54 protein-coding genes (2 of these 54 cut by a window edge) are annotated in these 57671 nt (G+C 54.9%); 37 read left to right on the forward strand and 17 right to left on the reverse strand.

Annotation, left to right across the window (positions count from 1 at the left end; all coding sequences use genetic code 11):
• The 6 genes from LOS15_RS04455 to LOS15_RS04480 all read left to right on the forward strand — a co-directional run.
• Positions 1-408, forward strand: the end of a protein-coding gene (locus LOS15_RS04455; protein WP_263068406.1) for a MotA/TolQ/ExbB proton channel family protein. Its footprint begins 963 nt before the window's first position; 408 of the gene's 1371 nt are visible here — the last part of the coding sequence; its start codon lies beyond the left edge, outside the window; it ends in the stop codon at positions 406-408.
• A gap of 1 nt (position 409) precedes the next feature.
• Positions 410-952 carry a MotA/TolQ/ExbB proton channel family protein gene (locus tag LOS15_RS04460; protein WP_263068408.1) on the forward strand — a complete coding sequence of 181 codons (543 nt, stop codon included), beginning with the start codon at positions 410-412 and terminating at the stop codon, positions 950-952.
• Positions 945-1352: an ExbD/TolR family protein gene (locus LOS15_RS04465; RefSeq protein WP_263068409.1), complete on the forward strand. Its 408-nt coding sequence runs from the start codon at positions 945-947 to the stop codon at positions 1350-1352. The genes LOS15_RS04460 and LOS15_RS04465 overlap by 8 nt, the downstream gene beginning before the upstream one ends.
• Entirely contained in the window at positions 1349-2101 is a 753-nt protein-coding gene (locus tag LOS15_RS04470; RefSeq protein ID WP_263068411.1) for an energy transducer TonB, read from the forward strand. Before LOS15_RS04465 ends, LOS15_RS04470 begins: the two co-directional genes overlap by 4 nt.
• Positions 2102-2145: 44 nt before the next feature.
• Positions 2146-3243, forward strand: coding sequence for a hypothetical protein (locus tag LOS15_RS04475; RefSeq protein ID WP_263068412.1), 1098 nt, complete (start codon positions 2146-2148; stop codon positions 3241-3243).
• A gap of 110 nt (positions 3244-3353) precedes the next feature.
• Positions 3354-4274, forward strand: a complete 921-nt coding sequence (locus tag LOS15_RS04480; protein ID WP_263068413.1) for a hypothetical protein — start codon at positions 3354-3356, stop codon at positions 4272-4274.
• Between the two features lie 62 nt (positions 4275-4336).
• Here LOS15_RS04480 and xthA read toward each other — a convergent pair whose 3' ends face one another.
• A complete protein-coding gene (gene xthA, locus LOS15_RS04485) occupies positions 4337-5173 on the reverse strand; it encodes an exodeoxyribonuclease III (protein ID WP_263068414.1) in 837 nt (278 codons plus the stop codon).
• A complete protein-coding gene (locus LOS15_RS04490; protein ID WP_263068415.1) occupies positions 5173-5421 on the reverse strand; it encodes a hypothetical protein in 249 nt (82 codons plus the stop codon). The genes xthA and LOS15_RS04490 overlap by 1 nt, the downstream gene beginning before the upstream one ends.
• A gap of 145 nt (positions 5422-5566) precedes the next feature.
• On the opposite strand from LOS15_RS04490, the gene rhlB reads away from it, so the two are divergent.
• Together rhlB and dinG are read left to right on the forward strand one after the other, a co-directional pair.
• Positions 5567-6841: an ATP-dependent RNA helicase RhlB gene (gene rhlB, locus LOS15_RS04495; RefSeq protein WP_263068417.1), complete on the forward strand. Its 1275-nt coding sequence runs from the start codon at positions 5567-5569 to the stop codon at positions 6839-6841.
• A gap of 5 nt (positions 6842-6846) precedes the next feature.
• Positions 6847-8976 carry an ATP-dependent DNA helicase DinG gene (gene dinG / locus LOS15_RS04500; protein ID WP_263068419.1) on the forward strand — a complete coding sequence of 710 codons (2130 nt, stop codon included), beginning with the start codon at positions 6847-6849 and terminating at the stop codon, positions 8974-8976.
• An 80-nt stretch (positions 8977-9056) separates the two neighbouring features.
• Here the strand turns inward: dinG and LOS15_RS04505 are convergent, their stop codons facing one another.
• On the reverse strand, positions 9057-10133 hold the full coding sequence (locus tag LOS15_RS04505) for a 3-deoxy-7-phosphoheptulonate synthase (protein WP_263068420.1): 1077 nt from the start codon (positions 10131-10133) through the stop codon (positions 9057-9059).
• A gap of 405 nt (positions 10134-10538) precedes the next feature.
• On the opposite strand from LOS15_RS04505, the gene rpoE reads away from it, so the two are divergent.
• The 12 genes from rpoE to acpS all read left to right on the forward strand — a co-directional run bounded on the left by rpoE (position 10539) and on the right by acpS (position 21633).
• Entirely contained in the window at positions 10539-11144 is a 606-nt protein-coding gene (rpoE, locus tag LOS15_RS04510) for an RNA polymerase sigma factor RpoE (protein ID WP_263068421.1), read from the forward strand.
• A 270-nt stretch (positions 11145-11414) separates the two neighbouring features.
• Positions 11415-12146 (forward strand): sigma-E factor negative regulatory protein, encoded by a 732-nt coding sequence (locus LOS15_RS04515; RefSeq protein ID WP_263068423.1) that lies wholly within the window; start codon positions 11415-11417, stop codon positions 12144-12146.
• Positions 12147-12218: 72 nt separating this feature from the next.
• Entirely contained in the window at positions 12219-13199 is a 981-nt protein-coding gene (locus LOS15_RS04520; protein ID WP_263068425.1) for a MucB/RseB C-terminal domain-containing protein, read from the forward strand.
• Between the two features lie 20 nt (positions 13200-13219).
• On the forward strand, positions 13220-13672 hold the full coding sequence (locus LOS15_RS04525; RefSeq protein ID WP_263068426.1) for a SoxR reducing system RseC family protein: 453 nt from the start codon (positions 13220-13222) through the stop codon (positions 13670-13672).
• Positions 13673-13738: 66 nt separating this feature from the next.
• On the forward strand, positions 13739-15148 hold the full coding sequence (locus tag LOS15_RS04530) for a DegQ family serine endoprotease (protein WP_263068427.1): 1410 nt from the start codon (positions 13739-13741) through the stop codon (positions 15146-15148).
• 192 nt (positions 15149-15340) lie between these two features.
• Positions 15341-17158, forward strand: coding sequence for a translation elongation factor 4 (lepA, locus tag LOS15_RS04535; protein ID WP_263068428.1), 1818 nt, complete (start codon positions 15341-15343; stop codon positions 17156-17158).
• Positions 17159-17173: 15 nt separating this feature from the next.
• Positions 17174-17977, forward strand: coding sequence for a signal peptidase I (gene lepB / locus LOS15_RS04540; protein WP_263068429.1), 804 nt, complete (start codon positions 17174-17176; stop codon positions 17975-17977).
• A gap of 96 nt (positions 17978-18073) precedes the next feature.
• On the forward strand, positions 18074-18766 hold the full coding sequence (rnc, locus tag LOS15_RS04545) for a ribonuclease III (RefSeq protein ID WP_263068431.1): 693 nt from the start codon (positions 18074-18076) through the stop codon (positions 18764-18766).
• Positions 18763-19662, forward strand: coding sequence for a GTPase Era (era, locus tag LOS15_RS04550; RefSeq protein WP_009099393.1), 900 nt, complete (start codon positions 18763-18765; stop codon positions 19660-19662). Before rnc ends, era begins: the two co-directional genes overlap by 4 nt.
• Before the next feature lie 8 nt (positions 19663-19670).
• Positions 19671-20363 carry a DNA repair protein RecO gene (recO, locus tag LOS15_RS04555; RefSeq protein ID WP_263068432.1) on the forward strand — a complete coding sequence of 231 codons (693 nt, stop codon included), beginning with the start codon at positions 19671-19673 and terminating at the stop codon, positions 20361-20363.
• Between the two features lie 62 nt (positions 20364-20425).
• Positions 20426-21232 (forward strand): pyridoxine 5'-phosphate synthase, encoded by an 807-nt coding sequence (pdxJ, locus tag LOS15_RS04560; protein WP_263068433.1) that lies wholly within the window; start codon positions 20426-20428, stop codon positions 21230-21232.
• Positions 21233-21255: 23 nt separating this feature from the next.
• Positions 21256-21633 carry a holo-ACP synthase gene (acpS, locus tag LOS15_RS04565; protein WP_263068434.1) on the forward strand — a complete coding sequence of 126 codons (378 nt, stop codon included), beginning with the start codon at positions 21256-21258 and terminating at the stop codon, positions 21631-21633.
• Here acpS and LOS15_RS04570 read toward each other — a convergent pair whose 3' ends face one another.
• A complete protein-coding gene (locus LOS15_RS04570; protein ID WP_263068435.1) occupies positions 21634-24333 on the reverse strand; it encodes an ATP-binding protein in 2700 nt (899 codons plus the stop codon).
• Between the two features lie 91 nt (positions 24334-24424).
• On the opposite strand from LOS15_RS04570, the gene cysM reads away from it, so the two are divergent.
• The 8 genes from cysM to LOS15_RS04610 all read left to right on the forward strand — a co-directional run bounded on the left by cysM (position 24425) and on the right by LOS15_RS04610 (position 34615).
• On the forward strand, positions 24425-25321 hold the full coding sequence (cysM, locus tag LOS15_RS04575) for a cysteine synthase CysM (protein WP_263069622.1): 897 nt from the start codon (positions 24425-24427) through the stop codon (positions 25319-25321).
• Complete coding sequence (rlmD, locus tag LOS15_RS04580) at positions 25322-26758, forward strand: 23S rRNA (uracil(1939)-C(5))-methyltransferase RlmD (RefSeq protein WP_263068437.1); 1437 nt, start codon at positions 25322-25324, stop codon at positions 26756-26758.
• Positions 26759-26826: 68 nt separating this feature from the next.
• Entirely contained in the window at positions 26827-29103 is a 2277-nt protein-coding gene (relA, locus tag LOS15_RS04585) for a GTP diphosphokinase (RefSeq protein ID WP_263068438.1), read from the forward strand.
• On the forward strand, positions 29103-29930 hold the full coding sequence (gene mazG, locus LOS15_RS04590; protein WP_263068439.1) for a nucleoside triphosphate pyrophosphohydrolase: 828 nt from the start codon (positions 29103-29105) through the stop codon (positions 29928-29930). The genes relA and mazG overlap by 1 nt, the downstream gene beginning before the upstream one ends.
• A 42-nt stretch (positions 29931-29972) precedes the next feature.
• Positions 29973-32621 carry a phosphoenolpyruvate carboxylase gene (gene ppc / locus LOS15_RS04595; protein WP_263068441.1) on the forward strand — a complete coding sequence of 883 codons (2649 nt, stop codon included), beginning with the start codon at positions 29973-29975 and terminating at the stop codon, positions 32619-32621.
• Between the two features lie 76 nt (positions 32622-32697).
• Positions 32698-33243, forward strand: coding sequence for a DUF924 family protein (locus LOS15_RS04600; protein ID WP_263068443.1), 546 nt, complete (start codon positions 32698-32700; stop codon positions 33241-33243).
• A 26-nt stretch (positions 33244-33269) separates the two neighbouring features.
• Positions 33270-34304 carry a 23S rRNA pseudouridine(2604) synthase RluF gene (gene rluF / locus LOS15_RS04605; protein ID WP_263068444.1) on the forward strand — a complete coding sequence of 345 codons (1035 nt, stop codon included), beginning with the start codon at positions 33270-33272 and terminating at the stop codon, positions 34302-34304.
• A 23-nt stretch (positions 34305-34327) separates the two neighbouring features.
• Positions 34328-34615: a DUF1294 domain-containing protein gene (locus tag LOS15_RS04610; RefSeq protein WP_263068446.1), complete on the forward strand. Its 288-nt coding sequence runs from the start codon at positions 34328-34330 to the stop codon at positions 34613-34615.
• Here LOS15_RS04610 and LOS15_RS04615 read toward each other — a convergent pair.
• The 12 genes from LOS15_RS04615 to LOS15_RS04670 all read right to left on the reverse strand — a co-directional run bounded on the left by LOS15_RS04615 (position 34599) and on the right by LOS15_RS04670 (position 47407).
• The gene (locus LOS15_RS04615; RefSeq protein ID WP_263068448.1) at positions 34599-35273 is read right to left on the reverse strand and encodes an anthranilate synthase component II; all 675 of its coding nucleotides are present in this window, start codon (positions 35271-35273) and stop codon (positions 34599-34601) included. The genes LOS15_RS04610 and LOS15_RS04615 overlap by 17 nt on opposite strands.
• Positions 35270-36691, reverse strand: a complete 1422-nt coding sequence (locus LOS15_RS04620; protein ID WP_263068450.1) for an anthranilate synthase component I family protein — start codon at positions 36689-36691, stop codon at positions 35270-35272. Before LOS15_RS04620 ends, LOS15_RS04615 begins: the two co-directional genes overlap by 4 nt.
• On the reverse strand, positions 36688-36966 hold the full coding sequence (locus LOS15_RS04625) for a trp operon repressor (RefSeq protein WP_263068451.1): 279 nt from the start codon (positions 36964-36966) through the stop codon (positions 36688-36690). The genes LOS15_RS04620 and LOS15_RS04625 overlap by 4 nt, the downstream gene beginning before the upstream one ends.
• A gap of 128 nt (positions 36967-37094) precedes the next feature.
• On the reverse strand, positions 37095-37664 hold the full coding sequence (locus LOS15_RS04630; protein ID WP_263069624.1) for a hypothetical protein: 570 nt from the start codon (positions 37662-37664) through the stop codon (positions 37095-37097).
• A gap of 43 nt (positions 37665-37707) precedes the next feature.
• Positions 37708-38532 carry a class I SAM-dependent methyltransferase gene (locus LOS15_RS04635; protein ID WP_263068452.1) on the reverse strand — a complete coding sequence of 275 codons (825 nt, stop codon included), beginning with the start codon at positions 38530-38532 and terminating at the stop codon, positions 37708-37710.
• A gap of 86 nt (positions 38533-38618) precedes the next feature.
• A complete protein-coding gene (locus tag LOS15_RS04640) occupies positions 38619-40322 on the reverse strand; it encodes an AMP-binding protein (protein ID WP_263068454.1) in 1704 nt (567 codons plus the stop codon).
• Between the two features lie 70 nt (positions 40323-40392).
• Complete coding sequence (locus LOS15_RS04645; RefSeq protein ID WP_263068455.1) at positions 40393-41301, reverse strand: hydroxymethylglutaryl-CoA lyase; 909 nt, start codon at positions 41299-41301, stop codon at positions 40393-40395.
• Between the two features lie 10 nt (positions 41302-41311).
• The gene (locus tag LOS15_RS04650) at positions 41312-43363 is read right to left on the reverse strand and encodes an acetyl/propionyl/methylcrotonyl-CoA carboxylase subunit alpha (protein ID WP_263068457.1); all 2052 of its coding nucleotides are present in this window, start codon (positions 43361-43363) and stop codon (positions 41312-41314) included.
• Positions 43360-44193 carry an enoyl-CoA hydratase/isomerase family protein gene (locus tag LOS15_RS04655; RefSeq protein ID WP_263068459.1) on the reverse strand — a complete coding sequence of 278 codons (834 nt, stop codon included), beginning with the start codon at positions 44191-44193 and terminating at the stop codon, positions 43360-43362. The genes LOS15_RS04650 and LOS15_RS04655 overlap by 4 nt, the downstream gene beginning before the upstream one ends.
• Before the next feature lie 12 nt (positions 44194-44205).
• Positions 44206-45813, reverse strand: a complete 1608-nt coding sequence (locus LOS15_RS04660; RefSeq protein ID WP_263068461.1) for a carboxyl transferase domain-containing protein — start codon at positions 45811-45813, stop codon at positions 44206-44208.
• Positions 45814-45823: 10 nt separating this feature from the next.
• Positions 45824-46993 carry an isovaleryl-CoA dehydrogenase gene (locus tag LOS15_RS04665; RefSeq protein ID WP_263068463.1) on the reverse strand — a complete coding sequence of 390 codons (1170 nt, stop codon included), beginning with the start codon at positions 46991-46993 and terminating at the stop codon, positions 45824-45826.
• A 6-nt stretch (positions 46994-46999) separates the two neighbouring features.
• Positions 47000-47407, reverse strand: coding sequence for a MerR family transcriptional regulator (locus LOS15_RS04670; RefSeq protein WP_009099444.1), 408 nt, complete (start codon positions 47405-47407; stop codon positions 47000-47002).
• A gap of 333 nt (positions 47408-47740) precedes the next feature.
• On the opposite strand from LOS15_RS04670, the gene LOS15_RS04675 reads away from it, so the two are divergent.
• The 9 genes from LOS15_RS04675 to LOS15_RS04715 all read left to right on the forward strand — a co-directional run bounded on the left by LOS15_RS04675 (position 47741) and on the right by LOS15_RS04715 (position 56921).
• Complete coding sequence (locus LOS15_RS04675; RefSeq protein WP_263068464.1) at positions 47741-48529, forward strand: ABC transporter ATP-binding protein; 789 nt, start codon at positions 47741-47743, stop codon at positions 48527-48529.
• A complete protein-coding gene (locus LOS15_RS04680) occupies positions 48526-49275 on the forward strand; it encodes an ABC transporter ATP-binding protein (protein ID WP_263068466.1) in 750 nt (249 codons plus the stop codon). Before LOS15_RS04675 ends, LOS15_RS04680 begins: the two co-directional genes overlap by 4 nt.
• A 159-nt stretch (positions 49276-49434) precedes the next feature.
• A complete protein-coding gene (locus LOS15_RS04685; protein ID WP_263068469.1) occupies positions 49435-50658 on the forward strand; it encodes an ABC transporter substrate-binding protein in 1224 nt (407 codons plus the stop codon).
• 146 nt (positions 50659-50804) lie between these two features.
• Complete coding sequence (locus tag LOS15_RS04690) at positions 50805-51692, forward strand: branched-chain amino acid ABC transporter permease (protein ID WP_263068471.1); 888 nt, start codon at positions 50805-50807, stop codon at positions 51690-51692.
• 2 nt (positions 51693-51694) lie between these two features.
• Entirely contained in the window at positions 51695-52687 is a 993-nt protein-coding gene (locus LOS15_RS04695) for a branched-chain amino acid ABC transporter permease (RefSeq protein ID WP_263068472.1), read from the forward strand.
• 253 nt (positions 52688-52940) lie between these two features.
• Positions 52941-54095: an acyl-CoA dehydrogenase family protein gene (locus LOS15_RS04700; RefSeq protein WP_263068474.1), complete on the forward strand. Its 1155-nt coding sequence runs from the start codon at positions 52941-52943 to the stop codon at positions 54093-54095.
• 36 nt (positions 54096-54131) lie between these two features.
• Complete coding sequence (locus LOS15_RS04705) at positions 54132-55247, forward strand: enoyl-CoA hydratase/isomerase family protein (RefSeq protein ID WP_263068476.1); 1116 nt, start codon at positions 54132-54134, stop codon at positions 55245-55247.
• 38 nt (positions 55248-55285) lie between these two features.
• Positions 55286-56185: a 3-hydroxyisobutyrate dehydrogenase gene (gene mmsB, locus LOS15_RS04710; protein WP_263068478.1), complete on the forward strand. Its 900-nt coding sequence runs from the start codon at positions 55286-55288 to the stop codon at positions 56183-56185.
• Positions 56186-56294: 109 nt separating this feature from the next.
• The gene (locus LOS15_RS04715; protein ID WP_263068480.1) at positions 56295-56921 is read left to right on the forward strand and encodes a glutathione S-transferase family protein; all 627 of its coding nucleotides are present in this window, start codon (positions 56295-56297) and stop codon (positions 56919-56921) included.
• Between the two features lie 29 nt (positions 56922-56950).
• Here the strand turns inward: LOS15_RS04715 and LOS15_RS04720 are convergent, their stop codons facing one another.
• Positions 56951-57671: the 3' portion of a ketopantoate reductase family protein gene (locus tag LOS15_RS04720; RefSeq protein WP_263068482.1), read on the reverse strand. 200 nt of this gene lie beyond the right edge of the window; only the last 721 of its 921 coding nucleotides appear in the window; the start codon falls outside the window, past its right edge — the gene reads right to left on this strand; its stop codon occupies positions 56951-56953.

Genomic DNA, 57671 nt, shown 5'->3' on the forward strand with positions numbered 1-57671 from the left:
TTTCAGGCGTTGGATAAACATCAAACGCCGGAAGCACTGGAAGCGCGGTTGGACGAGGCGGTATTGGCTGAGCTACCGCGTATCGAGCGAGGGCAGCCGATTGTTAAGTTGCTGGCTGCTATTGCACCGCTGCTGGGCCTTCTAGGTACCGTGACTGGTATGATTGTTACCTTCCAGGCGATTACCGTATTTGGTACCGGCGACCCCCAGCTAATGGCGGGTGGTATTAGTCAGGCGCTGGTCACAACCGTTCTGGGGCTAGTGACTGCGGTGCCGCTACTCTTTGCTCAGACAGCTTTAGCGAGCCGCAGCCGCTTGATTACCCAAGCGATTGAAGGCGAAGCAAGCGCCGCCTTGGCGGATCATCTTGAAGCGCAGTCGACCTCTAACGCGCAAGCGGTGACCTAATATGCCCACGTTACCTCTTTGGCTGGAGCCCGTTGAGCGGCTGCTTGATGCCGGTGGTGCCGTTTTAGTGGTGCTGGCATTCGTGGCTGTGCTGGTATTTGGGATGGCTATCGAGCGCTGGTGGTATTACCGCGTTAGCTGGCGGTGTGCTCGTCGCCAACTGATTCGACGCTGGGCGGCACGCAGTGATCACCGTAGTTGGAGCGCACGCACGTTGCGAAATGTCTGGACAGAAGCACTGGTGGCTAAACTTCGCCGCCCGCTGCCATGGCTCAAACTACTCGTGGCGTTATGCCCGCTGCTGGGTTTGCTGGGGACTGTCACGGGTATGATTGCCGTCTTCGATAGCCTCTCTCTTAGCGATACCCATCAGGCGCGGGCAATGGCTGACGGCGTCGCCCGTGCCACGCTGCCCACGCTAACCGGTATGGCGATTGCGGTGGTGGGGTTGCTGTTTATTAGTCGTTTAGAGCACGTGATTCGTCGTGAAGATCAGCGGTTGCACGACCGCTTGGCCCGTGCCTTGGAGGAGAGTGATGCGTAGACGCCGTTCCATAGACGCCACGGCTGATAGCAATGAAGTTAATTTGACACCGATGCTCGACGTTGTCTTTATCATGCTGATCTTCTTTATTGTGACCACCAGCTTTATCAAAGAGAGCGGTGTTGAGATTGACCGTCCTGAAACGGCAGCGGCAAGCCCGCGGCCAGACGTACAGGTGCTGATTGCCGTGACCCCAGAAGGGGCTGTTTGGGTCGATGGTAAGCCCGTTGATGTCCACCGGATTGGCCAGCAGGTGGCCGGTATGTTGAGCGATGATGGCTCTGTGGTTATCCAGGCTGACCGAGAGTCCACGACAGGTTTGTTGATTGAAGTGATGGATCGTCTCAAGCAGGCAGGCGTTGATCAGATCGCCGTGGCAGCGAGCCGGAGTGCGCCATGATTCGTCATGCCCTCTCTATACTGGGCGGCATTGCCTTAACCGTTGGTTTGTTTTGGATGTTAGCGCTACTGGTCACGCCCCCTGAACGCTCGCCTGAGGCCCCGGTTATGGCCATGTCGATGACTATGATAGACGCACCTGAAGTGGCGCCAGAGCAGGAAGCGCCACCACCTGCGCCTTCTGAGGCGGCAACTGCACCGCCGCCAATGCCTATGCCCGCACCGTCCCCGGTGGCTGAGAGTGCGATTGTGCTGCCTGAGGTAGAGCTTCCTGACGAGCCGGTGGAGCCTGTCGAGTTAGAGAGTGAGTTACCAGAGCTGACTGAAATTACTCCCGAGCCAACTCCACAGCCAGCGCCGACGCCCTCTCCAAGCCCTACGCCGGCGCCACAGCCTGCAGAGTCGGCAGCGCCTTCTTCTACGCCTTCAACCTCGCAGCGTGAGGCGGCGCCAGAGGCGGAGCCTGTGCCATCGAATGAGCCCGTTAGTGTCGGGCAGGTCGCTCCCACTAGTCGCGTGAATCCTTCTTATCCACCGCGTGCCCAGCGGCGAGGTATGGAGGGCTTTGTGGAGGTGGAATTTGTTATTCGCCGAGATGGCAGTGTTGATAACAGCACCATTCAAGTGACCCGAGCCCAACCCCGGCGGGTGTTTGAAGACGCTGCGCGGGAAGCGATTGCACGCTGGCAGTTTGAGCCTGGCCAACAGCTTCGTCGTGCTACGCAGCGCATAGAGTTTCAGCTGAGATAGCCAGTCCATATAACCAGCAGAGTCGGCCAGTCGAGGATAAAGGTATGCAGCGTTGGGTGGTAGTCGCCGTATTAAGCGCGCTAAGCGTTGTAGCGCACGCGAACGAACCGCTGCCGGGTGATATTGTTCGCGATCTTAATGGGCTACAAAGCCAGCTAGCTGACCAGCCCCGTGACGAGGTGAATAGCGATGTGCTCAATCGTATTATTGGTCATGCGCGCTCCCAATCGTCGCGTCTCGCGGGCGGTAATCGTGCTGATCAGTGGGCGAGTGCGCTCTATCATCAGCTTGCCGCCAGTGCGTTGGTGCGACAGGGGGATTATGTTGCGGCTGCTGATGAGCTAGCTAGCGCACGGCAGCGCCCCAGCGTGCCAAGCAGTCAAATACTGCGCTGGCTGCATGATGAAGCGTCGCTTCGTCGTGCAGCCAGCCAGCGTACTGAGGCCATCGCGCTGTATGAGCAGTGGCTAACGCAATCTCAGGGCAATCCTCGCTACGATGAATCGGCATGGCGATTGATACGCTTATTAGCGGAAGAAGAGCGTTGGGATGACGCTATTGAATGGCTCTCGCCGCTGCTGCAAAAAGGCGGATTGACAGATGCCCAGCAAGCATTAACCACCGCGGTATTGCGCAGTGTGGGGCAAAACGATGAAGCACTCGGTTGGCTAGTGGATGGCTTAACTGCACAGAGTGAGCCTGATGCCTGGCGTCAAGCGGCTGGACTTGCCCAGCAGATGGGGCAGGCGAGTGTAGCTGCCGGCGTGTGGGAGATGGCCTGGCAGTTGGGTAAGTTCTCCACAACTGAGGATCTTCTAACGTTAATTCGACTGCATCTGGCGGGTGGCACGCCCGCAAGGGCTGGTGAACACCTAGAAGCGTCTACTCAAGAGGGCATGTTGGAACATGATGAGGAAACGTTACGGCTGTTAGCGGGGGCGTGGCAGCAGGCGAGGCATGTTGAGAAGGCGTTAAATGCTTGGAGAGCGCTTGCTGAAAGCACGCAAAAGCCGGAAGACTGGCGGCAATACGGCCAGCTGGCCTATCGCTGGGGGCAAGATGACCAAGCTGAAGAAGCTTTTATTAATGCGGTGGATCTTGGTGATGATCAGTCAAAAGAGTGGCTAACTTATTTTAAGTGACGCCTGCTTAGCTGAAAAGTGTTGTGTTATAAGGGGGTAGGCGAATGTCACTGTCGCCACAGTGCCTGCATAGGGACAGGCTTATACTCTCACCAACGTAAAGAAGTGCTATGAATAACACTATTCGCCGGGGCCATTTCCGCGCATTTGCTTTTATATCAGCGGGCTTAACAGCAGGGTTGCTCGCCTCAGGGTATGCGTACGCCCAAGAGCGCAATCTCACGCTTTCTCCCGGTTTCATGCCGGATCCTATGCAGCGCACATTTGTATCTGGCGGTGGGCAGGAGGCTAGCCAAATGTTCGGTCTCGATATGCAAGGAACCGCATGCTCTGGCAGTATTTCGCAGACACCTGATCATGTCATGACGCTCACGGATGGTTTTGATTTTTTAAGAGTGTGGAATCAGTCAGATGCGGACACCACGCTCATTATAGATGGCCCAGGTCGTTTCTTGCTGTGTGATGATGACGGTGGCAGCGGCTTAAACGAGTCGATAGAGCATAGTAACTGGAGGGCAGGGGAGTACCGTATCTACGTTGGTAGTTATAGCGGCGGTGTACACAGCTACGATCTGTTTGTCAGCGAGCTTTCGGGCGGAACCGCAGGCAACTCCGACACCACTGAAAGTCGCCATCTATCAATTGCCCCTGGCTTTACGCCGGACCCATGGCGAGTAAGCTTTGTATCAGGGGGAGCGCAAAATGCATCGTCTATGTTTGAAACCGACATGCGTGGTAATCATTGCCGAGGCAATATCGCCAGTACGCCTGATCATGAAATGCGGCTAGATGCGCCGTTCTCCTATTTGCAACTTTGGACGCAAGCGGATGGGGACACCACATTAATTGTTGATGGTCCTGGAAAGTTCTTGTTATGCGACGATGATGGCGGTAATGGGCTTAATGAGCATATTGAGCATGCGAACTGGCCTGCCGGTGATTACCGCATTTACGTAGGAAGCTACAGTGATAGTTATTTGAACTATCAGCTGAGCATTTCAGAACTACGCTCTAATGGCCCAGGCCGCTAGTGCTAACTTTAGCGCTTACTTGCCGCCGGGTTGATGAACACCCGGCGGTGCCTGCTTGTCGTTTAGTGTTCACTAAGCTTAAGCTGAAGTGAAAAATCGCTCCAGACGGGGGCGTGGTCGGAAGGCCGCTCCATACCGCGCAGTGCATAATCAATGCCCGCATTGGTGACGCACTCGGCAAGCGGTGTAGATACCAGAATATAGTCAATACGCAGGCCGCGCTTGGGCTCGCGATCAAACCCTTTGGAGCGATAGTCAAACCAGCTGAACCACTCACTGTTATCCGGGTGGCACAGACGATAGCTGTCGCTAAGCCCCCACGCTTTAATGCCCTCCAGCCATTCGCGTTCGACGGGCTGAAAGCTGGTTTTACCTTCGCGCAACCAGCGTTTGCGGTTCGGCTCACCAATCCCGATATCCTGATCTTCTGGCGATATGTTGAAATCACCCATCACCACCAGCTGCTCGTCTGGGCGGTGGTGCTGGTGAAGCAAGCTAGCCAGCTGTTGATAGAAGCGTTCCTTATGGGGAAACTTAGTCGGGTGCTCAACGTTTTCACCCTGGGGGAAGTAGCCGTTCCAAACGGTGACAGCTTCGCCATTATCCGCGACGAGTTGCACGCCGATCATTCGGCGTTGGGCGTCTTCCTCATCATCAGGAAAGCCATAAAGCACCGCTTGTGGCTTCTGCCGGCACAGTAAGGCAACCCCATAATGCCCCTTTTGACCGTAATAAAAAACGTGATAGCCCATGGCTTCCACGTCAGCGAGAGGAAACTCGCTATCTTGTACTTTGGTTTCTTGCAGGCCAATGACATCAGGCTGCTGCGTATCAATCAGCGCTTGAAGTTGATGCAGTCGTGCCCGGATGCCATTGATATTGAACGAGACCAAACGCATTAAGAACGCTCTCCAGACGGATTGTCTCCTTCTTTTTCAGGATGAATAGCGATATTCTGGCCCTCCTGCTGACGTGCCAGTTTACGCACCGCTTGAAGCTTACGCTGCTGCTGTTTTTTTGCCACAAAGCGGCGCGATGAGGTCACTTGGTCTGGGTTGTCGTGGCGCCATTTCTTATAATCTTTACGACGCCCTGTGCGGATAGTGACTTTATCCGCGAGTGAACGAGTCTTTTTCTTACGCGTCATGTCGCGCTCCTTGGGTTAATTTATGCGCCATTCTAACAGGCTAGCGCACTCCTTCGACAGCAGAGCGCGCTCTTATCGCCAACCCCTGGTACAATGCGCACGTCAAGATGCCTAACCTCCACAGCAATGGACAGATACATAGCCTATGAGCGAGACGGAACAGACCACAGCATCGGCCCAGAACCGCAAGCCTAAACGTCGCCGTCGGAAACCGCGTCGCCGTCAGTCGAACTGGGATCTTCGTCAGTTTCAGGTGCCTGCCGTGGCCGGCAAATGGCGCTTTCATGACTTTGATCTGCCGCTGCCATTAATGCGCGCTATACATGCCCAAGGGTTTGAATACTGCACGCCGATCCAAGCGGAAGCCCTTCGTCAAACGCTGCTAGGCGGCGATATTGTCGGTAAGGCGCAAACCGGGACGGGTAAAACGGCTGCGTTTTTAATTTCGGTACTGGCCTATTTCTTGGAAGAGCCAACCCCGGATGGTCAGAAGTCGGGCGCTCCCCGCGCACTGATTATTGCGCCTACCCGCGAGCTGGCGCTGCAAATTGAAAAAGATGCCAAAGCCCTCGCACGGTTCACCCAGCTCAATGTCGCAAGCGTTGTGGGTGGGATGGACTATCAAAAGCAGCGCGACAGCCTGGGCAAGAAAATCGATATCTTGGTCGCCACGCCTGGCCGCCTGCTAGATTTTCATCAGAAACGCGATATCGACCTTTCAGAAGTGGAAGTGCTGGTGCTGGATGAAGCGGATCGCATGCTATCCATGGGGTTTATTCCCGATGTGAAGCGGATTATTCGTTATACGCCTAAGAAAGAGGAGCGCCAAACCTTCCTTTTCTCGGCGACCTTCACCGACGATATTCTGAGCTTGGCGAGTCAGTGGACGCTAAATCCTGCCCATGTAGAGATAGAAGCAACCGTTGAAAATCAGGCAGATATCGATCAGCGCGTCTATTTAGTCTCTGACGATGATAAAGAGCGCCTGCTGGTGAATCTGCTTGAGCAAGAGAGCTTCGAGCGGGTCATGGTGTTTGGTAATCGCCGCGATCTCGTGCGTAAGTTAGATAGCCTTCTCAAGAAAGCGGGGGTTAGCGTTGCCATGCTGTCGGGCGATGTGCCGCAGAACCAGCGTATCAAAACCCTTGAAAGCTTCCGCGAGGGAGCGATTCAAGTGCTGGTGGCTACTGATGTCGCCGGGCGCGGCATTCATATTGAAGACGTCAGCCATGTGATCAACTACACCTTGCCGGAAGACCCGGAAGACTACGTTCATCGTATTGGCCGTACTGGCCGTGCCGGGGCAAAAGGCGTCTCGATTAGCTTTGTAGGTGAAGAGGATGCATTCTCCTTGCCTGAGATCGAACGCTATATCAATGGCAAGCTTCCCTGCGAGCACCCGCCGGAAGGCATGCTGTAACACGCATGCTGGACAACGGCTTAAAAAGCGATATTCAGCAAGCCTATCGTAGCGTGGTGGAAAAGCTAGAGCTGACACCTCGCTACGGGCAGCGGTTAATGATCGCAGAAATTGCCCGTACGCTCGGTGGGATTGAGCAAGATAGCGAAGGTAAGCGCACCAACGACAGCCATGTCTGTGTGTTGGAAGCGGGTACCGGTACCGGGAAAACCCTCGCCTATTTAATTGCCGCGCTGCCCATTGCCAAGGCCCAGGGCAAACGCCTGATCGTCTCCACGGCAACGGTGGCGCTGCAAGAGCAGGTGTTGAACCAGGATCTGCCCTCCCTTGCTAGCCACAGCGGCATTGCATTTCGCTACGCCCTTGCCAAAGGGCGTGGGCGTTATGTGTGTGTGGCGCGCCTTGATCAAGCCCTGGAAGGCAGTGAACCTAACCCCACTCTCTCGCTATTTGAGCAGTCGCTTCAGGCGGAAAGCAGCGACTTTACCGTGATCGCGAGTGACATGGCGGAGTCCTACGGTAAAGGGGACTGGGAAGGGGATCGCGATAACTGGCCGCAATCCATCGACGATGCCCACTGGCGGCGCTTAACGGTAGATCATCGCCAATGTACCGGCAGGCGTTGTGGGCATTTTGGCGCTTGTGCGTTCTTTCGTTCCCGACGTGAGCTTGAAGATGCCGATGTTATCGTTGCTAACCATGATCTAGTGCTAGCCGACTTGGCGCTCGGTGGTGGTGCTATTTTGCCAGACCCCGCAAACTGTATTTTTGTGTTTGACGAAGGGCATCACCTGCCCGATAAAGCGCTGTCTCATTTTGCCCATCGTTTTGCGGTGCATGGCTGTTTGCGCTGGTTAAAAACCCTCAAAAGCAGTTTGACGGATCTCCACCAGGCGTTGGCAGTGCAGCCAACGGTGGCGCGCTTACTGGCTAGCTTGCCAGAATTAATGCATGGTTTAGAGCCCGCGCTGGGTGATGTGTTCAGCGTGGGGCATCAGCTGGCAGGGCGGCCCAATGGGCTAGGTGATGAAGAGACCCTTCATCAGTTCCGCTTTGAGAAAGGCCAGATTCCCGATGCGTTACGCGAGCAGGCGCAGCAGTTGCTGGTCATGTTTGCCACACTATCGCGCTGCTTGGAAAGCATCAGCGATATTCTTAGGGAAAGTCTCGATCCAGACAAGCAAACGGGCTTGGATCGAGAGCAGGCTGAAACGTGGTTGCCGTTGGTAGCACTGCTTCACGGTCGTGCACTTGAGGCTCATGCGCTTTGGCAAGCGTTTAGCGAGCAGGATGCGGCTAATGTGCCGCCCAGTGCCCGTTGGATCACGCTGAGTCGTGTTGCGGGCGAGCCGGAAATCGAGTTTTCGGCCAGTCCTGTGTCAGCAGCACATACCCTTGCAAAACATCTGTGGGGGCGCTGCCATGGTGCGGTAGTAACGTCAGCAACACTTACCGCGCTAGGACGCTTTGAGCGAATCCAAGAGCGCGCTGGGTTAGCAAATCGCTACCGCTATCAGGCCTTGCCAAGTCCCTTTGATTACGCCAATGCCATTCTACGCGTTCCCAAAGAAGCAACGGATCCCAGTGATCGTGATGCCCATGAGAGTGCCATTATTTCCTTTGTGGCCCAATTGGAATATAGCGAAGCCGCGCTGGTGCTGTTTTCTTCCCGGGCGCAGCTACGCGCCGTAGAAAAAGCGTTGCCTGCGGCGACCAAGGGGCGTGTGTTAGCGCAGGATGCACTGCCTAAACGCGAATTGCTTGAGCGCCACCGTGCGGCGGTCGATGAGGGCAATGGCAGCATCATTTTTGGCTTGGCCAGTTTTGCAGAAGGTATCGACTTGCCCGGTGACTATCTCACCCATGTGGTGATCACCCGTCTGCCGTTTGCAGTACCCGATGATCCGGTGGGAGCCACGCTGGCCGAATGGATTGAAAGCCAAGGCGGGAATCCGTTTATGCGGATCAGTGTTCCAGACGCATCGATTAAACTTGTGCAGGCCTGTGGGCGCTTAATTCGCAAAGAGAGTGATCGTGGAGTGATTACGCTGCTGGATCGCCGTGTGATTACGCGGCGTTACGGCCAAGCGCTGCTGGATGCGCTGCCGCCTTTCAAACGCGATATCCAAGCTTAGTCGGCTGGGTTTGGGTACTGGCCATAAAAAACGTCCCGCCAAGCCTACGCTCTGCGGGACGCTTTAACGGCAATGGGGTGTTATTGGGCGATGCGCTTTGCCAATACCGGCGCCAGTTTCTCGTTCATGCGAGTAAAGGTTTCAACCGTTGTATCCCAGTCGATGCAGGCGTCGGTGATAGAAACACCGTACTGAAGGTCGCTTAAGTTTGCGGGTACTTTTTGATTGCCCCAACCGATATTGGATTCAACCATTAAGCCAACAATCGAAGTGTTGCCCTCTAAAATCTGGTTAGTCACATTTTCCAGTACTAACGGCTGTAGGGCAGCGTCTTTGTTGGAGTTCGCGTGAGAGCAGTCGATCATGATGTTGGCAGAAAGGTTAGCTTTCTTCAGCTCTTTCTCGGCCAGGGCAACGCTAACGCTATCGTAGTTAGGCTTGCCGTTGCCGCCACGCAGTACGGCATGGCCGTAAGCGTTGCCGCGAGTGCGAATAATAGCGACTTGGCCTGACTGATTGATGCCCAGGAAGTTATGAGGATGGGCAACGGATTCTAGTGCATTGATCGCTACATCCAGGCTGCCGTCGGTGCCGTTTTTGAAGCCGACGGGGCAGGAGAGGCCCGACGCCATTTCCCGATGGGTCTGAGACTCTGTGGTGCGCGCGCCAACCGCTGACCAGCTGATACAGTCTTGTAGATACTGGGGTGAAATGGGGTCGAGTGCTTCGGTCGCCAGTGGTAAGCCCATTTCAGCTAGATCCACCAGTAGCTTGCGGGCAATATGAAGCCCTTCGTCAATCTCAAACGAGTCATTGAGGTGCGGGTCGTTGATCAAGCCTTTCCAGCCAACCGTGGTGCGAGGTTTTTCAAAATAGACGCGCATCACAATGTACAGGCTGTCGTTGACTTGGTCGGCCAGCTTGCGTAAACGGCGGGCGTAATCCAGCGCGGCGTCAACATCGTGAATAGAGCATGGCCCTACGACGACAAGTAGGCGGGGGTCTTTACCGTCTAAAATATTCTGGATGGTAGTGCGCCCTTCAATTACCGAACGCTCGGCGGTTTCGGTCAGAGGGATGGCGTTTTTTAGTGCTTCGGGGGTGGTAAGAACGTCCTGGGCAAGGACGTTAAGGTTACTAACCTGCTGATCAGACATCGTGCTACCTGTATGCGCGGTGGTCAAAAGTGGCCTCTACTATGGCGTGTGAGGGGAGTAAAAATCAATTGTTGCGGAACTTGATTAGCTAAGAAAGTGTCAGCCTCAACGCTTAGTAAGCCGGTGCCGGTCGTTGCGAGCCTGTTTCCATTACAAGGGTTTCGTCAATGAGGCTAAGCGCTTGATGCGCTGAACAGAACGCGTAACACTAAGCATTATGTAACACTAAGCACTATTGAAAATTAATCACATAAAGCGCAGAGGGCACAATGTTGCCATCTGATACCATCATTATTACTAATTAATGCCCAAGGGACGCTATGCTGCTTGCTGTGAAGGCCCGCGTAAAAGGGCAAAAAATATCCCAGGTTCGATGTCTGTCGTACAAGCAGGAGGAGCGTGTGAATGGGCACTCGTGAAACAGACCAACAGCTTGTTGAACGTGCCCAGAAAGGCGATACCCGTGCGTTTGATCTACTGGTCAAAAAATACCAGCATAAGATTATTGGTTTGATTGGTCGCTATGTGCACGATCACTCCGAGGTGCAGGACGTTGCCCAAGAGGCATTTATTAAAGCGTATCGGGCGCTTGGCAAGTTTCGCGCCGAAAGTGCGTTTTACACCTGGATGTATCGGATTGCGATAAACACCGCCAAAAACCACTTGGTTTCCAGAGGGCGGCGACCGCCGGGCAGTGACCTGGACATTGTTGATGCTGAAATTGTCGATCAAAGCGGTCGCTTGGCAGATGCTGAGTCTCCTGAAGCGGCTATTGCGCGCGACCAGCTTGAAGCGGCGGTGTATGAAGCCATTGAGCAGCTGCCAGAAGATTTGCGCACCGCGATCACGCTGCGAGAGCTAGATGGACTTGCTTATGAAGATATTGCCCAAGTCATGCAGTGCCCCGTAGGCACGGTGCGTTCGCGTATTTTCCGCGCCCGTGAGGCGGTTGATGAGCACATTCGTCCGCTGGTTACCACCGCGCGTAATAGTCGTGATGAGTCGCAGTAGAGCCGTCTCGACTTTGGTGGCGCGTTAGCGTTTTGATGACGGAAACCTGCTTTGCTGACACATTATTTTACGTTTTTTCTTTTTTTATGAACTGTCAGCCAAGAGAAGCGTCATAGCCCTGGACGGTAGATTTGAAATGAGGTCTTTGATCTAGAATTTTTGCAAACATTTTTTGCAATAGGGTATTGGCCTGTGGAGCGGTCGTGGTGGTCTGTATTGTTTGCAGTCTTGCCTTGGCGCTCCTTCTAACACAGTGTGAGGGTGTGAAGTATGAGTCAAAACACACGGGAATCGCTTTCGGCGTTAATGGATAGTGAAAGCGATGAGCTTGAACTGCGCCGAGTGTTAAAGTCGTTGCCTGATGACAGTGACGCGGCTGAGACGTGGCGACGTTATCACCTAGCGCGCAGCATGATGCAGCGTGAACGCGAAGTGGACGTGAGTGTTGACCTCTCCGCAGGCATTATGGAACGGCTACGTGACGAGCCAGCGCCATCGCTAGGCGATGAGCAGCAAGCCATGCCCGCTAGGTCGAGTGGCATATCATTCGCCCGAGGCGCGGGTGTTGCTGCGGCGGTATCGCTAATGGTGATTACAGGTGTGCAATTCCTGGGCAGCAATAACAGCTCTCAAGAGCAGGACGCAGGCAATTTTGCCGCTACCCCTTCAGCGGGAGCTCAAGTACAGCCGGTAAGCTTAGCGTCGTCTCAGCCCGCTACCGCACCTGCCTCCAGCATGCCAATGTTCGAACCTACTCCATTTCGTATCAATGGTCAGGGTGGTAACAGCGGTCTTATGAACGTTAGTGAGGCTGGCTTTTCTGGGCCTGCCGCATCGCAGAGTGTGATGTCTCATCAGAGTGCTTCTATCGATATTGATCAAATTCGCTTGCTGCAAAGCTACTTAGAGCAGCATGCACAAGGCGCAGCGAGCGGCAATGCTGATAGCTGGATGCCACTGATGCGCTCTTCCTCTGTAACAGAGCCGCTGGGCCAGCGTTAATCACTGACTAGCGAGCGTCCACGGTGTTCAGCAGGTATGGATAATGTTGATAAAGGGATAATGGTTAGAGGTATGACGAACGTTGCTGCTGCCTTTTTAGGTATCCCTTTAAAAAAAGTATTTGCACTTAGCTTATTTACGTTAGGTGCCCACTTTTTTTTAACACCGGTTGAAGCAAGCGGTCGTGCAGAGTCAATTGATGCAAATGCGTGTGCATCAATAGTATCGCAAAGCTTACCCAGTAATGTTGAGCAGTGGCTTGTGTACAGCAGATACGCAAACCACTGTTACTTATTTCAAGCGAGAGCCGTTTCGATTGATCCGCTGGGAGTCCGTACGTTGGCGCTATCACATCGTATTCGTGACGGTGTGCGTCAGCAGGTGGTTCAACATCTTGATGGCCCGTCAATTAGCGTTGAGCGCCGCTCCCATGCAGGGCGGTCGGCATGGTTTGGCGCCAGTGAAAATGCATCACCCTCTACCCCAGAGGCGTGGGCTGCCCATATTGCTGATCATTATGCTATTTCGCTCGAAAACGATAGCCGTGTGGCCGGGCGCTCAGCCGTACAGCTGACTTTCCTACCTCATGATGGTAAGCGCTATCAGCATGAGTGGTGGGTTGATAAAGAGACAGGGCTGTTATTAAAGTCCGTATTGAGTGATTCACAAGACAGAGTGCTTGAAACCTTCCAGGTTACACAGCTCCAATCCCCTGAGCCTTATCGTGGCCCTATCAGTGCGGACAGCCCACCCACAGTCCCTGATAGAGGCTGGCAAGTTACGTGGCTTCCTGACGGCTTTTTGGCCCAACCTGTTGAAGGTGGTGTTAGCGAAGCGGAACAGCAATTTTTTAGCGACGGCTTAGCGTCTCTAAGCGTCTTTGCGTCCCCTGTGGCACAAACAGCACTGGATCCAGGTATTCACACGCTTGGAGTGTCTACGGTGGCAGTGTCGTTTGTAAATGACGGTGAGCAGCGCTGGCAGTTAATAGGAGTAGGGGAGCTACCGCCGAGCCTCCTGCTTCGAATTGTGCAGTCCGTCGAGCTTGAATGAGTGTTTTGTAGTAACTGCTTATGAGTAACCTCTCATGCGCCGGGTTGCTACGCACCGGTACCGTAGTGGGCTACATGCCGCCGCAAGGTATTAAGGTCGATGTATCAGTAGAAAAGACCTGCGAGGAGTGCGCAAAAGGGCGTGGGTGTGGCATGGGGCTGATAGCCCGACGTCAACAACAGCAGATCGTACTGAAACCTGATTGCCCCCCTGAGCAGTATCAACAGCGTTACCCCATTGGCGCTTCTGTGACGTTCAGTGTCTTTAAAGCAGACCTAACCGCCGTTGCGTTGCTGGTTTATACCTTGCCATTACTGGTTGCTTTGTTACTTTCAGGTGTCGCCGTTTGGGTAGAAGCCTCAGAGTGGCAAACAGCCGCTATTTTTTTTGGGACATTGATGTGTAGCGCTGTTGCCCTTAAATATAGCCTACACGGACGTATGGAACGCTTTCGGCCACGGTTGGTCAGTTAATTGTCCTGTAACTCACTGCGAGTTGCTTCCCCTTTGTATCGTATCTGCTTAACTAGGAGCTGTTGCATGAAGCGCTTGGTTCTCCCCTCTACCCTGTGGCTATGCGTAGTTGCGCTATTGATGATGGGCCAAACTGCCCATGCGCAAAATCTTCCAGACTTTACTGCGCTGGTGGAAGATGCAGCCCCTGGCGTCGTTAATATTTCTACTAGCCGAACTATCCAGCGCGGTGGGCCTGCTGGCCACGGGTTTGGCGGACAAGAACTCCCCGAAATATTTAGACACTTCTTTGGTGATAGTTTTCCTGTGCCGCCCGGAGGTAGCCAGGGCAGAAGCCAAGAGCGTCAATCGTTAGGATCGGGCTTTGTGATTAGTGCAGACGGTTACGTGCTGACTAACGCTCATGTGGTGGAAGATGCCGATGAGATACTGGTACGCCTTAACGATCGTCGTGAGCTAACAGCCGAACTTATTGGTAGCGACAGTCAGACGGATGTCGCGTTGCTTAAAATCGATGCGAATAACTTGCCCGTACTGGACTTGGGTGATTCTGACGAGCTTAGAGTCGGCGAGTGGGTTGCGGCAATTGGTTCACCGTTTGGCTTCGACTACTCAGTAACTGCTGGCATTGTCAGTGCTATTAATCGCACGCTGCCGCGTGATGTTTACGTTCCCTTTATTCAAACGGACGTGGCGATTAATCCCGGGAACTCAGGTGGTCCACTGTTCAATCTTCAGGGTGAAGTCGTTGGGATTAACTCGCAAATCTTTACCCGCAGTGGCGGTTTCATGGGGCTCTCTTTTGCGATCCCGATCAACGTAGCTATGGATGTGGCCGATCAACTGCGTGAAGATGGCCAAGTCAACCGTGGTTGGCTGGGGGTGATGATTCAGCCGGTTTCGCGGGATTTGGCCGAATCCTTTGGTATGGATGAGGCCGTGGGTGCGCTGATTGCGGATCTTGATCCTGAAGGCCCCGCTGCCCAAGGCGGTCTCCAGGCGGGTGATGTAGTGGTTGAGGTCAATGGTGAAGAAGTTGACCGCTCAAGCACGTTGCCCCGCTTAATTGGCCGGGTAGCGCCAGGACGTGAAGTAGAGCTTACGCTAATGCGCGATGGTGAACAGGTGACTGAAACCGTTGAGTTAGGCAGCTGGCCAAACGCAGAATCGTCTCAGTCATCGTCTAGTAGCAACGACCAGGTGCGTTTAGGTGTCGCGGTTGCGGAGGTGGATGAGGCCACCCGTGAACGCTTGAATATCAGCGGTGGTGTTGAGGTTCGCCAGGTAGAAGCTGACAGCGTAGCCGCCCAGGCTGGCCTACGCCCGGGCGATATACTAGTAAGTATTGATCATCGCACCGTATCTACTGCAGATGAGCTACTGAGCATCGTTGAAGGGCTACCTAGCGATCGTGCTATTCCACTGCGTTTATACCGTGATGGTCGCTCGCTATTTGTGGCTTTACGCTTAGAGTAACTTCTTTAATACCCTTCCGGTCCGGCGGTTCTCGCCGGACTGCTGTTCCTATCCCGCGCATATCGCTACAATGGCCCTTATCTTTTTGACGAACATTGGCATTTGGGTGGTGTGGGCAAATATTATGACCTGCGCTCGGTGGCCAAATCGAGCCCACCACCCCTTGCGCACCCATAAGGTAGAGCACACTCGATGTCTCAAGACGTTTCCAGCGAAAAACTCAAACATATTAGAAATTTCTCTATCATCGCGCATATCGATCATGGTAAGTCGACGCTATCAGATCGTTTGATTCAAACCTGTGAGGGGTTAACTGAGCGTGAGCTTAAAGAGCAAGTGCTCGATTCCATGGACATTGAGCGCGAACGTGGGATTACCATTAAAGCGCAGTCGGTCACACTAGATTATACGGCTGCCGATGGGCAGGTATATCAGCTTAACTTTATCGATACGCCTGGCCACGTTGATTTTTCTTACGAGGTTTCTCGCTCGCTCTACGCTTGTGAAGGCGCATTGCTGGTGGTGGATGCTGCGCAAGGTGTAGAGGCTCAATCGGTCGCTAACTGCTATACCGCTATTGAGCAAGGACTTGAAGTCCTACCTGTACTAAACAAAATCGATTTGCCCCAAGCGGACTGTGACAAGGTTGCCCAGGAGATCGAAGAGATTATCGGTCTTGATGCGACTGATGCCTGCCAAGTATCAGCTAAAAGCGGAATTGGTATCGATGCCCTGCTTGAACGGTTAGTTCGCGATATTCCGCCGCCCAAGGGTGACCCCAGTGCGCCACTGCAAGCGCTGATTATCGACTCCTGGTTTGATAACTACCTGGGTGTCGTCTCGCTGGTGAGGCTATTTGATGGCACGCTGCGTAAAGGCGATAAGATCCGCATTAAATCGACAGGCCGCGACTGGGGCGCTACCGAAGTCGGTATCTTCACCCCGCAGCGCAAGCAGACCGATATCCTTCGTGCGGGTGAAGTAGGTTTTATTGTCGCCGGTATTAAAGAGATTCATGGGGCGCCGGTGGGTGACACTATTACCCATACCAAAACGCCCGACGTTCCACGCCTGCCAGGTTTCCAAAAAGTTAAGCCCCAGGTTTATGCAGGTATGTTCCCGGTCAGTGCGGATGATTACGAAGACTTTCGTGATGCACTTGAAAAACTCGCGCTTAACGATGCTTCGTTAGAGTATGAGCCGGAAAACTCCGATGCTCTTGGCTTTGGCTTTCGCGTGGGCTTTCTTGGCACGCTGCACATGGAGATCATCCAAGAGCGCCTTGAACGTGAATATGATATTGACCTGCTGACTACCGCGCCCACGGTGGTTTATGAATTAGCCATGAAAAACGGCGATGTGAGCTACATCTCCAACCCGTCTAAATTGCCTGATATGGCCGACGTGGACGAGATGCGTGAACCCATTGTCCGTGCCAGCATCCTGGTGCCTCAAGAGTATGTGGGTAACGTAATTGCTGAGTGCGAACAGCGTCGTGGTACGCAGCGGGATATGCAGTTTTTGGGTAATCAAATTCAGTTGGCTTACGAGCTGCCGATGTCTGAAGTGGTTATGGATTTCTTTGACCGCTTGAAGTCGATTTCCCGTGGCTATGCATCGCTTGAATATAACTTTGAACGTTTTGAAGCAGCTAAGTTGGTTCGTCTGGACGTGTTGATTAACGGCGATAAAGTTGACGCGCTGGCCGTTATTATCCACCGCGACCATGCGCATAGCCGCGGTCGGCTGCTAGTGGAAAAAATGAAAGAGCTGATTCCACGCCAAATGTTTGATGTGGCTATTCAAGCGGCCATTGGTGGCCAGGTTGTCGCGCGTTCAACGGTGAAAGCGCTGCGTAAAAACGTGACGGCCAAATGTTACGGCGGTGATGTCAGCCGTAAGAAAAAGCTCTTGGAAAAACAGAAGGCCGGTAAGAAACGGATGAAACAGGTGGGGCGTGTTGAAATTCCCCAGGATGCCTTCCTTGCTGTGCTCAAGGTAAACGACTAGGGATACTTACCCCCCATGGATTTTTCATTACTACTGGTGTTGGCGGTCGCAATCTCCGGCGTTATTTATCTACTGGATGTGCTGCTACTCAAACCCAAGCGTCGCCAGCGCTTTGAAGCAGCCGAAGCCAATGCGGGAGATGGCTTAGATGCCGTTACCAGTGAAAAGCTGCTTAAAGAACCTTGGCCGGTCGATTATGCGCGGTCGTTTTTCCCCGTGCTTTTGGTAGTGCTGGTGGTGCGCAGCTTCGTTGTTGAGCCATTTCAGATTCCCTCTGGCTCAATGAAGCCTACGCTGGAAGTGGGTGATTTTATTCTCGTGAATAAATTCGCCTATGGTCTGCGCCTCCCCGTTGTGCATAACCGCTTTTTAGAGGTGGATGACCCCGAACGGGGCGATGTGATGGTGTTTCGTTTCCCCGACGAACCCTCCGTCAATTTTATTAAGCGCGTTGTCGGGTTGCCTGGCGACACTATTCGTTATGAGGGCAAGCAGCTATATATTAATGGTGAGCGGGTCAACAAAGCGCTGATTGAAGAGGGGCCTGAGGACTCTCCCCAGCAGCTCCTGTTAGAAGAGCGGCTGGGTGGCGTTAGCCACTATATTTATAATAACCCCCGTGATCCTGGCCCGCAAATGCGGGAGATAAGGGTGCCCGAGGGCCACTATTTTACTATGGGTGATAACCGCGATCACTCCAATGACAGCCGCTATTGGGGCTTTGTGCCGGAAGAGAACATCGTAGGGCGCGCCTTTGCGGTATGGATGCATTGGGATGGTGGCCTGCCCAGTTTTACGAGCGTGCGTCGTATTGAGTGACGCTGTATGTGTTGCAAACCCGTTATGTTGCAAATCGATTATGTTGCAAGTTGATAGTGTGGTTATCTTAGTTAACGTCAATGACGTAGGAGCACTGTGAGTAATTCCTTAACCGCTTTTTGCCGACGAATCGGCCATACCTTTGGCGATCACTCGCTGTTGGAGCTGGCCATGACGCACCGCAGCTACGGTGGTCGTAACAATGAGCGCCTGGAATTTTTGGGTGACTCTATCGTCAACTTCGTAATTGCTGAGGCGCTGTTTCAACGCTTTCCACAAGCTAGAGAGGGGCAGTTATCGCGCCTGCGAGCCCGCCTTGTGAAAGGTCAAACCCTGGCAGAGCTGGCCCGAGAAATGGCCTTTGGCGAGTGTTTGCGGCTTGGTTCCGGTGAAATGAAAAGCGGCGGCCACCGCCGTGAATCTATCTTAGCCGATGCCGTTGAGGCCGTTATCGGCGCGATCTATCTTGATGCGGGTATGGATGCAGTGCGCGAGCGTGTCATGGCCTGGTATGCCGAACGGCTAGAGAATATTTCGTTGCAAGATACCCAAAAAGATCCGAAAACACGCTTGCAAGAGTTTTTGCAGTCGCGCCAAGCGGCGCTACCGCGCTATGAAGTGGTCTCTGTAAAGGGAGAGGCGCATGCCCAGACCTTTACCGTGGAGTGCTACATTGATTTGTTGAGCGAGCATACCACCGGTAAAGGCCCCAGCCGCCGTCATGCTGAACAGCAAGCAGCTGAAGAAGCCCTTTCCTACCTTGAAAAACATCCTGGAGATAAATCATGAGCCAAACCTGCGGATTCGTGGCCATCGTTGGTCGGCCCAACGTAGGCAAATCAACCCTCATGAATCGCATTCTAGGGCAAAAGATCTCCATCACCTCGCGGCGGCCGCAAACCACGCGCCACCAGGTCATGGGGATTAAAACGGTTGATGAGACCCAGTTTATTTACGTTGATACGCCGGGCATGCACATCATGTCCAAAGACCGCAATAAGGCTATCAACCGCTTTATGAACCAGGCGGCCACCCAGGCGCTGCGTGATGTCGACTGCGTTGTGTTTATTATCGACCGCACCCGCTGGACCGAAGAGGATCAGGCGGTATTAAAGCGTTTAGAGCACGTGAAGGCGCCGGTGATTCTAGCGGTCAATAAAGTGGATCGCCTCACGGATAAGAGCGATCTACTCCCGTGGTTGGCTGAAGTAGGCGCCCGCCGTGAGTTTGCGGCAGTGGTACCCATTTCTGCCAAGCACGGTACCCAAGTGGATACGCTGGAAGAAGAAGTAGCTAAACATCTGCCAGAAAGTATTCACTTTTTCCCTGAAGACCAAATCACCGACAAAAGCCTGCGCTTTATGGCCGCTGAGCTGGTGCGTGAAAAAGTGATGCGTCAGTTGGGAGATGAGCTGCCGTATCAAATGACGGTGGAAATTGAAGAGTTTCGTGAGACCGAGCGCGTTACCCACATTAGCGCGCTGATTCTCGTTGAGCGCCAGGGGCAGAAGGTCATCCTGATCGGCGAAAACGGCGACCGGATAAAGAGCATTGGCCGCGAAGCACGTCTAGATATGGAGCGAGCGCTTGGCACCAAGGTAATGCTGAACCTGTGGGTGAAAGTGAAACGCGGCTGGTCAGATGATGAACGCGCATTGAAAAGTCTGGGTTACGACCTCGATTGAGGGCTGTAATGTCGGCAGAACCCGCGTTTTTACTGCATCGCAGGGCGTACCGCGAAACCAGTGCGCTGGTCGATCTGCTAACGCTCAACCATGGGCGTATTCGAGCTGTTGCCCACGGGGGGCAGCGGCCCGGCTCCAAGTCTCGACAGCGTCTACAGCCGTTTACACCGCTATTTGTAGCCTGGCGGGGCGAACAGGAACTCAAACGGTTAACTCTGATGGAGTCCCGTGGTCATACTGCGCTGCTAGCAGGCGAGGGGCTACTTTGTGGCCTTTATGCCAACGAAATTGCGACGCGACTACTCCCTCTGGAACTCAGCGCTCAGGAAGTGTTTGCTTACTACAGCGCCTTGCTAGAAGCCCTGCCGATGCCCGCTGATCGTGCCCTCGGCTTGCGCAGATTTGAGTGGGCGTTATTGGAAGTGTTAGAGGCGACACCACGCTTCTGTTGCCCAGACGGTAGCCCGCTTGACCCACAAACCTGCTACCGGTTTGATGCATTAAGCCGCGCTTTTTTACCTGCTGAACCGGGGATTGAAGGCCGCACCCTGCGTTACATTGAACAGGGCGATTGGCAGTCCACGGGATTAGCCAGTGCTTTAAAAGCGGTCATGCGGGCAGCGCTTGCGCCTCATTTGGGCGCAACCGCATTACGCTCCCGTGAGCTGATGCTCGATTTAGCCCGTCGTCGACAGCGTTAAGCCCTGGTTTCAGGCAGTACTCAGTGACGAAATACTCTGCTGTTCATTATTGGAGACACGTTATGCACCCCCCGCGTATTTTATTGGGCGTAAATATTGATCACATTGCGACGCTGCGCCAAGCGCGAGGTACTCGCTACCCAGATCCGGTTCAGGCAGCGCTGCTCGCCGAAGAGGCAGGGGCAGACGGTATTACCGTCCATTTACGTGAAGATCGGCGGCATATCCAACCTAGGGATGTTCGTATATTGGCCGAAGTGCTTAATACACGAATGAATTTAGAGATGGCCGTCACCGAAGAGATGCTGGCGCTAGCTGAAGAGATACGCCCTAGGCACGTCTGTTTAGTGCCCGAAAAGCGTGAAGAACTCACCACCGAGGGTGGCCTAGACGTGGTAGGTGGGTTTGATCAAATTGCCGCAGCCTGCCAGCGTCTTAAGGCAGTAGGCTGTGATGTGTCTCTCTTTATTGATCCTGATGAGGCGCAGATCGACGCTGCCGTTCGTGCGGGGGCGCCGACGATTGAGTTACACACCGGTGCCTATGCAGAGGCAACGCCAGGCAGTGTTGAAGCAAACGTTGAGTATGACCGCCTTAGCGCAGCGGCAGTCCACGCCGTTTCGTTAGGATTGGTCGTCAATGCCGGGCATGGCCTGCACTACCATAATGTTGAAGCCATTGCGGCGCTTCCCGGTGTTAACGAGTTGAACATTGGGCATGCGATTATTGCTAGAGCGCTGTTTGTGGGGCTAAAAGAGGCCGTACAAGAGATGAAGCGCTTAATCATCGCAGGTCAAGAAGCAGGCTTAATGGCGGCGTTAGATGCCCATGACCACGACCATCAACACAGCGGCTGTTGTGGGCATTGAGCGATGAGCATGGGTGTTAATCAGTGATTGTGGGTATTGGCTCTGATATCGCGCGGGTAGAACGCTTTGCTCGCGCTATTCAGCGGCATGGGCCGCGCTTTGCCGCGCGTATTCTAGGGCCTCAAGAGCAAGCCGTATGGCGTCAAAAAGGCGAACCGGAGGCCTATTTAGCAAAGCGGTTTGCTGCCAAAGAAGCCTTTGTTAAAGCGCTTGGTCTAGGTCTGCGAAGCGGAATGCGATGGAGCGATATCCAAGTCGTCAATGATGCCTTGGGTAAGCCAAGCTTCATGCTCAGCGGAGAAGCGCAGCGCCTCTTTCAAGCTACCGGCGCATCGTCTGCCCATGTAACGCTTAGCGATGAGGCAGACTACGCGGTGGCGTTTGTGATCCTTGAGGCCTAGTTAAGGATTCACCAGCGAAACGCGCTGGGCCTGTAGCCGCGCCATGGCGTCATAGAGCTCATTAAGCAGGCTCTCAGCGTTATGTAAACCGCTGGTGCGAAGACGTGTCTCTAAACTTTCCACTAAAAGTGCTAGCTCCGGGGCGCCGCAGTAACGGCTAGCGCCGTTTAAACTATGCACCCAGTCCAGCAGCGTCGTTAAATCTTGTGCGTCGTAGGCGCTGCGCATCTGCCGTTGACTTTCCGATAAGCTATCAATTAAGCGCTTGAGCTGCTCGCGCGCGAGATGCGCTTTACCCCCGGCTAGGCGTGTGCCTAACACTAAATCAATAACGGGTAGCTTGTCTGGAGCAGAGGGCAGCGTTTGTGAGGCTCCCGCGTCAATAAACGTTTTCTGTGCGGGGGGCGCAACGCCTAAAAAGCGCTGTAAGAGTTGCTGAAGCTGCGCTTCGTCCACTGGCTTGATCAGTACATCGTCTAGCCCCTCTGTTAGCCATTGCTGTCGCTCGCTGCCAAGGGCATGAGCCGTGACCGCAACAATCGGGCAGCGGGCCCAGCTATTGCTCATACGACGCAGTGCCTGAGTCGTTTGCACGCCATCCATTCCAGGCATGCGAATATCCATCAATACTAAATCAGCCGTTGTCTGCTGGGCGTATTCCAGCGCCTCCTGGCCGCTTGCGGCCAGCGCAATCGTCATATGCTCGTTCTCAAGCATAGCTTTTAAAAGCTCACGGTTGGGTGCGTTGTCATCCACGATAAGAATGTTGAGTGACGATGAGGGCAGCGTACGAGCCGGTGCTGGAGAGGTAATTTGCAGTGGTTGGCTGGGTTGCAAAAGCTGTTTAACGGTGGTGACGAGCTGGGCGCGGGTAAAGGGTTTACACAGCATTTCACCGCCGTTTGGCAACACCCATTGTGGTAAATCTAGGCTGGTCGTGTTGGCCAGTATTAGCGTTGGGCACGGCGTTTCGGCAATAATAGATTGCCAGTACGTTTTGCGATCACCGGTAAAGTCTTCAGCTTCCAGCCCTAAAATGATCAGCTCTTCGTTTCCAGCTTCGATAAACGTCACTGGGCTAGCTCCCCACCGCTCCAGCAGGTGCTCAAGCACGTGACGAGTAGCGAGATGGGGCTCATGGATACGTATGGTGGGGTTCGCCAAGGCTATTTCAGGCTGCCGCTCATCGGCTAAATGTGCCAACAAAGGAAGCGTAAACGAGAAAGTAGCGCCGTGGCCCAGCTCACTATTGACACTAATAGTCCCTCCCATGCGCTCAATCAGCTGCCGACAGATCGTTAGCCCAAGTCCGCTGCCGCCAAATTGACGCGAATGGCTAGGTTCAGCCTGTGAAAACGCACTAAATAACTGTTTTTGCTGCTCTTCACTTAAGCCCATGCCGGTATCGCTGACGCTAATATTCAGCACCACATGCTGGCCTTCCTGGGTATCCAGCATCACCCGAACAATCACTTCGCCTTTCGTGGTGAATTTTAAAGCATTGCTAATCAGGTTGCTGAGCACTTGATGGATACGGAGTGGATCACCGCAGAGCGGCGTCGGCACGTCATCGTAAACCATCGCGACCAGATGAAGCCGCTTGCGCTGAGCCTCTGGGGCGTATAACCCAACGACTTCATCAACCAGCGCAACGACATCAACCTCCACCTCTTCTAGAGTCAGTCGGTCAGCCTCCAGCTTTGAGAAATCGAGCACATCATTAACCAGCATGAGCAGGTTGTCGCATGCTCGGTGAACGTGCTCTAGCCACTCCTGTTGGCGGGCATCCAGCGTTGAACGGCCCAGCAAACGGCAAAAACCGATGATGCCATTGAGCGGCGTGCGGATTTCATGGCTCATATTGGCTAAAAACTCTGATTTCACCGCGTTGGCGCGTAGGGCGCTGCGATGGGCAAGGTCCAGCTTAATATTTTGCTCTTCGATGGTCTCCATCGACTCTTGAAGTTCACTGGTGGCTTGCTCGATCTGCTCTTGCATATCCTGCTGGGCCTGTTGAAAGTGCTCAGCCAGGCTATTGATATGGCGGGTCAGCTGTTTAAGTTCGTTGGGTTTTGCCTCGCTTAAATACAGCCGATAATCTCCGCGCGATAAACGGTAAAGCGCTTGATTGGCTTCTTCGATGGGACGGGTGGTATAACGGCTAATGGCATAGGCGATCAAAAAAAGCAGTAAGCCCAGCAACATGCCGCCTAAACTTAAACTGGCTATGTTCTTGTAGCGCTCTAAGGTGAGCGCCCGTGTTTCCATCTCAGCTTCCAGCCAGCCGGTGCTTGAGCGGTTTGTGACACTGCTTGAAAGTGCAACGAGAGGCACCTGCAGCCGTAAAACATCGTCTTCCTGAGTGACGGAGGTAGCCTCCGGCGCATGTAGTCGCGGAGGGAGAGGCATCGTGCGGCCGAGCACTAAAAGACGATTGCCTTGTTCATCAAATAGCGTCACGGCGCGCAAACCGCGGTGTTCTAGCAGCTGCCTGGCAATAGCTTCAAGGCGCTGGAGATCGCCATCAATCATTGCATTGCCCAGGCTTGGGGCTGTCAGTTCGCCAGCGCTCACCAAGCGCTCTTTGAGTACCTCACGGCCTGTTAGCTCACTCTGAACCACAAGCAAAATGGCCATAGACGCATAGACCAGTAGAGGCAGGCCCAGTAAGGCAAACAGTAAGCGCGTGTTCAAAGACATGTAAGAAGCTCGTTGATTCAATGAGGTTACCTGTCCAGTCACAGACAGCACCGATATAATGCAGCATAACGGTTACGATAAGGAACGTATGATGAATTATCCCACGTTAGAAGATGTGGTTGGCAACACGCCACTTGTGCGCCTAAAGCGCATTACCGCTGGCCGCAACAATACGCTGCTCGCGAAGCTGGAAGGTAATAACCCTGCAGGCTCGGTTAAAGACCGCCCAGCGCTTTCGATGCTAAGTGAAGCCGAAGCACGTGGGGAAATTACACCGGGCGATACGTTAATTGAGGCAACCTCGGGTAATACAGGCATAGCGCTGGCCATGGCCGCCGCCATCAAGGGGTATAACATGACCCTCATCATGCCTGAAAATGCCTCAGCCGAGCGTAAGCAGGCCATGGCGGCTTATGGGGCTAAGCTGATCTCCGCCAGTAGAGAAGGCGGCATGGAGGAGGCGCGTGACATCGCCGATGCAATGATCGCCAGAGGCGAAGGCAAGCCGCTTAATCAGTTTGCCAACCCGGATAACCCGCTTGCTCACTATCGGACGACGGGGCCTGAAGTGTGGCGCCAAACCGGCGGTGAGGTGACGCACTTTGTCAGTTCCATGGGCACCACTGGAACGATTATGGGGGTGTCGCGCTACCTTAAAGAGCAGAACAACGCGATTCAGATCGTAGGCCTGCAGCCCGCTGACGGCGCCAGCATTCCCGGTATTCGCCGCTGGCCACAGGAGTATTTGCCCGCGATTTTTGAGGCGCCCCGCGTCGACGTCACGCTAGACATCGGCCAGCAAGAAGCCGAAGCGCACATGCGCCGTTTAGCCCGTGAAGAGGGGATTCTGGCCGGTGTTTCATCTGGCGGTTGCTTGGCGGGTGCGCTGCGCATTGCGGAACAAACGGAAAATGCCGTTATTGTGTTTATTGTTTGCGACCGTGGCGACCGTTATCTCTCAACAGGCCTGTTTGCCCCGGAGGTATAGATGGCAATGTTGGGAAAACGGCGACCACCGCGTCCCGCCTCAGGGCACTCAGGCCTAGCGCGAAGCCCTGGCGCTAAAGCGCCGCCATCAGAGAGTGCGGCGAAAAGTGATGGTGCTGCGCCGCTGGTCATTGAACGCTTAGCTCATGACGGGCGGGGTGTTGCCCATAACGCTGCGGGCAAAACCGTGTTTGTCAGCCAAGCGCTGCCCGGCGAACAGGTCGTGGTAGGAGTGCACGTAACGCGTAAGCGCTTCGATGAAGCGCATATCAAAACGCAGCTCACCACATCCTCACAACGAGTGACTCCGCCATGCCCCCATTTTGGACAGTGCGGGGGCTGCGATTTACAGCACCTTGATATCACTGCGCAGCGCGCCCACAAGCGTGAAGTAGTAACAGAGCTAATGGCTCGGCAGGGTATTACGCTCGACGCTGTCGCTGCGATTAACGGTAGCCGTGAAGGCTATCGGCGGCGAGCGCGATTAGGGGTTAAGGTCGACGGTAGTGGCAACGTGCTGCTTGGTTTTCGTGCGCCACACAGCCATCGACTGGTAGATATCCAGCAGTGCCATGTATTGGTGCCGCCGTTGCAGTCGTTAATCGCCCCTTTACGGCAACTGCTCGCTACGTTGGAGGCGCCACGCCTGGTGGGGCATATCGAACTTGTTGCCACCGAGAATGAAACGCTGATCTTGGTTCGACAATTAAAGGAGCATACCCAAGATCACAGCCGTTGGCGGCGCTTTGCAGAACAGCAGCGGGTGCGTTTGGGTGCATGGGTAGGGCGTGACGCCCCAACCCTGCACTGGGTCGGTGCAGCGCCGCAATTGGTGGATTCGCTAACCCTCGCAGGGTGGGATAATGACCGAGGCGCGACGCAGTCAGAAGTGGTTCTGAATTTACACTTTTCGCCCGGTGATTTTCTGCAAGTAAACGCAGAGGTCAACCAAAAGATGGTGGCCCAGGTGGTGGCATGGCTAGCGCCTAAAAAGGGTCAGCCAGTGGTTGATCTGTTTGCCGGGATAGGCAACTTTAGCCTTCCCTTGGCAGCGGCAGGTGCCAAGGTTTATGCCGTCGAGGGCAATCCAGCGATGGTTGAACGTATTACGGCCAATGCCGACTATAATCAGCTGACCGTCGGTGCGCAGCAGGCAGATTTAAACGATGCTGCAACCGTAAACGCCTTGTTAAGCGAGCAGCCGATAGAAGCACTGGTGCTTGACCCACCCCGAAACGGGGCAGAGGTTATTTGCCAAGCCGTGGGCCGCCACAAGATCCCCAAGATCGCCTATATTTCTTGTGATCCGGCAACGCTTGCCCGAGATGCGGCACATCTTGTGCATGCAGGTTACCGTATCAAGCAAGTAGCAGTAGCCGATATGTTCCTGCACACTGCACATATGGAAACGCTGATGCTGTTTGAATACGAGGGCTAGGTTGCCCATTGCATCAAGCCTCGGTGGCGGCTCGGCGAAGGCCGTCACCCAGAAAGGATGATATTGCCATGGTGAAAGTGCGTGAAGACCAACCGCTCACTCGAAGTGGAAAAGTGGACATACAACAATGGTTATCGCGCCTGCAAGAGGATGTGCGTCTACGTGAACCTGAGCGGCTACTGCAGGCCTGCGAACTGGCCGAGCAGCTAGAGCAAGAGGCCCCCAACACACACCGTGTGTGGCTTTCGCCAGGTTCCAGTTTTCGTATGGGTCTTGAGATGGCCGACATACTGGCCGAGCTGAAGCTTGATCAGTCGACTCTTGAAGCGGCAGTGCTGTATCGCGCGGTACGTGAAGGGCTGCTTAGCCTAGAGGCGGTGACCAAGCGGTTTGGCGATGAAGTCGCTAATCTGATTGATGGCGTGTTGCAAATGGCTGCCATCAGTTATCCACTAGCGCCGAACCACGGCATGAGCCAGCATAATCAGCAGGAAAACCTGCGCAAGATGCTGGTGAATATGGTGGGCGACGTACGCGTTGCGCTGATCAAAATTGCCGAACGCACCTGTGCACTGCGCCAAGTTAAAGACGCCCCCCGCGAAAAATGTCTGCAAGTCGCCCGTGAAGTGGCTGATATCTACGCACCGCTTGCCCACCGCCTGGGGATAGGCCAGATCAAATGGGAGCTGGAAGACCTCTCATTTCGCTACCTCCATGAAGATGACTACAAAGCGATTGCTAAGCTTCTGGCCGAAAAGCGCCTCGACCGCGACCGCTATATTCATGATGTGGTGGAAACCCTTAAAAGCTTGATGGAAGCGCAAAATATCCTGCGTTACGACGTGAGCGGTCGGGCCAAGCACATCTACTCCATCTGGCGCAAAATGAAGCGCAAACGGATCGACTTTTCCCAGGTTCACGACGTACGTGCGGTGCGCATTCTGGTACCAGAAGTCACCGACTGCTACACCGTGCTGGGAATTGTCCACTCGTGCTGGCACCACGTGCCCAATGAGTTTGATGACTATATTGCCAACCCGAAAAAAAATGGCTATCAGTCACTGCATACCGCCGTCATGGGGCCAGATAATAAAGTTATCGAGATTCAGATTCGCACCTTTGCGATGCACGATGAAGCAGAGCTGGGCGTGTGTGCCCACTGGCGATATAAAGGCCACGACACCAACGCGAAAAGCCGCAGCTACGAAGAGAAAATCGCCTGGCTGCGACAAGTGTTGGAGTGGCAGGACGAAGTCGGCGGTTTTGGCGATCTGCGCGAGGGACTTTCCAGCGATGTCGCACCCGACCGCATTTATGTATTTACCCCCGATGGCCACGTCATTGACCTGCCACGCATTGCGACACCGATCGATTTTGCCTACCGGGTGCACACGGAAATTGGCCACCGCTGCCGGGGCGCAAAGGTTAACGGGCGTATCGTACCGCTGACCTACAAACTTAAAACCGGCCAGCAAATCGAAATTTTGACGGCGACGAAGGGTGGCCCAAGCCGTGACTGGCTGAACCCCAGTTTAGGCTATGTGCGCACGTCCCGAGCGCGGGCTAAAATTCAAGCATGGTTTAAATACCAAGCTCGCGATCAGAACCTTGAGGAAGGGCGCGCCCTTTTCGAGCGCGAAATGCGCCGTCTGGATGTCGAGGGGCTAGACCTTGTACAGCTAGCCAAAGCGGTAAACTACCAAACGGCTGATGACATGTATGCAGCGCTTGGAGCAGGTGACCTGCGCATTGGGCAAGTACTTCATCAAGCGCAGCAGCTGTTTGGCGAAACTGACGACCAAGAGCAGCTTGACCGTTTACTGGCTAAGCCGCGCCGACAGCCCAGCAAAGCCACCCAAAGCGATATCACCGTACTAGGCGTCGGCAATTTAAAAACCAGCATGGCGAACTGCTGTCGCCCCGTGCCCGGCGAGCCAATTGTTGGCTTTATTACCCAAGGCCGTGGTGTCACCGTGCATCGCCAGGATTGTGCCAATATTCTTCAATTGCGCATGGATGAGCCCCAGCGCATTATCGAAGTAGAGTGGGGGGAGCGCGCCCACACCCACTATCCGGTAACGATTGAAATTCAGGCCTGGGACCGTTCAGGGCTGCTTCGCGATGTAACCGGGCTGCTTGGCAATGAAAAGGTGAATGTACTGGCGGTGAATACCCTCACGGATACGGATGAGGGCATTGCCAGGCTGCGTATCACCTTGGAAGTGGACGGTCTTGAGTCGCTAGGCCGGCTTTTCTCGCGGCTTCAGCAGCTACCTAACGTGACAGAAGTCCGCCGATTGCGTAACGCCGACCCTGAAAAGAGTGCCCGTAAAGGAGGGGCCTAATGCGCCACAATCTGGACGATTTGCTCACCTTGATGGCCGTTCTACGCGACGGCGATCAGGGCTGCCCATGGGATATTAAGCAGGATTGGGACAGTATTGTCCCCCATACCTTGGAAGAGGCCTACGAAGTAGCCGATGCCATCGAGCGCCGCGCCTTTGACGAACTCCCCGGCGAGCTAGGAGATCTACTGTTCCAGGTCGTTTACTACGCCCAGTTTGGTGCTGAGGAGCAGCGTTTCGACTTCCACGATATCGTTGATACGCTGACCGCCAAAATGCTGCGCCGTCATCCGCATGTGTTCCCAGACGGCACGCTGGCGTCCCGCCGCCCGCCGGGTGTCAGTGCCGATGATGTCAAAACCCAGCAGGTGAATAGCCGCTGGGAGGCGCTAAAGGCTGGCGAGCGCGCTGAGCGAGCCACCGAAGCGCCCTCTGTGCTAGATGATGTGCCCCGCACGCTGCCTGCGCTGAGCCGCGCGGCCAAGCTGTCTAAACGCGCTGCCCGCGTTGGTTTCGACTGGCCTGATGCTAGCGGCGTGCTGGCCAAAATTCGCGAAGAATTAGAGGAAGTTGAAGACGCGCTCGCAGCAGGCGATCAACAGCATGCCCAACTAGAGGTCGGCGATTTGTTGTTCGCGGTCACCAACCTAGCGCGCACGCTGGGCGCCGATCCAGAGCAGTGTCTGCGCAGTACCAACAGTAAGTTTGAGCGCCGCTTTCGCTACGTAGAAAGCGCGCTTGCCAAGGCTGAGTACTCGCTAAATGCCGCCTCGTTAGATGAGATGGAACATCACTGGCAAGCCGCCAAAGCCCAAGAACAGCGCTAACGTCACCACCTATCAACGCGACCCCGCAAGGAGGCCACGCCAATGAGTCATGATCTACACGAATCGCTACGCGATAACGTGCGTATTCTGGGCGACAGCTTAGGACGCACGATTGCCGATGATTTAGGCCAATCGTTTGTCGATAAGATTGAAACCATTCGTGCCCATGCCAAGCGGGGGCGCCAAAGCGACTCGCTCCAGCAGCGGCAGTTGATTGAGTACTTACGCCAGCTGCCAGAGCGGGACCTGCTGCCGGTCACCCGCGCGTTCAACCAGTTTTTGAATTTGGCGAATATTGCCGAGCAGCACTATCGGGCGCGATTTCGGCGTGTAGAGGATTATAAGCCCGGAACGCAGCCGGTATTAGGCGAGCTGTTAAACCGCGCTCAGCAGGCGGGTAATTCGCCCCGCAAGCTGGTCGAAACCCTCGCTAACATGCGCGTAGAGCTGGTGCTAACAGCACACCCAACGGAAGTTATTCGCCGCACGTTAATTCAAAAATACGATGCCATTGATGAGTGCTTAACCGCCATTGAAAGCTCGGAAGATTACCCCGAGCGCGGTGCCCGCGCCCAAGGGCGTTTGGAAGAGCTGATCAGCCAGGCCTGGCACACGGATGAGATTCGCCACGAACGGCCAACGCCGGTAGACGAAGCCAAATGGGGCTTTGCGGTGATTGAAAACTCCCTGTGGCAAGCGGTGCCGGACTTCCACCGTGATCTGGATAATCTCCTGCTGGATACCGCAGGGGAGCGTTTGCCGTTGGATGCAGCACCCATTCGCTACGCCTCCTGGATGGGCGGTGACCGCGACGGCAATCCAAATGTGACCGCGAAGGTCACCCGCGAAGTATTGCTGCTAGGTCGCTGGATGGCGGCTGACCTCTACCTACGCGACTTGGAGCAGTTGAAAACCGAACTCTCTATGTGGAAGGCCAATAGCGCGTTGAAGGCGGAGGCAGGCGACGTAGCAGAACCCTATCGCGAGGTGCTAAAACGCCTGCTGGCGCGAATGGAGGCAACGCGTGACTGGGCCAAAGCAGAGCTGGATGGGCGCAACTATGAAGGCGGGCCGATTATCGAAACCCGCGACCAGCTCTACTCCCCGCTGTTAGCCTGCTACCGCTCGCTGTGCGATGTTGGCCTGGATACCATTGCCAACGGCGCGCTGCTGGATACCCTGCGCCGCGTCGCGGTGTTTGGTGTCACACTGACCAAACTTGACCTGCGCCAAGAGGCAAGCCGCCATGCTCAGGTCATCGAAGAGTTGACCAGCGCGCTGGGCCTTGGCCACTACCGTGAATGGGATGAAGCGAAGCGCCAAGCCTTTCTACTTGATGAACTCGCCTCTCGGCGGCCGCTCATTCCGCGTCGCTGGGAGTGCTCTGCAGAGTCCCGTGAGGTGCTCGATACCTTTAAGGTCATTGCGCAAGAGCAGTCAGAGGCGCTGGGTACGTACATTATCTCCATGGCGGCAGAGCCTTCTGACGTGCTCACCGTTGCGCTGCTGATGAAAGAGGTCGGGGGGCAAGTAACACTTCCCATTGCGCCGCTGTTTGAAACGCTTAACGATTTGAATCATGCGGGTGATGTAATTGACCAGCTGCTGGCGATACCGGGCTACCGCGCGCTGATTGATGATCGCCAGGAAGTCATGATCGGGTACTCCGACTCAGCCAAGGATGCCGGACAGCTTGCCGCTGCCTGGGCACAGTACCGCGCCCAGGAAGCGTTGGTGAATGTGTGTGAGAAGCATGGCGTTGATCTGACGCTGTTCCATGGCCGTGGCGGCACCGTTGGTCGTGGTGGCGGTCCTGCTCATGCGGCGATTCTCTCCCAACCCCCAGGCTCGGTAAACGGTAGTCTGCGGGTGACTGAACAGGGCGAGATGATTCGCTTTAAGTTCGGCCAGCCCGATATTGCCCTGCGCTCCATGGAAATCTATGCCTGTGCGGTGCTAGAAGCCACGCTACTTCCGCCCCGCACGCCAGAACCGCATTGGCGGGAAGAGATGGATCAGTTGGCGAACGTTGCCCATGCCGCTTATGTGGGCGTGGTGCGTGAAGATCCAGATTTTGTGCCTTACTTCCGTGCTGTTACCCCGGAAGGCGCGCTAGGCAGGCTGCCGCTAGGCTCAAGGCCCACCAAGCGCCGCCAGGATGGCGGTGTGGAAACCCTGCGAGCGATACCGTGGATTTTTGCTTGGACACAGATTCGCTTAATGCTGCCCGCATGGCTGGGCAGCGGAGAAGCGTTTTCGCGGCGGCTAGAGCAGCCGGGTGGGCGCGATGTGCTACAAGAAATGCGCAATGAGTGGCCCTTCTTTGGCACCTACCTGGACATGCTTGAGATGCTATTGGCCAAGGCTGATGTAGCGATTGCCGCTTACTACGAGCACCGGCTTGTCGATGAGCCGTCGCTAAAAGCCCTGGGTAAAAAGCTGCGTGATCGCTTTGAGAAGCTTGAAGAGGCTGTGCTCGATATTCTGCAGCAGGAGAAGCTGCTGGAAAATACGCCGCTCATCCGTCAAGCGATTGATGTGCGCAACCCCTACATCGATCCGCTGCACGGCCTACAGGCCGAGCTTTTGCAGCGTAATCGCGATGCCGATGGGGCCATCAGCGCTGACCTTTCCCGTGCATTGATGGTTACCATGGCAGGCATTGCGGCCGGCTTGCGCAACACAGGCTAAGTTGACGTTTGTCTATCAGCGCCGTCACCGCTGGGTGGCGGCGCTTTTCTATATGTCTGTTGCGGAGGGTCGGAGCATGAATGCGCAAGCCCAAGACGTGTTGGCATTTTGGTTTCAGGAGTTGACGCCAGCCCAATGGTTCAAGAAAGACCCCAAGATGGATCAACAAATTGTTGAGCGCTTTAGCAATGTGGTGAGCAAAGCCGCCGCCTGTGAGTGCTTTGAGTGGCGGCGCTCGGCGCGTGGACGGCTGGCGGAAGTGATCGTACTGGATCAATTCTCGCGCAATATCTACCGCGACGATGCTCGCTCGTTTGCCTGCGACATGCTTGCATTGGCGCTGGCTCAGGAGGCGGTTGCCAGCGGGGCAGATCAGGCGCTCTCGGCGGTGGAGCGCAGTTTTCTCTATATGCCCTATATGCATAGCGAATCACCGGTCATTCATAGCATTGCTCTGCAGCTTTTCGACCAGCCGGGTCTGGAGAGTAATCTAGAGTTCGAGAAACGCCACAAAGCCATTATCGATCGCTTTGGGCGCTATCCGCATCGCAATGCGGTCTTGGGCCGAACCTCAACTCCGGAAGAGGTCGAATTCCTCAAGCAGCCCGGCTCCTCTTTTTAACGTTTATTTAGGCTATATGGCGTTTTATGTCGTTACGAAAATCTACTCGAATTAATAAATACATCAGCGAAAGCGGCCTCTGCTCCCGCCGGGAAGCAGACCGCTATGTTGAGCAGGGCAATGTGTGGATTAACGGCCGTCGGGCCACTACCGGAGATCAGGTCGTGGTAGGTGACCGGGTGAAGGTTAACGGTCAGGAGATTGAGCCACAGGAAGAGGAAGATTTAGTACTGATCGCGCTGAACAAGCCGGTGGGGATTGTCAGCACCACGGAGTCTGCAGAAAAAGACAATATCGTCGAGTTTGTGAAGCACGGCACGCGTATTTTTCCCATCGGGCGCCTGGATAAAGATTCTCAAGGGCTGATCTTTTTGACCAACAACGGTGACTTGGTTAATAAGATCCTGCGCGCCAACAATAACCATGAAAAAGAGTACGTGGTCACGGTCAACAAACCGATTACCGATGAGTTTATTGCCGGTATGCAGGGCGGCGTTCCGATTCTGGGGCAGATGACGAAAAAGTGTCAGGTGAGCAAAGAGTCGACATTTGTGTTCACTATTACCCTGGTACAAGGGCTGAATCGGCAAATTCGCCGTATGTGCGAGCACTTTGGCTATGAGGTAACGCAGCTGGTACGCACGCGCATCATGAACGTTTCGCTGAAAGGCTTGGCGCTAGGCGATTGGCGGGATTTAACGCCCAAAGAGATTGATACCATCATTCGCCTGACGGAAGCTTCTGATCCCGTACCCGAGAAAAAAAGGCCAGCCAGGCCCAACTACAGCGGTGGCGCTGGCTCAGGGGCTGGAAAAGCCAGAAAGCCTGCTGCTAAACGCGCTGCGGGTGGTACGCCGCCAGGGGCAAAAGCGGCTGGCAAGGCGCGCAAAAACCCCAAGGCAAAAGCGGCTGCACCGGGTAAACCTGCGGGCAGGGGAAAGCCAGCGATTAAAGCCAAGCCCGGTGGTAAACCCAGTGGTAAACCAAGTGGCAAGCCGGCTAAAGGCGCCCGTTCGGGTGGTAAGCCAGGCGCAGGCAAGCCCCCAACACGTCGCAAATAGTGCCCCTAAAAGGATAGAAGCGCATGAGCCAAACGGTGCTACTCATCGTGGCTATTTATGGGATAGCGAGCCTTACGACGTATGCCGTTTATGCCATTGATAAGCGGGCAGCGATTAAAAGACGCCGTCGCGTGAGTGAAAAAACGCTGCACTGGCTGGCGCTGATAGGGGGGTGGCCGGGGGCGTGGTGCGCACAGCAATGGCTGCGGCATAAGACCCAAAAAACGGCCTTTCGGCGTGTTTTTTGGGTCACGGTCACTCTGAATGTGGTGGCACTGTTCGGATTAGCCGCGTTTACGCCGCTGCGTTAGGGGCAAACAGGAAGTTGGCAATCAGCTCTTTACCGCCCTCGGTGGCAAACGACTCCGGGTGAAACTGAATGCCGTGAATCGGGTAGTCGCGGTGTTTCACGCCCATCAGCTCAAATTCACCCGCCGCCTGCCAGCGGCTGCGTTCAGCAAAGCGGTCGGCGGCGAGTGCACCCACCGTGGCGGTCACCTCCAGGCACTCCGGCAGGGTCGCCGCATCGGCAATCAGTGAGTGGTAGCGCATCACTTCAAGCTGGTCGGGCACGCCGTGAAACACCGAGCGGTTGTCGTGGTGGATGGGGCTGATTTTGCCATGCATTGGCAGCGGCGCTTTGACTACCTTGCCACCAAACACATGCACGATCCCCTGCATCCCTAAGCAAACCCCCAGTAGCGGCGTGGTTTTTCCCAGCTTCTCAATCACCTCGGCACAGACGCCAAAGTAACGCGGGTCATCCGGCGAGCCGGGGCCAGGCGAGATAATAATGCGATCCGGCGCCATGGCTTCAATCGCTTTAAAATCGATCTGGTTATTGCGCTTCACTATGATCTCAAAATGAGGCAGCTCGCCGCGATTCTTCTCCGTGGTCAGAATCTCACCAATAAACTGGTAAAGGTTGTAGGTGAATGAGTCGTAGTTATCGATGATCAGCACCTTCATGCGGGGCTCTCCGTTTCCGTATCCATAAAGGGGGCTAAGGCCTTGCGGGTGCCGGCAAATTTGCGGCGAATTTCCTCGTACTCATCCTCGGCGTTGCTGTCGTACACGTTGCCGCCGCAGGTTTGCACGTAGGCGCGTTCGCCGTTCACAAATACCGTACGAATGGGAATCGCAAAGGTGCAGTCGCCGTTAAACGAGAACTGGCCCACCGCGCCGCCGTAGGGGCCGCGCCCATCGGTTTCTAGGTCGTCGATAATCTTCATTGCTTCGATTTTAGGTGCGCCTGTCAGCGTACCCGCCGGGAAGTTGCTGGCCAGTGCGGTGAACATATCCTCACCTTCATCAATAATCCCAACAATTTCGCTAGAGATATGCTGAACGTGACTGAAGCGCTTGATATCCATCAGGCTGCGTACTTTGACCGTGCCGAACTGAGCCACTCGGCCAATGTCGTTGCGGTGCAGGTCCACAATCATATTGTGTTCGGCGATCTCTTTCGGGTCGTTGAGCAGCGCCCGGGCAAGCTGGGTATCTTCCTGGGGCGTTTGGCCGCGCAGGGTAGTGCCTGCTAACGGGAACGTCTCCATCTCCCCCTGGCGCAGGCGGAACAGCAGCTCAGGGCTTGCGCCAATCAGCTTCTGCTCGCCAAACTTCACGTAGTACATCTGCGGCGAAGGGTTAATGGTGCGCAGCTGGTCGTAAAGCGCCAGGGTATCGCCCTGAATGCGAAAGCGTTTTTTAAAGCCCACTTCGCACTGAAAAACTTTGCCATCGATGATGTCCTGTTTCACCTTGGCGACCGCTTCGGCATGTTCGGCTTTGCTCATGGTGTCGCCCAACGCGGTAATGTGCAGCGCGCCTGCGGGCTTGTCGTCGGCGTCGATCAGCGTCTGTAGAAACTCGTAACGGCTGTTGTCGTAGTAGAAGTAGGTGACTTCGCCTGTCATCTTGTCGAGGATCAAGCCGTCTTTATACAGCCCAAAGCGGAACGTATCGAAGTCTTCGCTAGCCTTCAGCGTCAGCGACGGCTCGAAGTACTGCATGGCGTCGTAACCTAAATAGCCGCTTAATCCGCCCGCGTACTTGCGCGAGATAATGTTCTGCGGGATCAGGCTACGTAGCAGCTCGTAGGGGTTGTCGCTGGGGTAGTGGTTGGTATCGCCGTCACGGCTTTCAATGGTCAGCGTGGTGCCATTGGCGTAGAGCGTGTACTCAGGGTCAAAGCCGATGATCGAGTGGCGCGCCATGTGGCTATCTTCGCCCAGCGACTCCAGCATGTAGCAGGTATCGAAGTGCCGCTCGATTTTTTGAAACAGGGCAAAGAAGTCGCAGTCCGCTGCAAGGGTAACGTAGTGAGGCTTGCGGGGCAGGGTGAACGGCTGGGGGCCTGCCGCAGCGGCCTTATCAGTGGTGCTCATAAGTGATCATTCCGTGAAGAGGCTAACATCGTCAGCGCGCGTGAACCGCGTGACACGGTCGCAATACCCACGCCGAGGGTTTCGGCAATTTTGCGGTGGGGCACGCCTTCGCGTAGCAGCTTAAAAATCTGTAGGCGTTTGCTGATTTCTTGGTATTCGGCGGGCGTTAACAGGCTAGCAAGCGCCTCGTGCATGGCCTCAGGCGAGTCAATGTTGAGCAAGTGACGCGCTAGTTCGGCTTGAAAATGATCATTTGAGGAAACGTTTGTAAACACTGTTAATCACCAAGCCGTTATTAATGTACTAGCGTACTAGTACATTAACAGCATGGGATAAAAGGTCAATGCCAAAACGATGGCAGCGCTATGTTTTTTTAATGCACGGGAGATTCGGCAAGCGGTTATTAAAAGGGCAAGTGTAGCGATGCGCTCAGCATATTGAGGTGGCTTAGGGTGGGGGCGTCGATACGTTCGTACTCAAGTCGGCTCACTAGCCGGTTAATGGTCATCGTTGCGCCGAAGCCTTGCAGTAAGGCAGTGCCACCGCTGTCGGCCAGGGGTTGGTCGGTTTCTCCACGCCACTCGGTAAAGCCGGATTTCGCGTAGATGCTAAACGCGCCCATTCTAACCCCTGCCACAAGGGCGCCACCTAAGCTGAGGGTATCCATAATGAGGGGGGAAACGCCGTTGGAAATGGGCACTTCTTCACTTTCGCGGTACGCAATTTCAGCGCCAATATCCAAACGCGGCAGCCGCTCTGGGCTGAAACCGGCGGTCAGTCGAAAACCCGTGGTGTAGGTATCTAAACTGTTTAAATCACTACCTTCCAATACCAAGCCATTGGCCAGTGTGATGAGTTCACTTTCGGTGGCGGTATAAGCCATCACGGGAGTGCTGTCGCTAGCAAGGCAGCTCATAAAGGGGAGCGTCGAGCCAAATGCACTATAGAGCAGGGTGCTTGCCAAGCGGTTCATTGGCGTTCCTCTGTCCTTTGACATGGAAGGTATCTTTACCAGCCTAGCAACGCGCGCTGATTTCTACCACGTTAATTGCGTTATTGGCCAAATTTTCTAGCAGGTTTTTCCCCATCTTTAAAAAGCGCTCGCCAAATACCCACTGCGGCGAAAGCACGGCTGTGTGCGGCGTTTGCTCTTTTTGTCGCTGACGCTGGCGCCACTCCAGAGCGGTACTACTCCAGTCTTCGCAACGTGAAAGCGTAAATCCTTCGGCCTCAAGCCGCTGGGTTAAATCAGCCAGGGTAAGTAGGTGCGAATGTTCCTGTGTTTCTGCCCAAGGCACCGGTAAGCGGAGGTTGGCAATGTTTTCGCCACTGACCACCTCGTGCATTACGAGCGTTCCGCCCGGGCGAAGTACGCGGCGGCACTGCGCCAGAACGCGGGCAGGGTCAGGCATGTTCATTAAGCTGTGTTGAAACAGGACGGCATCGAATGTGTGTTTTGGAAAGGGCAATGCGCAGGCATCTCCGGTAACACAGCGAAGGGGCGGGTTGGCCGAATGAAGTGATAAATCAGTCAGCGCTTGGTTTAGTACGTTAAAACGGTGGGTAATATCCAACCCGGTAATATGAAACCCCAGCGCTGCCCCTTGGCGCATTAGCCCGCCTAAGCCTGAGCCGATATCCAGCACGTGGGTATGGGTGTGCGCATCAAGCAAATTAAGCAGCTTTTTTGACGCGGCAATACCGCCGATATGCAGTTGGTCTAACGGGGCGAGCTGGTGCAGGGTCGCACCGTCAGGGTAGTAAGTACGAATCTGGGTAATAATATCGCCATCCCGCAGACCTTGTTGATAGTGCTCAGCGAGCGGCTGGTGGTTGGCCATGTCAGTGTCTCGTGATGGAAGAGGCGGTAGATAACGTAAAACGCCGACCGCTGGCCGGCGTTGATTAACAGAGCGCTGGGTAGTGATTATGTTTGATCTTCAAGCCCAAGCTCTTGGATAGAGATTTCGCGCATTTTGAATTTCTGAATTTTCCCCGTCACCGTCATGGGGAATTCATCGACGAATTTGAAGTAGCGCGGGATTTTAAAGTGGGTGATTTTGCCTTTGCAGTATTCACGCAGTTCTTCACCGGTGACGTCGCTTGCGCTGCTGTTGAGCTTCACCCAGGCAATTAACTCTTCGCCATATTTCTTATCCGGCACGCCGGTAACCTGTACTTCGGAGATTGCCGGGTGGGCGTATAGAAACTCCTCAATTTCTTTGGGGTAAACGTTCTCGCCACCGCGAATCACCATATCTTTAATGCGGCCAACAATTTGGATATAGCCCTCTTCGTCCATGGTGGCTAAGTCGCCGGTATGCATCCAGCCCGCCTCATCAATGGCTTCGGCAGTGGCTTTTTCGTTTTTCCAGTACTTGAGCATGACGCTGTAGCCACGGGTACACAGCTCGCCGATTTCGCTGCGGGGCAAAATACCGCCGTTGCCGGGATCGACAATTTTGCTTTCCAGATGGGGCTGGGTGCGGCCTACGGTAGAAACGCGTTTGTCGATGCTGTCGTTAGCGCCGGTTTGGGTAGATACAGGGCTTGTTTCGGTCATGCCGTAGGCGATCTGCACACCTTTCATGTTCATCTTGTCGATGACCTGCTTCATGATTTCAGCAGGGCAGATGGAACCCGCCATGATGCCGGTGCGTAGCGATGAGAAATCGGTGCTGGCAAAGTCCGGGTGCTCCAGCTCGGCGATAAACATGGTCGGTACGCCGTACAGCGCGGTAGCTTTTTGCTCGTGTACCGCTTTTAGCACCTTGCCAGGGTCGAAACCCTCATCCGGGTAAATCATCGCCGCGCCGTGGGTCATACAGCCCAGGTTACCCATCACCATGCCGAAGCAGTGGTAGAGGGGTACCGGGATGACCAAACGGTCTTCGCTGGTAAAGCCCATGCTTTCCGCCACAAAAAAGCCATTGTTCAGGATGTTGTGGTGGGAAAGTGTGGCGCCTTTCGGGAAGCCGGTAGTGCCCGAGGTGTACTGGATATTGATCGGGTCATCAAATTGCAGCGTGGCTTGTAAATCGTCGACGTCGGTTTGGCTGACCTTGCTGGCTTCATTAATGAAGTCGGCCCAGCGCCACATGCCGCTATGTTTTTCGCTGCTTAAGTTAATCACGCACTCAAGCTCTGGCAGCGTTTTTGACTGAAGCTGGCCTTCCGCGCTGCTGTTGAGCTCAGGAGCTAGCTCATAAAGCATGGCGGTGTAGTCGGAAGACTTGAAGCTATGGGCAGTGACTAGAAAACGAGCGCCCGACTGGTTCAGCGCGTACTCCAGCTCATGGGTGCGGTAGGAAGGGTTGATGTTGACCAGAATAGCGCCAAGTTTGGCGGTGGCGAACTGGGTCAGCGTCCACTCGCTGCAGTTAGGCGCCCAAATGGCAACGCGGTCACCTTTTTTAACGCCAATCGCCAGCAGGGCTCGGGCGCAGCGGTTTACCTCTTCCTGAAGCTGGCGATAGCTCCAGTGGATGTTCTGATGCAGCGCAATCAGCGCGTCGTTATCCGGGTACTGTTCAGCGATTTGGTCAAATTTATCGCCAATGGTCATGCCCAGCAGCGGTTTATCGGCGGTGCTGCTGGTGTAACTGGGTAGGGTAAGAGCAGGTGATGCCATAATGTGTCTCTCCGATGTCTTTTTTTTATCTAAACGGGACGTCAGGCGGTACTTATTTATTATTGGACGGTTATTGGCGGCTAATGCCTTTTGCGAGAGCGACCTTTGCGCTTGGCTTGCGGCCTAACTCGTTGGTAATCCAGTAGCCGGTGTCGATCACCGCCTGAAGGTTGATGCCGGTGTTAATCCCCAGGCCTTCAAGTAAATAGAGTACGTCTTCGGTGGCCACATTGCCGGATGCGCCTTTAGCGTAAGGGCAGCCGCCAAGGCCTGCGATGGCGGCGTCAATTACGCTGACTCCTTCCTCCAGCACGGCATATAAGTTAGCCAGGGCCATGCCATAGGTGTCGTGGAAGTGGGCGGCCAAGTGCTCAATAGGCACTTGCTGGCGGGTGGCTTCGATCATTCGCTTAGCCGCAAGCGGCGTGCCCACGCCGATGGTATCGCCCAAGGAGATTTCATAGCAGCCCATCTCATAAAGCGCCTTGGCCACCTCGGCCACTTTTTGGGGCGAGATATCGCCTTCATAAGGGCAGCCCAGCACGCAGGAGACATAGCCGCGTACTCGAACGCCTGCCTCATTGGCCCGTGCGAGCACGGGTTCAAAGCGCTCAAGGGATTCAGCAATTGAGCAGTTGATGTTCTTTTGCGAGAACGCTTCGGAGGCGGCGCCAAACACCGCGACTTCCTCAACGCCCGCTGCCAGTGCGCCTTCCAAGCCTTTTAGGTTAGGCGTGAGTGCTGAGTAAACCACGCCGGGTTGGCGAGCAATGCCGTTCATAACGTCGGTGGCATCGCCCATTTGCGGCACCCACTTAGGCGAGACAAAGCTAGCGGCCTCAATATGGGTGAGGCCAGCGTTGGCTAGCCGTTCGATCAGTTCGATCTTGGTAGCGGTGGGCACCAGAGTGCCCGGTTCATTTTGCAGGCCGTCGCGGGGGGCCATTTCAAACAGCTTAATTGACGTTGGCAGTGCCATAGTTCTGTTCCTATTCGCTGGGGGCGAAGTCGAGCAATACATCGCCCTGGCTCACGGTATCGCCGGCCTGGAAATGGAATGACTCGACGCTGCCATCGGCCGGTGCGGTCATGGTGTGTTCCATCTTCATGGCTTCCATCACCATCAGCGGCATGCCTTTCTCAACCGCTGCGCCGGGTTCAACCAGTAGTGCTACCACGGTGCCGTTCATCGGGGCGGTCAGGGTTGATTCCGCCTCATGGTGGCCGTGGTCGATGGCGTCAATGCGGCGCCAGAACAGGCGCGTTTCGCCGCTTGGTTCTGCCATCACCACAACATGCCCATCGCGGCGCGCTTGAAGGCGGCGACGGTGGCCGTTTAGCGTGACGGCAACGGCATCCCCCGTCAGCGATTGGAGGCTAGCGGTGAGCGTTTCATCACCAATGGTGAGGTTCCAAAGCGATTCGCCGCTCTCGCGCTTACCTTCCACAATCACCACCGCTTCGTCGCTGTCTGCCGCCTGAGCACTTGCCGGGTCACACAGCGCAATGCGGATGGTATGCGGGGCATTCAAACGGAAGCCGTCATGACGATCCCAGGGAGAATCACTTTCACACTCCTGCGCCAGCTGGTTTAAACCAATCAACGCAGCGCTGGCGTAGGCCTCGGTAGAGTAACTGCGCGGGGCAAATAGCGTGGCTTCGTTGCGCTCGATAAAGCGCGTGTCCAGCTCGACATTTTTAAAGCCAGGGTGATTGGCAAGGCGCTGCAGGAACGCGCGATTCGTCACCACACCCTGGACATCCAGCGCGGCTAAAGCGCGGTTCAAGGTGGCAAGCGCAGCGTCACGGTCAGGGCCGTGAACAATCAGCTTGGCCAGCATGGGGTCGTAGTGCATGGAAACGTTGTCGCCACTCTCTACGCCGCTGTCTAAACGTACTTGGTCGCGGTCTAGCCCTGCGCCCTCTAAATCCAGTGCAAAGCGAGTGAGCAGGCCGGTGGCGGGCAGGAAGTCCTGCTCTGGGTCTTCGGCGTAAATCCGCGCTTCAAAGCTGTGGCCCGTGATGGTTAGCTCGTCTTGGGTGCAGGGGAGTGGCTCGCCCATTGCCACGCGCAGCTGCCATTCAACCAAGTCCTGGCCGGTGATCATTTCAGTAACGGGGTGCTCAACCTGCAGGCGGGTGTTCATCTCCATGAAGTAGAACGAGCCGTCAATATCTAACAGGAACTCAACGGTACCCGCGCCTACATAGCCAATCTCTTTGGCGGCGCGAACGGCGGCATCGCCCATGGCTTGGCGCAGCTCCAACGTCATGCCGGGGGCCGGAGCTTCCTCAATGACTTTTTGATGGCGGCGCTGAACGCTGCAGTCACGCTCGAAGAGGTAAACGCCGTTACCATGGCGATCGCAGAACACCTGGACTTCCACATGGCGGGGCTGCACTAGATACTTCTCAATGAGCATGCGGTCGTCGCCAAAGGCCGCCTTGGACTCCCGGCGGCAGCCGTCGAGTGCTGCTTTGAACCCTTCGCCGCTCTCTACAACACGCATGCCTTTACCACCGCCACCGGCGCTGGCTTTGAGCATCACGGGGTAGCCGATTTTGTCGGCCTCGGCGCGCAGCAGGTCATCGTCCTGATCATCGCCATGGTAGCCCGGCACCAAGGGCACGCCTGCGTTTGCCATGCGTGCTTTGGCGGCAGATTTGTCGCCCATGGCGGCAATCGCGGAGGCGGGTGGGCCAACAAAGGTAATGCCTGCCTGTTCAAGCGCTTTTACGAAGCCACCGTTTTCCGATAGAAAACCGTAGCCGGGGTGAATTGCGCCTGTGCCGGTACGCTTGGCAGCTTCAATCACCGCATCAACATTCAAATAGCTTTCGCGGGCGGCGGCGGGGCCTAAACGCACGGCTTCATCGGCTTCGCGCACATGGCGGGCAGTGGCGTCGGCATCTGAATAAACAGCGACAGTTTTAAGCCCCATCCGGCGGGCAGTGCGCATCACTCGGCAGGCAATTTCGCCGCGGTTAGCCACCAGCAGGGTATCGAACGTGTGTGTCTGAGCGTTGTTTTCAAGCGTCATGAGCGTGGCTCCGCAGCGTTGTTCTGTTCTTGAAGGCTGGACGGTTGCGTCCAGGCGGGGCGGCGCTTTTCAAAAAAGCTGGATAAGCCCTCTTGTCCCTCTTGGCTCACCCGTAATTTAGCGATGACCTGGCAGGTGTGTTCACGTGTGGCGTCAGCATCTGGCGCTTGTGCAACGCTTGCCAGCAGGGCTTTGGTGGCGCGTTGTGCTTGGGGCGAGCCGGCTAGCAGAGTTTCCAGCATAGCGTCTACTTCGGTATCTAGCGCCTCATGTTCCACCACCTTATGCGCTAAACCCAGCGCCAGCGCTATTTCGGCGTCTATGACCTCTGCCGTTAAAGCGTAGCGGCGCATTTGGCGCTCGCCCAGCGCACGCTGCACGTAAGGGCTGATGACGGCAGGCGAGAGGCCAATTTTGACTTCTGAGAGGCAGAATTTTGCCTTTCCTGACGCGATGACCACATCGCAACAGGCAGCTAACCCTACCGCACCGCCAAAGGCGGCACCCTGCACTCGGCACACCGTGGGGCAGGGCAGGGTATCCAGGCCATGCATTAAGGCTGACAGCTTGCGGGAGTCAGCGAGATTATCTTCTAAGTCGTAATCGACCATACGCTTCATCCAGTTCAGGTCAGCGCCTGCGGAGAAGCTTTTTCCCTCAGAACCGAGTACGACTGCCCGAACATCGCCAGCATTGGCCAGTTGATGCAGTTTTTCAAGGTGCGCATTGAGTTCGGCAATCAAGCTGTCGTCGAAGGCGTTATGCACCTCTGGGCGGTTTAGGGTCAGGCGCGCGATGCCGTTTTCAATCAGTAGGGTTGAGTAAGCCATGGTATTTGCCCCTTACATCCGGAACACGCCGAAGCGCGTCTCTTCGACTTCAGCATTCATCGCGGCCGCGAGCGAAAGTCCCAGCACATCGCGAGTTTGCAGCGGGTCGATAACGCCGTCATCCCACAGACGGGCGCTGGCATAGTAAGGGTGGCCCTGGTGCTCGTACTGATCGCGGGTGGGCTGTTTGAATGCCTCTTCTTCCTCTTTGGTCCACTCGCGCCCTTCGCGTTCATGTTGCTCGCGCTTCACCTGAGAAAGTACGCCTGCTGCCTGCTCGCCACCCATCACCGAAATACGCGCATTGGGCCACATAAACAGCAGGTTGGGATCGTAGGCGCGGCCGCACATGCCGTAGTTACCCGCGCCGAAGCTGCCGCCAATGAGCACTGTGAACTTAGGTACTTTGGCGCAGGCCACGGCGGTTACCAGCTTGGCGCCGTGCTTGGCGATGCCTTCGTGCTCATATTTAGAGCCGACCATAAAGCCGGTAATGTTCTGCAGGAACACCAGCGGGATCTTGCGCTGGGCGCACAGCTCAATAAAGTGAGCACCTTTGACGGCGCTTTCAGAGAACAGCACGCCGTTGTTGGCCACAATGCCTACTGGGTAGCCGTGGATATGGGCAAAGCCGGTCACCAACGTGTCGCCGTAGTAGCGTTTGAACTCGTCAAAGTCAGAATCATCGACCACACGGCCAATCACTTCGCGCACGTCGTAGGGTTTTTTAAGGTCGGTACCCACAATGCCGTAAAGCTCGGCGGGGTCGAGCTTGGGTGGTTTTGGCGCCTGCATGGCTAATTTGCCACGCTTTTGCCAGTTCAGACGCGATACACAGGCGCGGGCGAGCTGCAGCGCGTGGGCGTCGTTTTCGGCGTAGTGGTCGGCAACCCCACTGACTTTGGCGTGCACATCGGCGCCGCCCAAGTCTTCGGCGCTGATACTTTCGCCGGTGGCAGCTTTTACCAACGGCGGGCCGCCTAGGAAAATCGTGCCCTGCTCTTTAACGATGATGGATTCGTCCGCCATAGCAGGTACGTAAGCACCCCCTGCGGTACAGGAGCCCATCACCACGGCAATTTGTGGAATGCCTTCTGCCGACATAGTGGCTTGGTTGTAGAAAATGCGCCCGAAGTGGTCGCGGTCGGGGAACACCTCGTCCTGGCGGGGCAGGAAAGCACCGCCAGAATCGACTAAGTAGATGCACGGAAGGCGGTGCTTGCGGGCAATTTCCTGAGCGCGCAGGTGTTTTTTCACCGTTAGCGGAAAATACGTGCCGCCTTTTACCGTGGCATCGTTAGCCACAATCACGCACTCAACGCCAGATACCCGGCCAATGCCCGTTACTACGCCTGCTGCGGGTACGTCACTATCGTAAACGTGATGGGCTGCCAGGGCGGAAAACTCTAAAAAGGGCGAGCCTTCGTCAATTAAGTGGTCGATGCGATCACGCACGAATAACTTGCCGCGGCTTTCGTGGCGCTCACGAGCTTTAGGGCCACCGCCTTGGGCGACGGCGGCGGTTAACTCGCGTAGCTTGGAAACTTCCGCCAGCATTGAGGCCGCGTTGGTTTGAAAGACATCGCTGCGGGGATTGATCTGTGTAGAGAGTGTGCTCATGGCGCGGCCCTTACTTTGTTTCGGTGAAGAGTTCGCGGCCAATCAGCATCCGGCGAATTTCGCTGGTGCCCGCGCCAATTTCATACAGCTTCGCGTCGCGCAGCAGGCGTCCGGTGGGATACTCGTTGATATAACCGTTACCACCGAGTAGCTGAATAGAATCCAGGGCGACTTGGGTGGCTTTTTCGGCACAGTATAGAATCACCCCAGCGGCGTCTTTGCGCGACGTTTGGCCGCGATCGCAAGCACCTGCGACGGCGTATAAGTAGGCGCGGCACGCATTCAGCGTGGTGTACATATCGGCCACTTTGCCCTGCACGAGTTGGAACTCACCAATGGATTGGTTGAACTGCTTACGCTCATGGATATAGGGCATCACCACGTCCATGGCGGCTTGCATAATACCGATGGGGCCAGCGGCTAGAACGGCGCGTTCGTAGTCCAAACCGCTCATCAGTACGCGCACGCCTTTGCCGACGTCACCCAGTATGTTTTCGGCGGGTACACGGCAATCCTGGAACACTAGTTCGCAGGTGTTGGAGCCACGCATGCCCAGCTTGTCGAGTTTCTGCGCGGTCGAGAAGCCTTCCATGCCCTTTTCGATAATAAACGCGGTAATGCCTTTAGAGCCCGCGTCTGGGTCGGTTTTGGCGTACACCACCAGCACATCCGCATCAGGACCGTTGGTGATCCACATCTTATTGCCGTTAAGGATGTAGTGATCGCCATCTTGTTTTGCGCGCAGCTGCATGGAGACGACATCGGAACCTGCGCCCGGCTCGGACATTGCCAGCGCGCCTACGTGGTCGCCGCTGATCAACTTGGGCAGGTATTTCTCTTTTTGTGCAGCGGTGGCGTTAATCTTGAGCTGGTTGACGCACAGGTTGGAGTGCGCGCCGTAGGAGAGTGCGACCGAGGCGCTGGCGCGCGAAATTTCTTCCATAGCGATGCAGTGAGCTAGGTAGCCCATGCCACTACCGCCATCCTCTTCAGACACGGTAATACCCAGCAGGCCCATATCGCCAAACTTTTTCCAAAGGTCGTTAGGAAATTCGTTGGTGCGGTCGATTTCGGCAGCGCGGGGAGCAATTTCACTCGCGGCAAAGGCGTTGACCTGCTCGCGCAGCATGTTCAGTTCGTCGTCCAGGCCAAAATTAAGTTCTGAATAGTGTGAAAACATGGTCAATTACCTTGTGGTTGTTAATGGATGCTTTTCGTTCAGTTCTTCAAGTGCTTGTCGGCAGCGAATTTCGGCACTTTCAAGCTCAAGCTGCACCATGGTGATGTCTTTCATTTGTTGTTCGAGGGCGGCGCGGCGCTCTCCAATCTTGCTTAACATCAGGTGCAGCTGTTTTTCGCTGCCGCTACGGGTTTCATCCCACAGCTCGAAAAGTTCCCGAATTTCAGCGAGGGAAAATCCCAGGCGTTTGCCGCGTAGCGTTAGTTTCAGCCGGACACGATCTTTACTGCTGTATATGCGTGTTTGTCCCCGGCGGGCGGGGTGTAAAAGCTCTTGGTCTTCATAAAAGCGAATACTGCGCGTGGTGACATCGAACTCGCTGGCCAGCTCACTGATCGAGTAGGTTTTGCTCATTATCATGGTTCTCGTCAATAGGGGGATGTCCCTATGGAACACTGACCATGAGGCTAAAACAAGTTTACGTTAACGTAAAGCTGATATTGCTTTGCGTCGATAACCGTTGAATTTATTTAAGTGTATGAAAAATATAATTTTAAAGAGTTGTTGGTAGAGGTAACTTAGCCTGCGTAGACCAAAGTTGTAATTGTAATACCCTGCAAGTGATTGCTAGTTTGCACCTACACCTTACGTTCAGGTAAGGGTGCGTCGCCGGCTAACGATTTTCCGCTCCAGAGTAAACTGGCTGGTGCAAAGTCAGCACAAGAACAACAAGAGGCTTACCACTTCATGCGTGCAGACGATGTCAATAAGGGGCCAGTGCTCGAAACGCGAGGGCTGACCAAAGAGTTCCGCGGCTTTACCGCCGTTGATGATGTGAACCTTCAAGTCCAAGAAGGGCATATTCACGCCCTTATCGGGCCTAACGGTGCAGGTAAAACAACCGTTTTTAACCTGTTAACCAAGTTTTTACCGCCTACTCGCGGTGAGATCCTCTATCGCGGCAAACCTATCACCAGTAAAAAGTCCAACGAGATAGCCCAGCTTGGCTTAGTGCGCTCGTTTCAGATTTCGGCCGTGTTTGCCCACATGACCGCGCTAGAAAACGTTCGTGTTGCCCTGCAGCGCCAGTTGGGCACTTCTTTTCACTTTTGGAAGTCGGAAAAGTCGCTCGACCATCTTAACGATCGCGCCATCGAGCTGTTGGAAGAAGTGGGCTTAAGAGAGTACGCCGACACCTTAACGGTAGAAATGCCTTACGGCCGCAAACGTGCCTTGGAAGTGGCCACGACGCTAGCGCTTGACCCCAAAATGATGCTGCTGGATGAACCTACCCAGGGCATGGGCGCTGAAGATGTTGACCGCATCGTGGCGCTGATTAAGCGTGTCTCACAAGGACGCACGGTATTGATGGTGGAACACAACTTAAGCGTGGTAAGCCGGTTATGTGACCGCATTACTGTTCTAGCGCGTGGCGCCGTGTTAGCAGAAGGCGACTATGACGAGGTTTCCCGCAACCCGCTGGTGCGTGAGGCTTACATGGGTAGTGAAGCTGCTGAAGAGGAGGCTGCTGTATGAATACTGCCGAGGCGTATGAGTCACACGAAGCGTCCGATTCGCAGACATTGGAAATGTTGCGGGTAAATGATCTGCATGCTTTTTACGGCGAATCGCATATTCTGCACGGCGTGAATTTTGATGTTAAACGTGGCGAGTTGGTGACCCTATTAGGTCGAAATGGCGCAGGGCGCAGCACTACCCTTAAAGCCATTATGAATATGGTGGGACGACGCACCGGCTCTATCGTCATTAACGGTAACGAAACGCTGCGTATGAAGCCGCACCATATTCCTCGGCTGGGTATTGGTTACTGCCCGGAAGAGCGGGGGATTTTTGCAAGTTTGGATGTACACGAAAATCTATTGCTACCGCCCACCGTGCGCTCAGGCGGCATGAGCCTAGATGAAATCTATGGCATGTTCCCCAATTTGTATGAGCGCCGAAAAAGCCAGGGGACGCGGCTTTCAGGCGGTGAGCAGCAGATGTTGGCCATGGCGCGTATTTTGCGCACCGGGGCTAGGTTATTGCTGCTTGATGAAATTACCGAGGGGTTGGCACCGGTTATCGTGCAGAAATTAGCTGAGGTGTTAATCCAGTTGAAAGAGCGCGGTATGACCATTGTGCTGGTGGAGCAGAACTTCCGCTTTGCGGCCCCTTTAGCGGATCGCCACTTCGTGATGGATCATGGTCAGATTGTGGAAGAGATCACCGCGGCACAGCTGCCATCTCGCCGTGATCATCTCAACAGTATGTTGGGGGTGTAGCAACGACCGAAGCTGGGGGGTTAACAACCACCGAGATTAATAACGCAGTACTTAAAAAAACAGTACTTAAAAAACGGTACTAAAAACGCTGAACGCTCTATAAAACACTTAATAACGTCGTAACACAAAAACAAAGGCCTTAAGGGCCAGGAGACGAACATGACCTTCATGAAAAAAACGCTGACCGCCAGCATCGCTGTTGCCGCTGCTTCCACCATGGCTATTTCAACCGCTCAGGCTGACATGAGCGATGGTGAAGTTCGCATTGGTTATCTGGCAGATATGTCAGGTACGTATCGTGACCTTGCCGGGCCAGGTGGGCAAACGGCTATGGAAATGGCCGTGGCAGATTTTGGTGGCAGTGTTAATGGCGCCCCCATTGTTATTTTTAGTGCGGATGACCGTAACAGCGCAGACGTGGGTGCGAACACGGTACGCGAATGGATTGATCAGCGTAACGTGGATATGGTGGGCGGCCTTGTGGCGTCTTCGGTCACTATCGCGGTTACCCGTGTGCTTGAAGAGAACAACGGCCTGGGCATCGTATCCGGCTCTGCGGCGTCAAGCATTACCAATGAACACTGCACGCCAAACCACATTCACTGGGTGTATGACACTTACCCGCTGGCCAACGGTACCGCACAAGCCGTTGTAGAACAGGGCGGCGACACGTGGTTCATGCTGACCGCAGACTACGCCTTCGGCCACGCGCTTGAGGGTGACGTAACACGCGTCGTAGAAGAGAGTGGTGGTGAAGTAGTGGGCGGCGTTCGCCATCCGTTCCCCACTAGCGATTTCTCTTCTTACATTCTCCAGGCGCAAGGCTCTGGAGCCAAAATTGTGGGTCTGGCTAACGCAGGTGCGGATACCGTCAACGCGATCACCACGGCTAGCCAGTTCGGTCTTGTTCAAAGCGGTCAGCAGTTAGCGGGTCTGCTTATCTTCCTAAATGACGTTCACGCCCTAGGCCTGGAAGCTACCCAAGGCCTGCTGCTTACCACTGGCTGGTACTGGGACATGGATGAAGAGGCCCGTGCGTGGTCTGAGCGTTACTACGAAGAGATGGGCCGTATGCCGACGATGGTGCAAGCGGGTATCTATTCCAGCACCATGCACTACCTAAAAGCCGTAGAAGCAGCGGGTACCGATGACCCTGAAGTGGTACGTGCCCAGATGGCAGAAATGCCCGTTGATGACTTCTTTGCCCGCAACGGCACCATTCGTGAAGATGGCCGCATGATTCACGATATGTACCTGGCCCAGGTGAAAACACCGGAAGAGTCTACCGGTGAGTGGGATCTCTATGAAATCCTCAGCACCATTCCCGCCGAAGAAGCCTACCGTCCGCTTTCCGAGAGTCAGTGCAAGCTGGTTCAAAACTAAAACGGGTCTAGAAACGTTTGAAAGCATAGGGCCTATGGCAGCGATTCAGGCTTAGCCATTCACAGCCTTGAAGCGTTATTACATAAGCAATACCCACGGGTGGCAGCAGGTGCTGCTACCCGCTTGGCGGCGAGGAGAGTCATACCATGACGATGATATTCGGCGTGCCACTGGCCGTGTTTATGGGCCAGCTAACGCTTGGGCTTGTGAACGGTGCCTTTTACGCACTGCTTAGTTTGGGCCTGGCGGTCATCTTCGGCCTACTGAAGATCGTCAACTTTGCCCATGGGGCACAATACATGCTGGGGGCCTTCGCCGCGCTGTTAGGCTTTCGCTACTTAGGCATTAACTACTGGTTAGCACTGCTCTTGGTGCCGCTGGTGGTCGGTGGTTTTGGCATGTTGATGGAGCGCTTCTTGCTGCGTCGTATTGCCCATTTGGATCACCTTTACGGGCTACTGCTAACGTTCGGGTTAGCGCTGATTTTTGAAGGCACGCTGGTCAACTTCTTCGGGGTTTCCGGCGCGCGTTATGCCACTCCAGAGGTACTTCAAGGGGGGCTTAACCTTGGCTTTATGTTCCTGCCTACTTACCGCGCCTGGGTACTGGTAGCGGCGTTGGCAATGTGTCTATTCACCTGGTTCATGATTGAGCGCACTCGCTTGGGCGCCTATCTACGGGCGGGTACAGAAAACTCCCAGCTTATGCAGGCATTTGGGGTTAACGTACCGCTGCTAATTACCCTTACCTATGGCTTTGGTGTTGCACTGGCTGCGTTTGCGGGCGTTCTGGCAGCTCCGCTATACCCGGTTTCACCTACCATGGGCTCAAGCCTACTGATTGTGGTGTTTGCCGTGGTGGTTATCGGGGGAATGGGCTCCATTCTGGGGGCGATTCTTACCGGCTTAGGCATGGGGGTTATCGAAGGCTTAACCAAAGTGTATTACCCGGAAGCCTCTAATACCGTGATCTTCCTGGTGATGATATTAGTGCTCATGTTACGCCCCGCTGGGCTGTTCGGTAAGGAGGCTTAACCATGGCAGATTCTCAAACAATCAAAGCACCCTCTGCGGTGTTGGAACGCCAAAAACGTGCCAATATGCGCCGCAACCTCTTCTACATAGCGCTTGTTGCAGTGGGTCTGGTGGCGCCTTTCTTAGCCTACCCAGTGTTCCTCATGAAGGTTCTCTGCTTTGCACTATTTGCTAGCGCCTTTAACTTGCTGCTGGGGTATGCGGGACTACTCTCGTTTGGGCATGCCGCGTTTCTCGCGACGGGTGGCTATATTACCGGCTACTTACTGGCAAGTTACCCAGGCTTAACGCCCGAGCTGGGCATTATCGGCGGTACCCTGATGGCTACGGTGTTAGGGCTGCTATTTGGCCTGCTGGCTATCCGTCGCCAGGGTATCTACTTCGCCATGGTGACGCTGGCGCTAGCGCAGCTTGTCTACTTCATGTTTGTACAGGCGCCCTTTACCGGTGGTGAAGACGGCTTACACGGCGTGCCACGGGGTGAACTGTTCGGCATCATCAGCCTGAGTAGTAACTTGGCGATGTACTACTTCGTGTTTGCGATCTTCTTATTCGGCTTTGCGCTTATCCAGCGGACCGTGCATTCGCCCTTTGGGCAGGTGCTGAAGGCGATTCGTGAAAACGAACCCCGTGCGGTCTCGTTAGGCTACAACGTTGATGCCTACAAACTGTTGGCCTTTGTACTCTCTGCTGCTGTCGCTGGGTTAGCGGGCTCCACCAAAACCGTGGTGTTCCAGCTGGCTTCATTAACCGATGCCCACTGGCACATGTCGGGTGAAGTGATTCTGATGACGCTGCTAGGTGGGGTAGGAACATTGCTTGGGCCTCTTATGGGTGCAGGGATTGTGGTTAGCCTGCAGCACATTTTGGCGCAGTCGCCGTTGGGTAACTGGGTAAGCGTTATTCTTGGCATTATCTTTGTGATCTGTGTGCTTAGTTTCCGCAGCGGCATTGTGGGCGAGCTAGATAAAATGTATCGCAAAAACTTTAAGTAATGGGTTAAACCGAGTCTGTCCGTTGGGTGCCAAATGGCACCCTTTTTTTGTCCTTAACATACGTCTAGTCCAAAGGTAGTGGGGCTAAGCGGTTGCGTAGGTTAAGGTAAAAATATAAGTTAACGTAAACGTCAACATGGCTAGTGACGATAACCGTCAACTACGACATTCGCTAACAACGACAAATAGCAGAGCCTGTGCCGCCTGACGCTAAACAGTGCGTTTTGCAGCCACGCTTATGCGGAGGAACGTCATGAATTTTGAGCTAAGCGAAGACCAAATTGCCTTTTCTGATATGGCACGGGCTTTTGCCCAAAACGAGTTAGAACCCCACGCAGCAGAGTGGGATGCAGAATCCTTTTTCCCCGTGGATGTTATTCGTAAAGCAGGCGAGTTAGGTTTCTGTTCGCTCTACGCGCCGGAAAGCGTAGGCGGGCTGGGTCTTTCGCGTCTGGATGCGAGCATTATTTTTGAACAGCTCTCTATGGGCTGCACTTCAACCACTGCTTATCTCACCATTCATAACATGGTGACGTGGATGCTGGCTGATTTCGGCACGCCGGAAGCGGTAGCCACGTGGGGCGAAAAACTGGCCACCGGCGAGCTGCTGGGCTCTTACTGCTTAACCGAACCCAATTCAGGCTCTGATGCGGCCTCGCTTAAAACCACAGCCAAACGTGATGGCGATGATTACGTCCTCAATGGCAGTAAGATGTTTATCTCCGGGGCGGGCAGCACCGACTTTTTAGTGGTGATGGCGCGTACCGGGGGTGAAGGCCCCAGCGGCGTTTCCGCCTTTGCGGTTGATGCGAAAACAAGCGGCATTAGCTATGGACGCAAAGAGGACAAAATGGGTTGGAACAGCCAGCCAACCCGAATGATTACCTTTGAAGATGTGCGCGTGCCTGCTAACCACCTGCTGGGTAACGAAGGCGACGGCTTCAAAATTGCCATGAAGGGGTTAGATGGTGGGCGTATCAATATCGCTACCTGCTCAATCGGTACCGCCCAGCAGGCGATCAACAAAGCCCGTGACTATATGCTGGAGCGTAAGCAATTTGGTAAGCGCTTAGCAGACTTCCAAGCGCTTCAGTTCCGTATGGCCGATATGGTGACGGAGCTTGTCGCCGCTCGCCAGTTAGTACGCATGGCCGCCACCAAGTTAGATGCAGGTCACCCGGATGCAAGCACCTACTGCGCCATGGCTAAACGGTTTGCGACGGATGTGGGCTTTAAGGTGTGCGACGAGGCGCTACAGATGTACGGCGGTAACGGCTATATCAAAGAGTACCCGATGGAACGCTACGTGCGTGATACCCGCGTGCACCGCATTTTGGAAGGTACCAACGAAATTATGCGACTGATTATTTCCCGCCGCGTGCTCTCTGATAGTGCTTCAGAGCTATAGTTAGCCACCAGCGCAGCCAACCACAAGGACAATGGAATGAGTAGCGTACTGTTTGCTGAACACGCCACCCAAGATGGCCATGTTATTGGCGAGATCACGCTTAACGCCGAGCGTTCGCTGAATGCCCTGACGTTAGAGATGATTGAAGAGATGCTGCCACGCTTGAAAGCGTGGCAAACCGACAAGCGCATTGTCGCGGTGCTGCTGGATAGCGTGGGTGAAAAAGCGTTTTGCGCCGGTGGCGATGTTGTCAATCTGTACAAAGCGATTAAAGGAGATGGCGAGCCAGACTTCCCTGAACGTTTCTTTGAGAACGAGTACCGTCTTGACTACCTGTTACATACCTACCCCAAGCCCGTTATTTGCTGGGGCAGTGGTATTGTGATGGGCGGAGGAATGGGACTGCTGAGCGGCAGCAGCCACCGAATTGTGACGGAAACTTCCCGGCTTGCGATGCCGGAAGTCACTATCGGCCTTTATCCGGACGTAGGGGCAAGCTGGTTTCTAAACCGCCTGCCGAATGGCACCGGCCGCTTTTTAGCCATGACCGGCAGCCAAATTAACGCACCGGATGCGGTTCATCTTGGCCTTGCGGACCGCGCCATTGCTAGCCACTACCGCACAGACCTGGCTCAAAAACTAATCGACGCCACCTGGGGAGAAGGAGAGCAAACCGACGCCCACGGTGTTGTCAACCGCATACTGCGCGAATTTGAGCAGGCGTCTCAAGGCGTATTTGCCGAACTAGAGACGCCTGTTCACCAGTCCGCCGCCCTGATTCGTGAGCTTATGGATCACGACACCGTTGAACAAGCGGTCGAGGCGGTGTTGGCAGTTAACAGCGATGACAAATGGTTCAGCAAAGCGCAGAAAACGCTTTCCCATGGTAGCCCCGTGTCAGTGAAGTTAATTGATGAGCAGCTTAAACGCGCCAAGCACATGTCACTGGCCGAGGTGTTTCAGTTTGAGCTAGCGCTTTCCGTGCAGTGCTGTCGTCATCAGGAGTTCCCCGAAGGCGTACGCGCCCTGTTAGTCGATAAAGACGGCCAGCCCGCGTGGAAATACCCAGACGTTTCGTCAGTTGAACAAAGCTTTATTGATGCGTTGCTGGTTTCGCCGTGGGAAGAAAGTCCACTTGCGGATCTTCGTTAACCCGTTTCTCAGCCAATTTTCTAATAAGGACAACAAAGATGACCACTGTCGCGTTTATCGGTTTAGGCAACATGGGTGGCCCAATGGCGGCCAACTTAGCGAAAGCAGGCTTCAGCGTTCGCGCGTTTGACCTTTCTGACCAAGCCTTGGAAACCGCAAAATCTCAAGGGTGTGAAATTGCGGCCTCTGCCCAGGCCGCAGCCACCGATGCCGATTTCATTATTTCCATGCTGCCCGCAGGCAAGCACGTGCAAGGCCTGTATGTAGACGGTGACCAGCCGCTGTTTGATGTGATCAAAAAAAGCGCTTTGGTCATCGACTGCTCGACCATTGATGCAGATACCGCCCGTAGCGTTGCTGCCGCTGGCGCAGAAAAAGGCGTGGGTTTTGTCGATGCGCCTGTATCTGGCGGGGTAGGTGGCGCCCAGGCGGGCACCTTAACCTTTATTGTGGGCGGCTCTGATGCCCAATTCGAACAGGCCAAGCCCGTTCTGGATGTAATGGGTAAGAACATTTTCCACGCTGGCGACCACGGCGCAGGCCAAATTGCCAAAGTCTGCAATAATATGCTGCTTTCCATCCTGATGGCGGGCACCTGCGAAGCGATCAACATGGGCGTCAAAAACGGCCTGGACCCTGCCGTGCTTTCCGAGATCATGAAACAGAGCTCTGGCGGCAACTGGGCGCTTAATGTTTACAACCCTTACCCTGGCGTGATGGAAAATGCCCCCGCCTCAAAAGGCTACCAAGGCGGCTTCCAGGTCGACCTGATGATTAAAGACCTGGGGCTCGCCATGGATGTGAGCCAGCAAAGCGCCTCACCAGTGCCGATGGGGTCAGCAGCCCGCTCACTATTTACGCTGCACAAAGCAGGCGGTAACGGTAAGCTCGACTTTTCCAGCCTGTTAACGTTTTATCAGGATAAAGACAGCGCATAAGTTGGGCTAAAAGACGGGGCAGCGCCTCGTCTTGCCATTTCGTGCCTGAGTCCGTGCCTTGAAGCGCAAGCGTGAGCGCTTTGGGTTAATCCATAAAAAAGGGGCGTTCATGATTACGCTTTGGGGCCGCAATAACTCTACCAATGTAAAAAAAGTCCTTTGGGTACTGGAAATGCTGGAGCTGCCTTACCAGCAAATTCCAGCAGGGCGGGAGCACGGGGTTAACACGACGCCTGAATATCTGGCCATGAACCCCAACGGGCTAGTGCCACTGTTAAAAGACGATGCCACCCAAAGCGTGTTCTGGGAGTCCAACGCGATTATTCGCTATCTAGCGGCCCAGTATGGTCAACACGCGCTGTGGATTGACAACCCCGCCCAGCGCGCCCAAATGGAAAAGTGGATGGATTGGTCGACAAGTGCACTAACGCCACCACACCGCAAGTTCTTATTGGGCTATATAAGAACGCCCGCGGAACAGCGCGATATGGCGCGCTTAGCACCGGTGATTACCACCTGTGAAACCTTGTTTGAACAGATGGATAATGCGCTTGCCGAGCAGCGCTGGTTCTCCGGCGATACGTTTGGCCTGGGGGATATTGCGCTTGCCCCGTTCGTTTATAACCTGCGTAACAGTGGCCTAACCTGGCAACCTCGCCCGCACCTTGAACGCTGGGCCGGACAGCTTGCCGAGCTGCCTTCCTACCGCAAGGTGGACATGATTCCCGTCTCTTAACCCAACACAGCTCAGCGGTGGGGGTTGAGTTAAAAGCGCGCTTCCAGTGCCGCAAGCGCGCTATCCAGTGCTGTGAGCGCTTCACACGTCAACCCATGCCGCTCGGCGCTTGCAATCAGTGGCCCTAAAATAGCCCCGCGCTCGGTGGGGCGTTTGGCTTCAACATCCTGCAGCATCGACGCCTTATTATGGGCGGTGTTGGCGATTACCTGCCTTACCAACGCTAACCAGGCATCGTCTCTTTGCTCGCCCGACGGTGGCGCAATGTCTTCAGCCTGTAAAATCGCCGCCACTTCCGTGACCACTGCCTCCACATGGCCCGCATAAGCGGCTTCTTGCAGCGCGCCGTTCCGCACGCCGTTTAGTGCCACCAGCGGGTTAATCGCCGCGTTCACCGCAAGCTTTTGCCACAGGCGTTGACGAATATCGCTGACAGCGGTGGCGCTAAAGCCTGCTTCATTCAACTGCGCCGCTAAGGTTTCTGCTAGCGCTGCGTGCTGATTTTCCAAATCTCCGAGAAACGTCGGCCCTCGGCCTGCGTGTACCACGCCATCGTCCCCGGTTAGGTAAGCACCTTGGGTAGTGGTAGCGCACAGCACCGGCCCAGGCCACGTTTGGTTAATGCGCGGCTGGGCGTAAAAACCGTTTTGCCACAGCACCAGCGGGGTAGAAGGGGGCAGCTGGCTAGCCACACTGGCCAGCGCCGCCTCTGCGGCCATCGCTTTGGTGGTGATATGCACAAAAGCAGGC

The sequence above is a fragment of the Halomonas sp. 7T genome, from assembly GCF_025643255.1.
Classification (GTDB): domain Bacteria; phylum Pseudomonadota; class Gammaproteobacteria; order Pseudomonadales; family Halomonadaceae; genus Vreelandella.

Bases quoted from the DNA above. Each gene is read 5' to 3' on its own strand.
- LOS15_RS04460 (WP_263068408.1), top strand. From the start codon at position 410: ATGCCCACGTTACCTCTTTGGCTGGAGCCCGTTGAGCGGCTGCTTGAT.
- LOS15_RS04465 (WP_263068409.1), top strand. From the start codon at position 945: ATGCGTAGACGCCGTTCCATAGACGCCACGGCTGATAGCAATGAAGTT.
- LOS15_RS04470 (WP_263068411.1), top strand. From the start codon at position 1,349: ATGATTCGTCATGCCCTCTCTATACTGGGCGGCATTGCCTTAACCGTT.
- LOS15_RS04475 (WP_263068412.1), top strand. From the start codon at position 2,146: ATGCAGCGTTGGGTGGTAGTCGCCGTATTAAGCGCGCTAAGCGTTGTA.
- LOS15_RS04480 (WP_263068413.1), top strand. From the start codon at position 3,354: ATGAATAACACTATTCGCCGGGGCCATTTCCGCGCATTTGCTTTTATA.
- xthA (WP_263068414.1), bottom strand. From the start codon at position 5,173: ATGCGTTTGGTCTCGTTCAATATCAATGGCATCCGGGCACGACTGCAT.
- LOS15_RS04490 (WP_263068415.1), bottom strand. From the start codon at position 5,421: ATGACGCGTAAGAAAAAGACTCGTTCACTCGCGGATAAAGTCACTATC.
- rhlB (WP_263068417.1), top strand. From the start codon at position 5,567: ATGAGCGAGACGGAACAGACCACAGCATCGGCCCAGAACCGCAAGCCT.
- dinG (WP_263068419.1), top strand. From the start codon at position 6,847: ATGCTGGACAACGGCTTAAAAAGCGATATTCAGCAAGCCTATCGTAGC.
- LOS15_RS04505 (WP_263068420.1), bottom strand. From the start codon at position 10,133: ATGTCTGATCAGCAGGTTAGTAACCTTAACGTCCTTGCCCAGGACGTT.
- rpoE (WP_263068421.1), top strand. From the start codon at position 10,539: ATGGGCACTCGTGAAACAGACCAACAGCTTGTTGAACGTGCCCAGAAA.
- LOS15_RS04515 (WP_263068423.1), top strand. From the start codon at position 11,415: ATGAGTCAAAACACACGGGAATCGCTTTCGGCGTTAATGGATAGTGAA.
- LOS15_RS04520 (WP_263068425.1), top strand. From the start codon at position 12,219: ATGACGAACGTTGCTGCTGCCTTTTTAGGTATCCCTTTAAAAAAAGTA.
- LOS15_RS04525 (WP_263068426.1), top strand. From the start codon at position 13,220: ATGAGTAACCTCTCATGCGCCGGGTTGCTACGCACCGGTACCGTAGTG.
- LOS15_RS04530 (WP_263068427.1), top strand. From the start codon at position 13,739: ATGAAGCGCTTGGTTCTCCCCTCTACCCTGTGGCTATGCGTAGTTGCG.
- lepA (WP_263068428.1), top strand. From the start codon at position 15,341: ATGTCTCAAGACGTTTCCAGCGAAAAACTCAAACATATTAGAAATTTC.
- lepB (WP_263068429.1), top strand. From the start codon at position 17,174: ATGGATTTTTCATTACTACTGGTGTTGGCGGTCGCAATCTCCGGCGTT.
- era (WP_009099393.1), top strand. From the start codon at position 18,763: ATGAGCCAAACCTGCGGATTCGTGGCCATCGTTGGTCGGCCCAACGTA.
- recO (WP_263068432.1), top strand. From the start codon at position 19,671: ATGTCGGCAGAACCCGCGTTTTTACTGCATCGCAGGGCGTACCGCGAA.
- pdxJ (WP_263068433.1), top strand. From the start codon at position 20,426: ATGCACCCCCCGCGTATTTTATTGGGCGTAAATATTGATCACATTGCG.
- LOS15_RS04570 (WP_263068435.1), bottom strand. From the start codon at position 24,333: ATGTCTTTGAACACGCGCTTACTGTTTGCCTTACTGGGCCTGCCTCTA.
- cysM (WP_263069622.1), top strand. From the start codon at position 24,425: ATGAATTATCCCACGTTAGAAGATGTGGTTGGCAACACGCCACTTGTG.
- rlmD (WP_263068437.1), top strand. From the start codon at position 25,322: ATGGCAATGTTGGGAAAACGGCGACCACCGCGTCCCGCCTCAGGGCAC.
- relA (WP_263068438.1), top strand. From the start codon at position 26,827: ATGGTGAAAGTGCGTGAAGACCAACCGCTCACTCGAAGTGGAAAAGTG.
- mazG (WP_263068439.1), top strand. From the start codon at position 29,103: ATGCGCCACAATCTGGACGATTTGCTCACCTTGATGGCCGTTCTACGC.
- ppc (WP_263068441.1), top strand. From the start codon at position 29,973: ATGAGTCATGATCTACACGAATCGCTACGCGATAACGTGCGTATTCTG.
- LOS15_RS04600 (WP_263068443.1), top strand. From the start codon at position 32,698: ATGAATGCGCAAGCCCAAGACGTGTTGGCATTTTGGTTTCAGGAGTTG.
- rluF (WP_263068444.1), top strand. From the start codon at position 33,270: ATGTCGTTACGAAAATCTACTCGAATTAATAAATACATCAGCGAAAGC.
- LOS15_RS04610 (WP_263068446.1), top strand. From the start codon at position 34,328: ATGAGCCAAACGGTGCTACTCATCGTGGCTATTTATGGGATAGCGAGC.
- LOS15_RS04615 (WP_263068448.1), bottom strand. From the start codon at position 35,273: ATGAAGGTGCTGATCATCGATAACTACGACTCATTCACCTACAACCTT.
- LOS15_RS04620 (WP_263068450.1), bottom strand. From the start codon at position 36,691: ATGAGCACCACTGATAAGGCCGCTGCGGCAGGCCCCCAGCCGTTCACC.
- LOS15_RS04630 (WP_263069624.1), bottom strand. From the start codon at position 37,664: ATGAACCGCTTGGCAAGCACCCTGCTCTATAGTGCATTTGGCTCGACG.
- LOS15_RS04635 (WP_263068452.1), bottom strand. From the start codon at position 38,532: ATGGCCAACCACCAGCCGCTCGCTGAGCACTATCAACAAGGTCTGCGG.
- LOS15_RS04640 (WP_263068454.1), bottom strand. From the start codon at position 40,322: ATGGCATCACCTGCTCTTACCCTACCCAGTTACACCAGCAGCACCGCC.
- LOS15_RS04645 (WP_263068455.1), bottom strand. From the start codon at position 41,301: ATGGCACTGCCAACGTCAATTAAGCTGTTTGAAATGGCCCCCCGCGAC.
- LOS15_RS04650 (WP_263068457.1), bottom strand. From the start codon at position 43,363: ATGACGCTTGAAAACAACGCTCAGACACACACGTTCGATACCCTGCTG.
- LOS15_RS04655 (WP_263068459.1), bottom strand. From the start codon at position 44,193: ATGGCTTACTCAACCCTACTGATTGAAAACGGCATCGCGCGCCTGACC.
- LOS15_RS04660 (WP_263068461.1), bottom strand. From the start codon at position 45,813: ATGAGCACACTCTCTACACAGATCAATCCCCGCAGCGATGTCTTTCAA.
- LOS15_RS04665 (WP_263068463.1), bottom strand. From the start codon at position 46,993: ATGTTTTCACACTATTCAGAACTTAATTTTGGCCTGGACGACGAACTG.
- LOS15_RS04670 (WP_009099444.1), bottom strand. From the start codon at position 47,407: ATGAGCAAAACCTACTCGATCAGTGAGCTGGCCAGCGAGTTCGATGTC.
- LOS15_RS04675 (WP_263068464.1), top strand. From the start codon at position 47,741: ATGCGTGCAGACGATGTCAATAAGGGGCCAGTGCTCGAAACGCGAGGG.
- LOS15_RS04680 (WP_263068466.1), top strand. From the start codon at position 48,526: ATGAATACTGCCGAGGCGTATGAGTCACACGAAGCGTCCGATTCGCAG.
- LOS15_RS04685 (WP_263068469.1), top strand. From the start codon at position 49,435: ATGACCTTCATGAAAAAAACGCTGACCGCCAGCATCGCTGTTGCCGCT.
- LOS15_RS04690 (WP_263068471.1), top strand. From the start codon at position 50,805: ATGACGATGATATTCGGCGTGCCACTGGCCGTGTTTATGGGCCAGCTA.
- LOS15_RS04695 (WP_263068472.1), top strand. From the start codon at position 51,695: ATGGCAGATTCTCAAACAATCAAAGCACCCTCTGCGGTGTTGGAACGC.
- LOS15_RS04700 (WP_263068474.1), top strand. From the start codon at position 52,941: ATGAATTTTGAGCTAAGCGAAGACCAAATTGCCTTTTCTGATATGGCA.
- LOS15_RS04705 (WP_263068476.1), top strand. From the start codon at position 54,132: ATGAGTAGCGTACTGTTTGCTGAACACGCCACCCAAGATGGCCATGTT.
- mmsB (WP_263068478.1), top strand. From the start codon at position 55,286: ATGACCACTGTCGCGTTTATCGGTTTAGGCAACATGGGTGGCCCAATG.
- LOS15_RS04715 (WP_263068480.1), top strand. From the start codon at position 56,295: ATGATTACGCTTTGGGGCCGCAATAACTCTACCAATGTAAAAAAAGTC.